The following is a 57671-nucleotide window of genomic DNA, read 5'->3' on the forward strand; positions in this document are numbered from 1 at the left end:
TGCGATGTTTTGAATAGAGTCGCGATATTTGAAAACAAATTACGATGCTTTGCCCCTGGTTATCTAAAGGGGTATTCGTATAGTGGAAGGAAGAGTATTTCTAAACCAAAAGGTGTATTAGGGATACCGTCAGGAAAATGCATTTACAACGATAAGTATTTTGATACGAGTCATATGAGACATTGTTAAGTCCTAATTCAAAAGTGATTTGATTATGTACCAATAGGCTTACCCTATGATACAAATTTTATAAAGAATGATATAACAGTGTTTTGGAACATTACCGTTGTAAATTGTCAAAATCCTGACGCTACCCCTATAAGAAAACTCAAGGATTTTTTGAGTTTTCTTACCTAAAGTAGTCATAACTTAGCTTCTTAAATCAGCTACAAATGAGGAATAATAAGAGTTTTCAGGGATTAAAGTAATTAAAGTCTGGATTAACTTATCTATTGAGAAAAGTACAGTTGTTCCTAGCCAACTACCAGGTAAGAATTCAGCTGGTAACATAGGGTCTGCTATTAATAGATCATCTCTTTTCTCCTTTAGTGTTAGAAAGTTTGTAAATACCTGTAAAGGATTTCGATTATTATCTTTAATTAAACTATTAAATTTTGTTTTATACTCATTTTCAAGCCATATTTGTATATTTTTGTAGTTAGTGTTGATTTCTTCTAAATTCCATAATGAACTAGCAGTGTTTGGACCTGCTCTACCTTCAGGAACTATCCCATTTAACAAGAACTCATTACTTGAAATAATGGTTATATAATCCTCAATTTCAAGTGAATCAACAAGGTTTAGCACCTTATTTATTATATCCCACGGGTAAACATAAACACTCTTATAAAGCATACCAAAGCCTAATTGTAGTAAACCTTTCCTAAAAGCATCTCTTTTCCTTCTTAATGTCTCTGGGATTTCCAAGAACACTAAGTACCATTTTCCGTCCCAATGTTTAGTGTAAAAGTTATCCTTTTTAGAATATAGACTATATGCGTCTAGACCACTTGGTGTAATTTTATAAATTCCTCGCTCTAATGACGTTATATAAGACATTCCTTTAAATTTAGATAAAATATTTCTTATTGATTGTGGAGTATAATTCATTTCCTCAAAAATATTAATGAGTTCTTTCCCTTCCATTTCAACCTTTTTAGATAATAAGTATAATAGCTGCTTTTCAACTGTCACCTATTTCACCTCTACATAGGATATAACGAATTAATCATGCTATTCAAGTGATCGATCTCTATAACTTAGATTAATTGACACATTATTGTAAGTGATATAATATAAAAAATGCCGAACGTTGTATTGTATATTATAAACATCGCAATAAGGCTATTCAATTTAGTTATAAATAGCTATTAATTTTAAGGACGTGATAAAAGTGAATAACCTACTACATGAAATTAATGAATTTGAAACATTTCAGCTGTTAAATGAAAACGGAGAAGTTGTACATAACGACTTGTTGCCTGAACTTAGTGATAAAGAGTTACAACTCCTAATGGAGCGAATGATTTATACTAGAACAATTGATCAAAGGTGTATTTCATTATCTAGACAAGGAAGATTAGGTTTTTATGCTCCAGTTGCTGGACAAGAAGCTAGTATGATTGGAACGCAGTTTGTACTAGAAAAAGAAGATTGGATATTACCAGGGTATCGAGATCTTCCGCAAATGTTGTTTCAAGGGGTTCCGTTATCCCAATTATTCCAATGGTCCAGGGGACATCATAAAGGGGGGCGAATGCCTGAAGGAGTTAACGTAACACCTCCTCAAATCATAATAGGCGCACAAATTGTTCAAGCTGCAGGAGTCGGACTTGGTTTAAAAAAGAGAGGGAAAAAGAATGTTGCAATTACTTACACTGGTGACGGTGGCTCGTCTCAAGGAGACTTTTATGAGGGGATAAACTTCGCAGGAGTTTTCAATGCTCAAACCATTTTTGTTGTTCAAAATAACCAATTTGCAATCTCAACACCATTTGAAAAACAAACAGCTGCAAAGTCGATTGCACATAAGTCTGTTGCTGCTGGAATTAAAGGCGTAAGGGTAGATGGAATGGATATTCTAGCTACTTATGTAGTTACTAAAGAAGCAAGAGAACGGGCGATTAATTCAAATGGTCCTACGTTAATTGAAACTGTAACCTATCGGTATGGTCCTCATTCAACATCAGGTGATGATCCAACACTCTACAGAAATGAACAACTTGAGAAAGAGTGGGCCCAAAAAGATCCTATAACAAGATTTAGATTGTTTTTAGAAAAACAAGATTTATGGACTGAGGAACAGGAGTTTCAAATTATAGAACAAGCAAAAAAAGATGTGAAAAATGCAATAAAACAAGCTGAATCTGAAAGCAAGACAAAAGTTTCCAATTTAATTGAGAACATGTATGAGGAACTACCTTTCAATTTAAGGGAGCAGTTAAATCAAGTAAAAGAAAAAGAAAATGGATAAACGATGTATCTCAATTCTTCTCTAATAAATATAAAAAATATGGAATAATGAATTGTAACTTCCGAAAATTATTCTTATGAACAAGAAAACTGTAGCTAGGGTTCCGCTTTATTTAGGTAGTGACCGAGGAGATATCTTTTATACAATGTAAAAAACACACCTCTAGATAAAAGGTCCGAGGGAAAGATTGGAATCTTTTCCCTTGGACCTATTTTTATTTGTTGGGGTAAGTATAATGAAAGAAAGATGAATTAAGAACCGGTTGTAGCTATCATTTTTTGATTAAGAAAATCAGACCTTATTACAGAATATATCTTATAAAGGATTACGATCACACTTTATTATAAAAAGGTTGGCTATTTAACATAAATAAGAATCTATTTTGAGCAATCTTTTTTTTAATGAAATCTTTTTATTTATCGTAAAGAATTGGTTTACAAGGTATTTTTGATTAAACTTTACTTCAAAGCTAGATAAGGATCATAAAAATTATCAAACTTTTTTATTAAAGGATGATTCAATTGAATTTAGAAAAAGCGTGTTTTGATCAATCTTTTTTCAAAACACGCTTTTTCTATTTGCTTTTATATCAAGGTTTTTTAAATAAAATTAATCAAACTTTATTCCAAGGTTACAATGAAACCGTTAGAAGACGCTCTTCAAATAGTACAAGGTGCAAAATATCGGACAACCATACACTCTGATCAGAGATGGCATTATTACCACAGGAAATGGGGCAAGACCCTTAAGGACCATAGAGTGTTCCAAAGCATGTCCCGCAAGGGAAACTGCATAGACAATTCGTCGATGGAAAATTTCTTGGCCTATTGAAGCAGGAGATGAATTATGGGGAAGAACTCTGCACGTATGAAGAGTTAAAAAAGAAAATCGAAACCTATATCAACTATTACAATACCAAACGTATCAAGCAAAAATTGGCTAGCATGAGTCCAGTTAACTACCGTCTTCACACCAGCCAATTGACTGCTTGATATAAAACTTTAACTTTTAGGGGGCACCACACAAGAATGCGTCTTTTTTAGTTGAGTAAGATTTTAGGAGCTGCCGTTTAAAGATTAGATTTTGTTAAATTGTGATTGAAGAAAAGAATATGTTCTTAAGCATACGGGGGCAAGAATTTAGATCGATAGGATAACACATTTTTCTACTTTGACTACGGTGGAGGATTAAACAAAACTGAAGGTTTATGACCAATTGTGATAACCTGTATCACATATAGTGTGCCAGGGCTTTCTGAACGGGAGCTAGAACGTCATCAATTGTGGTGAACAAATGGCCGCACGGTGCGTTGCAACCTATGCCCTGCAAACGCTGGTGAATAAAAAGAAATGATTGAAGTGATTGCCCTCGAGGATAAAAATAGCGCCCACTCCGTTTAATGGAATGGAACGCTGTTTTTATGTGCATTACTCAATGACAGGTCGAACTGGTGAATCTGGGTCTAATGTAAAATCATAGGCTTTCTCGTCATGATACATCGGATTGGCATAAATAGAGTCTTGATCATTATTTGTTGCGTTTTGATACGACGCAAACGAATCGTATTCATTCTTTTTCCAAACCCATAAGCCGTCTTGACCGGGTTCCTTATGGTAAATGTTATGATTCACTTTATTTCCGTCATTTTTCGTAAAATCATTTGCAATAAATATTCGCGAATCACTTGCTGTTATGATGTTTCTTTCTATTGAATTATTTTTTGTGTCGTACTGTAGGAGCAGCTGCCCGCCATACAGACCTTTAGTATCGTTGCGGAATAGAATATTATGAGCAATGACAGAATCGATCGTGCCTCCCCGCTCTTTGTCGTAACCGCCGATTGAAATACCCGTATAGGCGTTTTGATACACCTTGTTTCCGGTTATTTGAATATCCTCAGCATACTTTCCTTTATGCTCAGATGTTGCTTCTATACCGATATCGTTGTTATAAACGATGTTATTCTTAATTTCAATAGTTTTCCCCCCATCGACATATATGCCGCCCGCTGAGTAATCATTCCCATAAGCAGGATTTCCGTAAGTTGAGTTATGATAAACAGTATTGTTTTCTACGACGCCGTTTCGCACAAAATCATTTCGTTTGGCAGTACCTTCGTAACCGATAAGATCAATACCTATGTTGTTATTATCATGCACTACGTTTCCCGATATTGTGAAGCCGTCAATGTTTCCGTTTAGCACAACCGCTTCACTCGCTCCGAGGATCAATTTTTCAACGGTATTGTCTTCGATCTTAATTTCTTTCATGCTGCCCGTTCCATAGACTGCAATGCCGTGGGCATTGCCTTCATCCGCTGTTGTCTTTATATCGCGGACATGATTGTTTTTAAGGGTAATATGGCTGCTGGAGCCTGAAACATAAATACCCATGGCGGTGGCTTTTTCCGATGAAACAGAGAGATTCTTAATCGTTAAACCGCTGATTGTAATGTGTTTTTTATCATGAATACGAATGAGCGATGTTTCATCTTTTGAACCTCCGACAGGTTCTCCGTTAATAACGACTTTTTCATTCCGATAATTTCTAAAGGTGATGGGTTTTTCGGACGTACCGCTGTGCTTCACATCAAGTGTTTCTTTATACGTACCTTCCCGAATTAACACGGTTGTGCCTGCAACAGCCTCTTTTGCAGCACGCGATAGTGTACGAAATGGCTTTGTTTTCGTTCCTTCATTTTGATCGTTTCCATCTGGAGAAACATATAAGCAGTCGGCTTGTTCTTCTATATTCTTACTTGTCTTATTCCAATCTAAGGTGATGAGAACAGAGGCTAATAGCCCCACTGAAAAAATAAAATAAAATACTCTCAAATTCAGATATCCTTTCTATTAACAATGAATTGCCAGCACAATTATAGGTTATCACTTCTTGGACACCATCACAAAAATTTGAAAGGGTAAAAGTGATATCTGTAACTGATTAAGCAATAAAAGCTTACTGCTACACAAAAAGTCAATTCCGTACATTTAGCTTGAGTAACATATTATCAATCGAACCAGTCAGGAGAAGGAAAGTATGTTAAAAGAAAAGGCAGAATTCACTGAGTATCCCCTTGGAAAAGGAGTTCAAACATTTTCCAAGATGTCTTGGTATCGCATTGTATAATCCATTTAATTTGTAATTCCATTAAATACATTTCTACACTCGGACAAGGCTTTGTAGAGCATTAACACGGGCACTAAGAGAAGCATACTGTACCTCCAATCCAAGTCTAAAGCGCCTTTGAATCTTTCAAACAGCAATGGACGGCGTATCCAGGAGCTAATGTCGTATGGGTGAGAAACTTTAACCCTTTCGAGCAGCTCTTTGACTATGGCAGCGCCATTCGTAAAATCATGTATACGACAAACGCAGTGGAAAGCATCCATTCCAGCTTCAGGAAAGTGACCAAAAAAGGAGCATTCCCCAATGAGAATGCCCTGTTAAAAGTATTATATTTGCGGATTAAAGAACTGGAAACAAAATGGGAGGGTGGCCGTATCCAAAATTGGGCCATGGTCAGAAACCAACTACTCCTTCATGATGAGCTGAAAGATAGGGTTTTAAAATACCTTGAGTAAAGAGTACTTACACACTTTATTTGACAAACCCTTTTGATTAATCTTTTTTTCAAAACGGGTTCATTCTATTTAAAGTAAAATGGATATTAGCGAGTGTGTTTTATCAATCATTATTTTTAAGCAATACTACTCTAGCTTTAACTTTACTTTTCCATCGCCATTACACCAGTTCGAGACAACTGACATATTCCATAAGGTGTCAACTGTGCCACAATTTCATCAATCCTTTCTGTATCTCCAACAGCCTGAATAACCATTGTCTTTGAACCGATGTCTAACACAGTAGCGTGATTTCTTTCCACTAGATTAAAAATTTCTCCATACCGATTTGGCTCTACATTCATTTTTATAAGAGCTAATTCGCGAGTAACCGTTTTTTTCGGTCCGAGAAGTGTAGCTTCAAAGACTTCCATTAATTTTTGCAGTTGAAAGATGATCTGATCTGCTTGACTTTCATCACAAATGGTAATGATGGTGATTCGGGATAAACCAGTTTCTTCAGAGGGTCCGACTGTTATACTTTCCATATTATACCCACGCCTGGTAAAAAGACTTGTTATTCTTTGCATAACGCCCGGATGATCTTTAACTAATAATGAAATTGTTTTTTGATTTTCCATGATATTTATCCCTCCATCTTCATTTCGCTAAGAGTTGTTCCTTGTAAAACCATTGGTAAGACCACCTCTTCTTTAGGTACAACGAAATCAATTAAGACCGGACCCGGAGTCTCCAATGCTTCTTTCCACACGCACCGTGCTTCTTCTTTTGTTTTTGCCCGAAGTCCTTTTACTCCATATGCTTTTGCCAATTGAACAAAGTCTACACTTCCAGATAAGTCTATATGACTATAACGTTCTTCGTATACAAGTTCCTGCCATTGCCGTACCATGCCCAGCACTTGATTATTTATGATTACCACTTTTACCGGAATGTTATGAATCGCGCAAATGGCTAATTCCTGAGCACACATCTGCATGCCGCCATCCCCATTAATGGAAATAACTAAACGATTCGGATTTCCAATTTGTGCTCCAATGGCAGAAGGCAAACCAAACCCCATCGTACCCAGTCCTCCTGAAGTAATGATGGAGCACGGGTGATTGAATTTATAAAATTGAGCTGCCCACATTTGATGCTGCCCTACATCAGTAGTGATAATGGCTTCCCCGCCTGTTGTTTCGTTAATCATTTCAATCACATACTGTGGCTTTAGTACCTGATCATCATCTTGATATTTCAACGGAAACTTCTGTTTATTTTTCATGATTTGATTGATCCATTCATCCGATTGAGCAGGCTTAACTGTTCTGTTAGCTAATGCTAACACCGTCTTTATATCACCAATACAAGGAAATTCGGTTTTAATGTTTTTTCCAATTTCAGATCTGTCGATATCGATGTGGGCAATCTTTGCATTCGGCGCAAACCCATCCAATTTCATCGTTACCCGATCATCAAAGCGGGCACCAATACTTATTAACAAATCACTATTTTGTATTGCCGTATTCGCTGTATACGTTCCGTGCATACCTGGCATCCCCATCGATAACGGGTGTGCACTTGGGAATCCATCTAGTCCAAGAAGGGTAGTGGTAACAGGTATTTGTGTTTTATTGACAAATTCTAATAGTTCCTCATGTGCTCCAGAATGAACGACACCAGCACCAGCAATTATTACTGGACGTTTAGCATCTTCGATTGCTTTTAGCAAATTTTCTACCTGTCGCATATCAAGCTGCGGGTTAGGCTGATAGCCGCGGATTTCGATTTCCTCTGGGTATTTAAAGGTCGTTTTGTTAGATGAAACATCCTTTGGTATGTCAATCAACACAGGTCCTTTTCTGCCAGTGGATGCGATATAAAATGCCTCACGAATGATTCTTGGGAGGTCCTCAACATCCCGTACCTGATAACTGTGTTTGGTTATAGGCATAGTAATCCCAATAATATCGGCTTCCTGGAAAGCATCACTTCCAATTGCAGAAGTCGCAACATTGCCGGTGATAATAATCATTGGAACTGAGTCCATATAAGCTGTGGCAATTCCCGTCACGAGATTGGTTGCACCTGGACCCGATGTAGCAAGACATACACCAGGCTTGCCCGTTGCCCTTGCATAACCATCAGCTGCATGAATCGCCCCCTGCTCATGACGTGTTAAAACGTGATTAAAATCTTTGTTTCCATGCATTGCATCATAAATGTATAATACAGCTCCTCCAGGATAACCGAAGACACAATCTACTCCTTCTAATAGCAGCGAACGAAGTAAAATTTCAGAACCGTTTATGCAATCAGGCTGTAACAACTTTTCTCGATATTCTTCGTTTAATAAAATCATTTTGCTTTCAGTACTCATTAGTCATCATCCTCCAAAAGATTATGATTGAATTTATTTAAAAAACAAAAAACCTCATTCATCCAAATACACGCAGGAATTGCGTATATAGGGACGAAAGAGGTTGACTTCCGTGGTACCACCCTGATTTGTTATATGCCTCACAGCATATAACCTCAGAAGGTTTCAAACTTTTGAAACCAATGACACAATAACGGGTGCCTTCCGGTATTCCTTACTATTCATAAGTGTTGTTCAGGAACACAGCTCAGAGGTGACTGCGAAATCAGGGATTATGGCAAAGGTTCCAGCAAATCCTTTGCTCTCTGTACATAAGAGCCCGGTTTCTTGATCCTCTTCATTGCTTAATTCTTATCATTAAGAATATTAAATCGAAAGATATTAAATTAAAAAACCTCTTTCATCCCCATACGCGCAGGAATTGCGTATGTAGGGACGAAAGAGGTTAACTTCCGTGGTACCACCCTGATTTGTTATATGCCTCACAGCATATAACCTCGGAAGGTTTCAAACTTTTGAAACCAATGACACAATAACGGGTGCCTTCCGGTATTCCTTACTATTCATAAGTGTTGTTCAGGAACACAGCTCAGAGGCGACTGCGAAATCAGGATTATGGCAAAGGTTCCAGCAAATCCTTTGCTCTCTGTACATAAGAGCCTAATTTCTTAATCCTCATCATAGCTTAGAATCTCAATTGTTTTGAATCATATAATAGTTTTGTGAATATGTCAAGATTACGTATAACCAAAATATATCGGACTCATGCTGCGTATCCCTATTGGACAACCTGTTTACTTGAAGAGATCTATGGATATGGAGTTGTCATGTTTTTGCTTTTATATTTTAAAGCAAAGTATGTTTGATTGCCCAAAAGAAGAGGGAAAACACAGATTAACAGCAACGGTACCAGCATCATATTTTAGAGATTTTGTGGATAATCTGGATCCTCAAGAAATAGAGAAATTAGATCAAAAAGATAAGCCTGCTGTTATTTTTATACACGATTACAAGGAGTTTGAACAAAGAATTATCAATGCCCTTATGGCTTTGGGTCTAAATAGAGAAGAAATAATCATTACACGCGTTTCCTATATTGATTTTAATAAATACGGTGAATATGGTTGGTGGGATTTTGGACAGAGACCACCTATTGAATTAGCAAATTAAGCATAATCGGTTTGAAAATCAAAGTGAAGCGAGAATAATCATAAATTTGGATGATGAAAGAATTAAACAGATTTTGATAAAACCAATTGAAATTGGTTCACTAGAAGATATTGAAGGCAATAAATGTGTTACGCCGGGTTTATGGTTGCTTGTTCCAGACGATTGGAAGCGTTCTTAAAATATATTCAAACAGAGTTAAATAAACGGAAGAGTGCTTTAATTTTAAATGCATTTATAGTTGTAATAGTATTAGATATCATAAATAACTTTTTACTCCATTGGTCTTGGTTTAGTATCATTACCATTTGTTTATACATTGTATTTATAATACTTTTCATACGGGAAATCATGAAGAAAAAAACAATAATAGGTAACATTTAAATTGAATTAGAGTATCTTCCAAAATCGGGCCATTTTCTTGAATATCACAAAACAGTTTAAAAAGGGAAATTTCACAAAATAGAGAAATAGAATATTAAGTAAAAAAATATCGGAGGTCACTATGGAAACTGAAAGAATTAGTTTTATTAAGGTAAGCGATGACGAGTTGTATGTTAACCTTATAGGTAAATGGTGAACCAATCGTATTTCTAAGGTCTTGCTGCGTTATTTATAGCCCAGTCTTATGGAACTGATTTATCGCTGACAGAACAATTGACTCTACTTTTTATATTGATGATAACCTTCAAGGGAATGGCTGGCGTTCCGGGAACTCTTATTGTTGTGTTAATAGCCACATTGACTGCAGAGGGGCTTCCACTGGAAGGGAGCGTTTTCAATATTGGGGTCGACAGGCTATTGGATACGGCCCGCACCACCAATGAGAATGCATTAGCTGCTGTTGTCATGTCCATTTGGGAAAAACAGTTTGATTCTATCAAATCCGCACAGTATATTACATCATGTGATCTTCCATTAGGAACAGAAGGCTTTGACAGTCATGGCCATAGGTCCATGGATACAAATAAACTGGAAGTTTTGCAAAAGTAAGGAGGTGGATAAACTTGAACTATTCTTTAAGCTTGCTTGATGAATATCGCTCTTTATTCCCTATTCTGCAATCAAAAGTGCATCTGGCAGCTTGCTCACAGGGAGCCTTGTCTATTCATGTGAAACAAGCGACCGAGAAATACGTTCATTCTTTGATGATGGAAGGGACGAATTGGTCGGAGGCGATTCAAAATGTAGAAGAATCAAAAAGAAAGTTTGCACAATTAATAGGAGCTGAAATAGATGAAATAGCTGTCATGACATCCGTATCTGATGCCATTTCCGCCATAGCCACATCTTTATCTTACGATGAAGGAAAGAACCGAATTTTCACTACTGATATGGATTTTCCAACTGTTGGCCATATCTGGCTGGCTCAACGTCAGAATGGGGCAGAGATACACTTTCTGCCTACCAAGGAGGACACAATCTATCCGGAGCATTATGAACGTTATTTAGACGGCAATACTCTCCTTACATCGATCGCGGATGTCAGTTACTACAATGGATTCAAACAGGATATCGCTCAAATTTCTAAGATTGTACACGAGAAGGGTTCGCTATTGCTAATAGATGCATACCAATCTGCCGGGCATTATCCCCTTCATGTGAAGGAAATGAATATTGATATTCTGGTTACCGGAACAAGAAAATACTTGCTGGGAATTCCAGGGATTGCCTTCCTGTATGTGAAAAAAGAATTGGCTGAAACATTGACCCCCAGAATCACGGGATGGCTTGGTCAAGAGGCCTTAGCTTCACTTGATCTGCACAATTTGTGCTATGGAGCAGGTACACGGCGATTTGAAACCGGTACACCTTCATTTATAAGCGCGTATGCCGCTTCATCTGCTCTTGATTTATTTTTGGATATTGGTGTAGAGCGGATATCCGAGCATTGCCGTAAATTGGCTGACTTTACCGTTAGTTATGGAGTCGAAAAAGGCTTGCGACCTGCCGGCTCTCTCTCAAGCAAGCAAAGAGGAATCATGACGGCATTTTATATAGATAAAGCCCAGGAAGTGGAAAAATCTTTGCGAACAAAAGGGATCTTGGTCTCATCCAGAAAAGATGTGATTCGGATGGCCCCGCACTTTTACAATACAACGTCAGATATTGAACAAGCGATTAACGAAATATGCAAAATACAGTAAGGACTGGGTTTTGTTTGATAGATTTGCAAGTAAATGACTATTTGGAGGCGAATGAAACATGAGTAAAATGAAAATTAAAGGCATTATACCGCCTGTCGTCACCCCTTTTCATGAGAGTGGTGAAGTGGATTATCAGCGATTTGCACAGAATGTACAAAAATGGAATAAGGACAAGGTTTCGGGGTTTTTAGCCCTTGGCTCGAATAGTGAAACTATTTATTTAAACGAAGAGGAAAAATTGACCATTATTAAAGAAACGGTGCAAGCTGCCAAAAAGGATCTTCTCATCATGGCCGGTACGGGAATGGAATCTGCAAGGGAAACTATTGCTCTTACAAATAAGGCTGCGAAGCTCGGGGCTCATATGGCATTGATCTTAACACCGTTTTATTACAAGGGGGCAATGACTTCTGAGGCACTTATTCGATATTTTTCTGATGTCGCGAATCATAGCGATATCCCCATCTTAATTTATAACGTTCCAAAGTATACCCATATTAATGTATCGGCTGATATGCTGGAGGTTTTGAGCCATCATCCAAACATAATTGGAATGAAGGATAGCACCGGGGATATTCCACAGCTTGCCGCTTTTAAAAAGTTCCTACCCGCTGATTTTAATCTGATCGTAGGCACAGCATCGGCTCTCTTTCCTGCATTGACCCTTGGAGTGGAAGCAGCGATATTGGCTTTGGCAAACTGCAACCCAAGGGAATGCGTAAGGATACAAGAGGCCTATGAGGACGGGGATCTCATAGCCGCAAAGGAGATTTATCAATCATTGATCCCCCTGAATACGGCTGTTACCGGAACGTATGGGATCCCAGGTTTGAAATATGCATGTGACCTTATGGGTTACCAAGGAGGATTTGTAAGGAGCCCAATGATGCAAATTAATGAACAGGATAAAAAGAAAGTCAAGCATATTATTAATCAGACCATGGAAAATCTAGTAAGGGTGGATTCAGAATATACGAGGAAGTAATTGGTTGTTCGCTATCTTATATGGGATTGCTGTTTTAGAAGAAAAGATTACAAGACTTGACACGGAGCCTCTGCGGGCACGATGCTCCCGAAAAGGGCGGTAAATGTAGCTTTGAAATAAAGATTGATCAAAAATACTCTACAAGCCAGTATTTTACGATAAATAATAAGAATCCATTTTGTAAAAAGATGATATGCTCCCTGTCAAGTAGACAGTTGAAACAATAAAAGTGCTTTAAGCGGCTTGAGCCCTATATTCTAAGGGTTTGTCAAATAAAGTGTGTAAGTATACTTTACTCAAGGTATTTTAAAACTTTATCTTTCAGCTCCTCATGAAGGAGCAACTGGTTCCTGACCATGGCCCAGTTTTAGATATGCCCGCCATCCCATTTTGTTTTCCAGTTCTTTAATGCGTAAATACAATACTTTTAACAGGGCATTCTCATTAGGGAATGCTCCTTTTTTGGTCACTTTTCTAAAACTTGAAAGAATGCTTTCCACGGCGTTAGTCGTATACATGATTTTACGAATAGCGCTGCCATAGTCAAAGAGCTGCTCGACATGTTCAAAGTTTCTCTCCCATACGTCAATGGCTCCTGGATAGGCCGGCCATGATTGAAAACAAGATTTCAACTTCATATAAAAATGATATTCAGAAGTTTAAAATTTTCTGTGACGAAACTGGAAGAAAAGAAGATGAACAATCCTTTCTATATTATATGTATAATTCCATTGAAAACGAAAGGGTCAAAAAGACAACATGGGAAAAACGAGTAGTCGCCATAAGGAAATACCTTACAGTTACTCTGGGAATACATTTTGATGATTCCATTCGCAGCAAAATTGGGACCATGAGGACGATGTATCATGAGGGTGATAAAATGGATTTGATTCAAGTAAAAGGAAAGTCGCCAATCAACAAAGAAAAATTGCTGGCGAAAATTAGACAGTTGGACACAAGAGCCAGAGCCATCTGCCTAGTCAATCTGACGACAGCCAATCGTCCTAGTGAAATGGTTCTTCTTAAAGTTGGTCATTTTGATTTAGATGCAATATAAGTTGAAACCTGGTGATTATTTTGTAGGTGAAGTCAGCCAAATAGGAGAATATAAGAGCAGGGCAATATCTGAAACAGCCTATCGAAAGAATTTAAAAAAATGGACTGGTTATGCACCATACAATTTCCGAAAGACGCAAGTGTTGTCCATGCACGTAGCAGGAGCAGATTTATCAACCATTGCCAAACAAACAGGACATAAATCATTGGAGACAATTGATAAACACTATTTGGAAGTGTCCGATCCAACATTGGATAAATATTTATGACTAAAAGTGAAAATGTGAAAGAGAACATAGAAAAATTTTCCCTTAACTTATTCCCTCAAAAAAAGAAAACTGCATACATTGTAAGTAAATATTTTATTTAAATGCTTAAACTGTATAACCACCCATTGTTGTTTTAGTTCCACTTTTATAGGCGGCACTAGCACAATCTACAGTGAATATACTAATAAATAAAGCAACAGATAGAAATGACAATATTTTTTTCGAATTTTATGCACCCTTTCAGATTTTTAAAATTTTAATATAGGAAATGGAGGTTTTAAATTTGATAATAAATATAATAGTTCTTGTAATAGGAATAATATTTTTAGGACTGATAATTTTAGGTGTATATAATGTCGTGGTGAGAAAGAAAAGATATGATAATATGTATACACCATTTGATGATACAACCAGAGGAACTAAAAGAGAAAATGACGATTAGTATTAGTTATTTTTAATTATTAGATCGCATCATCCCTTAATCGATGAGATTGTAATATATATTTTCAAATGTATACTACCGTGACGATATAATCAAGTTAATACACAAAAGAGTATGAATATATAGATATATACATTGCGTGAGAACCAAGAGTAGCGAATGCCATTCTTGGTTCTTTTCTACGTAGGTAGGGAAATTGAAATACTGAATCGATGAAAAAATTTCATTTGATGTATATATAGAGACGACAGATACTAATCAAGACTATGAATTTTGGGGATTAACGATAAAACCAAAGCCTATAGGGGTAACGTTAGGAAAATGCGGATTTACAACGTTAAGCAATTCCCCCATTAAAAAACCCGATTTCTTCGTCTAATTCAAGAAGATCGGGTTATTATTTATTTCACTATCGAATCCGATAGTTGATTAATTCGTTTCTGAATTTGACCATCGTCTGTTTGGAAAAATCCCCACAGAAAAAGCGACGGCTCACGATGTTATCATGATACCGGCGCTTATTCGGTCGATTCCACATATACGTTCAAATGGAGTCTCTGTTATGAACCCCCGTTAATTGATGAAATGGAGCTGCTTTAACAACCGTTCCAAGAGCACCGCCGCTTCCGCCCGGGTGATGTCCACATTCGGCTCTAATCGATTCGCCGTCACCCCGTTGATGATCAAATGCGAAGCGAGCAGTTGCACATCTTTTTGTTCCCGGTCATATCGGCAAAGGTTTTCGGCTACACTTCCACCACGGCGTATAGACTGTTGTGCGGGACGTTCATGACCATGTCCTGCTTCCATCCCCTCGTTTGCCAGGTTGGGATGGCATAAAACTGAAGGTTTTCGTTACCGGATCGTAATGCACGCCGATGATGTTCTTGCCCATGAATCCGACCTTTGGCACGATCGCCCTCGCCATATACGTTCCGAAGAAATCGGTGTAATCCACGATGTATGAAACGGAGTAGGTGCTGGTTTCTAGCAGGAAGCACGTGTCAATTGCGACGAGCCGTTCGCTCTATGCCATCAGCGGTTACTTTATACAGTTGGCGCGGAAGGTCGTGTCCCATGCCGTCAACCAACATTAGCTCGGCGCCCGGGATGGCAGAAGCCGTGTCCTCGCCACACGCTGGGACGAACAGGGGATCGTCAACCCCATGAATGACAAGTACTGGTACTTTTATGGTCGCCAGCCGCGGACGACGGTCACCGGAGACAGCGATCGCTGCAATTTGTCGTCCGACACTGCCTGGATCGTAGGCTCGCTGGACTTCCTCCAGAATGAGCGCCCGATAAGCGTCCTCTTCAAACGGATAGCCGGTGCCGGCGATGCGTTTGGCAAAAGAGAGGCTGTGCGCCAAAAATCCTGCTTCATCCTCAAATGGGTTCGGCGCCGGTTTAGTAATCATCGCCATGACATCCGGGGCAGATTGCGGAAGGGCGGGATTACCGGAACTGGACATAATGGAGGTGAGCGATAAAACCCGTTCAGGGTACTTGCTGGCTGCAATCTGGGCGATCATTCCGCCCATCGACCTGCCAACGAAATGTGCCCGGTCAATTGAAAGGGCGTCGAGCAGTCCGATAGCGTCGTCGGACATGTCATCGAGAGTGTAGGGGATGCCCGGTCGTTGTCCCGACATGAGAGCAGTCGCCAGTGCGTCAAAATCCAGCGCCTGATGATGGCTAAAGTGCGTCGAGCAACCTGCGTCGCGATTGTCAAAACGGATCACCCGAAATCCCCGCGCTGCTAATATTCGACAAAATGGAACCGTCCATCGGATCATCTGGGTTCCAAGCCCGGCGATTAGGATAATAGCCTCGTCGTTTTCGTTACCGAAACTGTCATAGGCCAAATCGACGCCGTTGACTTTCAGGATGTTCATGGCTATGTTCTCCTCCAATTAAATCGGTATCGGAAGTTCTGCCATAGGCAGAAGGCGTGAATCTTCGATTGCTGCAGTCCGATGATGCTACTCTCAATACCTCGCTGCATGAACCTCATGCCAGCGCGTTGAGATGGTTCGATGTAACGAATGGTTTTAGCGTTTAAAATGTTCTGAGCACTCATTTTCTTCACTCCTTGACGTAATTTAAGTCAATAATAACAAAAGACATAAGTTATGTCAAAATTTTCGACGTAATTTATGTCTCGAGGTTATCCCGAAGCAAAAATAGTTATGAAGTGATGCCTGTTAGTCCCGAAAAAAAGACTGTAGAAAACAGCCCTTTAATCAACTCTCGATTCTATTAGTCATTTCGTTTCCCCTTTATCAGTTGCTCCATTTCTGTCAAGAATAGATCGATTCCTCGGTCTATTTCTTCATCATCATGATGGAGTATCGAAGCCAATCTTCCGATACGAATTTGTTTCGCTTTTTCCTTTTGAAGCTTCTGGATATGTTCTAGATAAGGCTCTGTCTCCTCAACACCTTCATTTATTTTTTTCTTAGTGAGCAGCATTTGGATATCAATCATATTAATTGGGTCGAGATTTTTTGTGAAATTATTCTCATCCACTAGATACGATTCATCGATATCAAAATAGTCACTAAGTGTTTTTAATCTTTCTTGCGGAATCGGTCTGCGTTTCTTAATCCAATCCGAAAATTGTTGAGGAGTAATATTTAACTCTCTACCGATCGCTGAATAAGACCGTTCATTGACCAACACGAGGTATTCTAATGTGGTTTTAGCATTTAAAATGGTCTGAACACTCATTTTTTCACTCCTTGACGTAATTTAAGTCAATAATAACAAAAGACATAAACTACGTCAATTTTTTGACGTAATTCATGTCCTCAAGTTCTCCCGAACCATTTGCTATCACTACATACAAACTTAATCGTTTTCACCATTTTTCCAATGCTTAAATGTAGCTTGCAAGTCGATTCTCCTCGGGATATTTCCCTTGAGGCCTCGTAAACCTCACTTGTAGTTCCCAGACCTGTTTCTAAAGCGGTTGAATCAGCTTGGCATAAGTATTTTTCTTGATGCCCCTAGAAAAAATATCCAGAGAATTGCGTTTTCGTGATTTGGGATAATAATTTCTGAGTCCATTAAAATGCTAAAAACTACAGCTTCACATTCTTAAATTAATGTTTTGTTAATGTTCTATTCCTTTTCTGTTCATTATCACCTGGTATTGTTGTTTTTGAGGTGAGGAAATGGAGAAAATGATTGTCAAAACAAAAAACTTATCAAAGAAATACAAACATTCTACTGTTGTAGATAACATCTCTTTAGAAGTAATGAAAGGGGAAATTTACGGTTTTTTAGGACCAAATGGAGCCGGGAAAACGACAACAATTCGAATGCTTTTAGGATTAATTAAATCATCCAATGGGGAAATTCGAATAAATGGTAAATCAGTTACCAAAAATAGAATTGAAGTGTTAAAAAATGTCGGCTCTCTAGTAGAATCTCCATCGTATTATGGAAATTTAACTGCCTTTGAAAATCTGAAGGTGATTGCGAGAATTAGAGAAATTCCTGACGTAAGAATAAACGAAGTGCTCCAAATCGTAGGACTAAACACGACAAAAAATAAGCTTGCAAAAAATTTTTCTCTCGGAATGAAACAAAGATTAGGTATCGGTGCAGCTATTTTAGGGAATCCTGAACTACTAATTTTGGATGAACCAACAAATGGTCTTGATCCAGCTGGCATTGAAGAAATAAGAGAACTAATTAAATCTTTCCCAAAAAAATTCGGAATGACAGTCATAATATCAAGTCATTTACTGAGTGAAATTGATCAAATGGCTACACATGTCGGGATCATCAATAAAGGAAGATTAATATTCCAAGGGGAAATGAGTAGTTTAAGAAATCTTAATCAGTCATGTATTCACTTTTATGTAGAAGAAATCAGGAAAACTCAACAATTATTAACTAATAGAAATATAAAGTTTAATGATCATAGTAATGGCTTTACGATGAGTAAACTCGGATGCAAAGAAGTTGCGGCTATTAATAAATTATTAGTGGAAAATGAGATAAGTGTGTACAGAATTGAAGAGCATAAAGAGTCTTTAGAAAAGATTTTTTTGAATTTAATTAGGAAGGATGAAGAGAAAAATGTGGACATTGGTTCAAACAGATTTTAAAAAAATGAATAAGTATGTATTTCTTCTTCCTTTCGTTTCATGTGCATTTGTATTGCTATTTGCAAGTTTGTCCATAAAATACAATCCTGTTGATGAATTCCCATGGGAAAGTTATTTATTACAAATGAGCACGACATGCTCCATCTTTTTACCAATATCTATGACTATGATATGTAGCCATATTGCCAACTCTGAGCATAGATATAATATGTGGAAACAAACTTTTACATTCCCATTAAGAAAGAGCGGAATTTATTTTGCAAAATTAATTGAATGCATAATTGCTGAAATTGCTTTTTTTGTTAGTTTGATGATAGGATTCATTTTTATAGGGTTTATATTTTTAGAAACAGATGTTAGTCTGATAAACCTAATCTTAAAAGTATTTGTCTCACTTTTTATAGCTTATATTCCTATAATCGCTTTTCAACTATGGCTCTCGCTTATCATAAAGAATCAAGCATTTCCAATAAGTATAGGGATTCTGTTAGCGATTTTTAGTTATACGTTTTATGTTTTTCCATTCGATATAGGAAGACTTTTACCTTGGACTTTTCCGTCATCAGTTTTACCAATACAGTTAGTCATTGATGAAGCTCAAAATATGAGCATAATACAAACCACAAATCCAGCTATGTACGTAGGATTAAGTCTAATTGTTGGTGCTCTAATAATATTCATAAGCATGTTACATTTTACAAAACGGGATATAATGTGAGGGGGTACTTCAATATGGATTTTTTTCAAATAGAATTAATGAAATTAAAAAGACAAAAAATATGGATCTTAGTATTAATCGGACCTGTCGTCGGTACCTTCTTAGGTTCTTTTAATTATACATCATCTTTAGATATTCTATCTAAAAGTGGTACGAATGAATGGTATCAATTATGGACCCAAGTAACATTCTTTTACGGTTTATTTTTACTTCCCATCTTATCAGGTATATATGCAATATTTTTGTGTAGAACAGATCATCTAACAGGAGGATGGAAACAGTTGTTTTCTATGCCTGTGAAAAGGGAAAAAATATTCGTTTCAAAACTAGTTCTATTAGTTTTATTGTTGCTATTCACGCAAATAACCCAATGTCTTCTTTTTGTAATCGTTGGGAAATTACTCGGCCTGCAAGACGAAATGAATCTTGTCTTCTTTTTTAAAGCTGTTATTAATGGATGGATTGCCATTTTTCCTATTGCAACTTTTCAATTGATTCTAGCTATAAAAACTAAAAGTTTTATGTTGTCTTTATCTTTAAATGTCTTATTCACTTTTCTTTCTTTAGTTATGATGGTAGTGAACCTTGAACAATATTATCCTTGGGCTTTACCTTCAATTGCAATGGCATCACCAACGGAAACGGGACTCACACATTCATTGAGTTATTTTTATGCACTTGTTTTTACTCTTTCTCTTATACTGTATATATGGGGAAACAGAACTATAAACAAAAGCGAAAAAATTCTGTGAAATTGATAATAGCCATCACTAGATAGGAGAATGTATATGAGTGAGAATATATTACTTGTAGATGACGAAAAAGGCATTATTGATATGCTGAAAATAGCTCTTTCAAAAAATGGTTACTCTCATTTATACACGGCTTTTTCAGGTGAAGAGGCTTTAACAATAGTAGAAAAACATTCAATCGATCTAATTATTTTGGATATTATGTTACCGGATATGGATGGTTTTGAAATCTGTAAAAGAATTCGTTCTAAATTACAAATCCCGATCCTCTTCTTATCAGCAAAAACGACCGATTTCGATGTAATATCGGGACTTACGTTAGGCGGTGACGATTATATTAAAAAACCATTTAATCCAATGGAGCTGATTGCAAGAATAAAGGCTATCACGAGGCGACAAAAGCTTGAAAAAATTCAAAAGACCCAAACATCTATTTATGAAATCGGGGAAATAAAGGTTGATATGAAAAAGGCAATTGTTCTTATCGATGGTCATTCTGTTGAAATGCCATCAAAGGAATATGAGTTGTTATGTTTCTTTTTGAAACATCCAAATCAAATTTTTAGTATAGCGCATCTTTATGAGGCAGTGTGGGGAGAAAAGGGAATCGGTTATGAAAATACTGTAGTCGTTCATATTAGAAGACTTAGGAAAAAAATAGAAGTAAATCCCAGCTCACCTGAAAAATTAATTAATATTAGGGGGTTGGGGTATAAGTTTGTTTCCCAAGGGTGAATGATATCATGAAAAAGAAACTATTCTTGCATTTTTTAGGTGTGTTTTTTCTCGTAATCATTGTCTCTTTTTTTACAGTGTTCACAACATCGATTCTGTTTTACACATTTTCAACGATTATTGCAGAGAAAGTTCTTGATACTGAAATAGGTTCAAATGTTATTTGGGCAGTGGTTACGGCTTTCATCCCAATCATAATCTCTATTATTTTATTTGGTCTATTTTATGTAAAAAAAATATCTGAGCCATTTTTTTACTTTAGTACATGGTTGCATCAATTAGCAAAAGGAGATCATACTGTACCCATTCCACATAATAATAGAAATAAAAAAATGATTCTTTTCCCTCTTTTTAATGAGATTTACTCAAATCTTAAATCACTAACTTATAAATTAGAAGAAAATAAAGTAGAGCGGGAAACTCTTGATAGGAGACGAAGTGAGTGGACAGCAGGCATAACGCATGATTTAAAAACGCCTCTATCTTATATCCAAGGATATACAAATATGATCATTGAGCAACCTGAACAATATAATAAAGAAGAAATTTTAGACTCCATGAAAATTATGCACGAAAAATCAGTTCATATTAAGGAACTAATTGATGAATTACATTTGACCTTGCAACTCGATCAAAGAAAATATTCAATCAATAAAACAAAATCAAACATCATTCCCGTCATAGAATTGATTGTTCTTGAATTTCAGCAATTACCGGACATTTCTCACCATGAGATTATATTCGAATCCAATGTAACAAACTATGAATGCTCTTTTGAGCCTAGAGCTATGAAAAGAATTATCTCTAATCTCATTATGAATGCTATCATACACAATCCTGAAAAGACAAAGGTTGTTATCTCATGTTTTTATAATGAACTAAAAAATGAGTTCTTTATTAAGATTAAAGATGACGGTAAAGGAATGAATGAGGAAGAGCAAAAAAATATGTTTAACCGATACTATCGAGGAACGACAACAGAAAATACTTCGGGAACAGGTTTAGGCTTAGCAATAACTAAGCAATTAGTAGAATTACACGAAGCGGAGCTGCTAGTGGAGAGCGAGGTGGGTAAAGGTACGGAAATAAGTATTTTTTTCTGAAATTAGACGAGAGGACACCAAGTTAAACCAAAATTAGGATCAATGGATAAATAGTGTCCGCAGAACCCTTGATGTCGGTTGTAGGCCAGTGGCAGTGAAGAGGTCACGAAGGATGGCAATTTCTAAATTTTTTTAACCCAACAACTTTTTTAATTGGTCATTCTCTTGTGAAAGTTTTTTTGTTTCGATGGGGCTTGTTCCAACGGTGGATATGATATCATCATATTTACCTTTTTTGTATTCTTTGACCCATCTATTCACCATGTTAGAGCTAAGTTCATATCGGTGTGCAACTAAAGCTGCATTTCCCGTTTCAATGGCTTCTTTACATACTTGAACTTTAAATTCTTGGGGATGTTTAGTACGTTTCATGATGTCAGCTCCTTTGATATGTTTAGTATAAAATATTTTATTTAGAGCTGTCCAAATTCATTTTGGGGCTTAAGAGAAAGAAGGAAAGACATAACTTAGGTTTATATCAAATCTAGGTGGTGAAATTATTGAAGAAAACAAAGAAGAATATTAATAGAGCCATCAATTAAAACTAGATGGTCGTAGGGCTTTGTTCCACTATAATCATGGAAAAATTAAGGTTTACACTCGCCATGGTAACGAGGTCACTTATAAATACCTAGAGTTACAATATATATTATACAAATACCTGTTTCCAATTGTATCTTGGACGGTGAGATGATCTGTTTTGCCCCTGAAAATAAGTATTGCTTTGACAGTCTGATGACTCGTTTTAGAGCGATAAGATTACAGTGTTAAGAGACTTGCTTTCTATTCATTTTTCAGCTTTTGACATGTTGTTTCTTAACGACCAACCTTTGATTAATAAATCTCTGATTGATCGCTTTGAAAGACTTGACTCTGTAGTAGTAAACATACCTTACATTTTCTTATGCCCTACATACCCAGATGGGCAAGACCTTTTTGAAAAAGTAAGATCACTTGGCCTCGAAGGTATTGTTTCAAAAAAATAGATAAACTTTATACTTTGGATAGCAGATCAACTGGTGTTTTTTTAAGATCAAAAACTATCAATACGCAATTGTCAATTTGAGCACTGGGTCTCCGGCCTGCCTAGTTATATCAAGGCTTATTTACCAATTTCACTCTGCGAAAGTTGAGACAGTTAAGGGCAAGACGTATTTAAAGTAGCCCATACAATCAAAATGAAGGACGAATAACTAAAAGAACGTGTACTTGAAAAGTTTGAAATCGAACGAGAGTATTGGCGACGGAAGGATATTGATTGGGGTATTGTTACAGATGAGGATATTCCTAAAATAATGGCACGCATGGCATTATAAATAGATTAAGACGCTCATTAATTGTATACTAAATTTTTACTGTTTCACAGACAACATAAAGACTGTAAATAAATTTAGGGGTGTTATCATTAAACAATCTTTCAAATGGATGAATCGCAGGAGTCAAAGGAAATCATTCAGATGGGATAAATTTCAATTATTCTTAAATGAGTTTTTAATTTCAAAGAGTTTGGAGGAGTTTAATTGTCTAGGTTTTTAATACCCGTTGCAATATTTTTTTGCTTTATCTTTTTGGTTGGATGCCAAGAAAAAAAGGGAAATACTGATGAAGTAAAAGATCAAGAGGTTACGAAGGTAGACGTTGAAGTAGAAAAAGAACCAGATGAAGAAACAGCAACGGGGACAGAGGAAAGCCCGTTTAATCTAAATGCTCCAGAAATACCTAGTACTCTTGAGGAAGTTGTTTCCTATCCAGTTGGATTGTATGCCTCAAAGGACACCCAGGTAAAAGATGAAGCGGTTCAACAAGCGTTAGATGCAATCCCTCCTATTTCTAAAACGGCAAGTGATAAGGAATTGTCGAATTTATTGGCATATGTATACTCTCTTTTCAAGATGGATTATGATGATCCAAAAGTAATCATTGATTCATTAAGTATTGCTACAACACCTGATTCAGAGGAAATCTCAAAAGAAGAACAATCGGAAACATTTAATGTAGAAATTATTCTTGATGCTAGTGGTAGTATGAGGGAAATGATAGGTTCCAAGTCCATGATGGAGATAGCTAAGGAGGCCATTAAAGAATTTGCGTCATCCTTACCGGAAGAAGCAAATGTAGGCTTACGTGTATATGGACATAAAGGTACGAGTTCTAATGCGGATAAAGCCATGTCCTGTGCGGCAAATGAATTAGTTTATCCCATTAAACCATACAATGAATCGGAGCTGGCGGATGCTCTAGGGAAATTTAATCCAGCTGGCTGGACACCTCTTGCACAGTCGATGCTTGAGGCACAAAAGGATTTATCCCAATACAAAGGTGAGAACCATCGAAATATTATTTATCTGGTAAGTGATGGGGTTGAGACCTGTGATGGGGACCCTGTTGCTACAGCTAAAAGCTTAAAGGGTTCGGAAATCTCCCCAGTTGTCAATATTATTGGCTTTGATTTAGACAGTAAAGCTGAACAGCAATTAAAGGATGTAGCAGATGCGGCAGGAGGTACATACGTAAATGTCCGTAATCGTGAGCAACTAAAGAGCCAATTTAATAAGACTTCGGCTGATGCTTATAAGTGGATAACCTGGTACCAAAATGAAAAATCAGATATCTATGATGTAGCCAATGAACAAAAGTCAGCGGTCTATGACTTATCAAACTCTTGGAAAAATAATATTTCAAAAGAGAAATATTTAATTCAATTTTCTCTTCAAAGTCTCTATACAAAGGAGAAAATTACAAAAGAACAGGAATTAAAAATGTATAACACGGCAAAGGAATTCTACCAGTATCATCACAGTTTAGTAGAGGAAATGAAAGATACACTGATAGATGCAAGGGACGAGAATTTAGCTTCATCATTGGAAGAAATAAAAGAACTTTATAATAAGAATGTCTCTCCAGGAAAAAAGAGTAGGGGGACTTGATGAGTTGACGAAGAAATTACATAAAAATGAACGAGGGTCAGCCATCATTGAATTCTTTTATACGGAATGAGGACATTTGAAGAAATAATAGTCTCTTATAGTCCCTAAAATAAAAAAGCAGAATGAACATGAGGGTTTGTCAAATAAAGTGTGTAAGTATACTTTACTCAAGGTATTTTAAAACCTTATCTTTCAGCTCCTCATGAAGGAGCAACTGGTTCCTGACCATGGCCTAGTTTTGGATATGCCCGCCATCCCATTTTGTTTCCAGTTCTTTAATGCGTAAATACAATACTTTTAACAGGGCATTCTCATTAGGGAATGCTCCTTTTTTGGTCACTTTTCTAAAACTTGAAAGAATGCTTTCCACGGCGTTAGTCGTATACATGATTTTACGAATAGCGCTGCCATATTCAAAGAGATGCTCGACATGTTCAAAGTTTCTCTCCCATACGTCAATGGCTCCTGGATAGGCTGTCCATTGTTGTTTGAAGGATTCAAAGGCATTTTGACAAGCCTTCAGACTGGGAGCAACTATATACCTTTCTTAATACCTGCGTAAATGCTTTATAATCCTTGCTTGGTACGTATTTGATGGAATTGCGAATTAAATGGACGATGTAGCGTTGGACGATGACTTGAGGAAAAATAGCTCTGGTACCTTCCTCTCATCCACTGACTCCGCCCATTGAGAGAAAGAAGATGTCTTCCACGCCTCGTGCCTTGATTTCATCAAAGATCTGCATCCATTTGTGCTTGCTCTCCGTCTCGTTCAACCATAGGCCAAGGATTTCCTTCTTGCCTTCCATGGTGTAGCCTAAGATCGTATAGACGGCATATTTAAGTTCCTTACAATAAAAATTAGGAGAGGATGTGTCCGTGGTGAAATATAGCGAGGACTTTAAGAAAACGATCATAGATCTGTATCATTCAGGAAGCTCTGTTAAAGATTTATCCGGCGAATATGGCGTATCTGAAGTCACGATTTATAAGTGGATCAAACAATGCACTCCGGTTGGAGAAAACGATGTCACTTTTCAACATGTGGGTTTCGCTATTGTCGGTTGAGGGGAATACACAATTCGAGTAAGCAGGTATTACTCACCGTAGCGTGTCAGAACATGAAAAATACACACCTGGCCAGGCTGGCGTAGTGTTGTGCGGAGATCTTTTTTAAATTCTTCACAAGACTAATTTTCAATAGAATTATGAAACCTTCTAAACTATTTTGCAATTATATCAAACCGTTTACAGCCTCCCTTCGTTTCCTTTAATAGTACCGGTAAAAATCATGTATGAAATGGAGGAAGAATCATGAAGAAGGCCGTGTTCCTATCAGCTCTACTGCTCTTTGTCATTACGGCTGCCGGATTGTCAGCCTATGCAAAAATGGATCGTAAACCGGTGTCCCAGGCGACACCAAATTCCAGACAAAGTGATCATGTCATCCGGGTGTACGGACCGGGCGGACCACTTGGACCGATCAAGGAAGCTGCTGAACATTTTTCAGCTGAAACAGGAATAAAGGTGGAAGTAACAGCCGGACCAGAGGGCAATTGGATCGGCCAGGCAAAGCAAGATGCAGATATTATTTTCGGTGGCTCCGAGTATATGCTGCAGGACTTCATCTTTAACCACCCCGAAATGATCGACACTAAATCACGAACGGAACTTTACCCGCGTGCTGCAGGAATATTGGTGAGGAAAAGAAATCCAAAGAAGATTGAAAGCCTGGAGGATTTAACGGAAAAGGGAGTAAAAATAATCGATGTGAATGGGGCTGGCCAGCTTGGCCTGTGGGAAGACCTGGCAGGCAGAAAAGGACTGATCGAAGGCATTTCCCAAAATATTACCCTTTCTGTAAAGTCGAGTGCCGAAGCCATTGAACGATGGAAATCGAATTCCAGCCTCGACGCCTGGATTACGTATGAATCGTGGCATTACCGGCTCCAGGATGTGACCGACCTGGTTGAACTGCCCGAAGAAGAAAAGCTCTATCGTGGAACGCCGATCGCGCTGACGAAAATCACTGATCAGAAAAAAGAGGCACAGCAATTTATTGATTATTTAAGAACGGAAGAATCTCACCGAATCTTTCAAAAATGGGGCTGGAAGTAAGGATGGGCCTTAAGTCTAAAAAAATAGGAGGAACATACATGAAAAAAGGAATTTTTACCCTCGCAATACTTTCTATTATTTTTGCTTTGGCTGCCTGCGGAACAAGCACTGAGGAAAAAACAGGGACGGATCAACCCGATCAAGCCCAAACGGAACAAGCCCCGGCTGACAGCCTTCAGCTTTTGGAGAATGAGAAAGCTGGAGAGTACCTGACGGATCCACAGGGAAGGGCCCTGTATTACTTTAAAAAGGACGAAGCAGGAAAAAGCAATTGCAGCGGAGACTGCCTAGCAAACTGGCCGGCATTTACCCAGGAAGATTTCGCCGTCCCGGAAGGTTTTGACAAAAAGGATTTCGATACGATCACAAGAGAAGACAACGGGGAAAAGCAGGTCACGTACAAAGGCTTTCCTCTCTATTATTTTGCAAAAGACCAGCAAGAAGGGGATGTAAACGGACAAGGAGTAAAAGATGTATGGTTTGTCGTAAACAGCGAAACGGAATTTGAATAAGTCTGCCCAGGGAACGATCAGTCGCGGTCGTTCCCATCCTTACTTTTAAAATGGTGTAATGGCAATATTTTACCCAATAGCAGGGAGTGCCCCATGAAAGAAAAACACGATGAGGAATTAATGAGATTGGTAAACGAAAAACACGGTCACGCATTAGAGGAGCTTTATGATCGATATATAAAGCTTGTTTACGGCTTCGTTATGAAGTTTTGCAATGGGAATGAGGAAAAGACGAAAGAGATTGTTCAGTTGGTCTTTTTGAGGCTATGGACAACTAACAGCCATTACGATCCCGCTCAAGGCAGCTTTGTGAATTGGCTCCTCACAATTACCCGCAATATTTGCATTGACTACCTCCGCAAAGAGAAGAGGCATACGCAACACCATCAAGAGGAACATGAAGAGATCGCCGACCCTGCCAATGCAATCGAGCAACGAGTAAATACGAATGATATTGCGATGGCGAAAAACAAATTGCCAACGGCACAAAGAAAATTAATCGATTTGCTTTATTGGGAAGGGTATTCTCTTACAGAGATCGCCAAGCTGGAACAAGAGCCGCTCGGTACGATTAAAAGCAGGCTTCACCAGGCTCTTAAAAGATTGAGGAAGCATCTGGAACTGGAGGATATAAAATGAGAAGGGATTGTGATCATTTAATTCCATATATAGCAAACGAGCTCAAGGAGAGCGAACATATGGCCTTTGTTGAGCATTTAAACGATTGTCCGGAGTGTAAGAAAGAATATCAGGAATTGTCCCAGGCCTGGCATGCCTTGCCGTTTGATTATACCGAAATCGAGGTTCCTGAATCGCTAAAAGGCGAGGTGCTGGGTTTTGTTTTTGATCACAAAAGGAAAAGCAGTACGGAAACATTCATGGCTAAGATGAACAAGCTTGCCATGATGCTCAAAAGCCAGTTTACTCCAGTTTCAGCCAGTATCGTGGCCGTCTTGTTGCTCGCGATTATTGGCCTTGGAATAGCGAATGTACAGGGAAAAAATCGCCATGCCGAAAATATACCCATTGAAATTTTAACGGCCATTCCCTTAAAAGCAGCTAATCAAAGCCACCAGGGAACAAACGGCATCGCCTATATTGTCCAGCAGGGATCAGAGAAAAATATGGTGGTGCAGGTTCACGAATTGCCAGGCATCGAAGGTTCACAGGTTTACCAGGTTTGGCTCCTGAAAAACGGCACGAGGGAAAATGGCGGCATATTCAAGCCGGACGAAAACGGATCCGGAATACTGACCTACCAACTCGCCGAAGGGCAAACTTTTGATCAAATCGGCATCACCGTCGAACCGGACGCCAACAGCAAGCAGCCAAGGGGAGAAAAAATAGCCGGGTCATAGAGCCTGTTTGGAAGTGGCACATAAGCTTCTCTTGTTGCTGTCGCACGGTCCCTTTGGTCGCCCTTTGACAACCCCTTACGCGGGGATTCATTCCGGTGTGACCTCGAAAGAGGAAAAAACACATCGGAAGGATGATCAAAATGAGCGTCATGATTATCAACAAACAGAGTTTAGACTTCTAGGGGAATTTTTCACGGTGTCTATGAGTAATGAAAGAGCGTTGGAGAAAGTGAAGCAGTATCACGAACTTATTCATTTGATTCACTGACCAAAATTTGCAAGAACCCGTCTACCGGATCGTTGTACTATTCCTTATGATTTCTGTGGCTCTTTTAATGCCGACAAGAGGTCACTGAAAAAGTCCCCCAAAAAATAGAGAGTAAATTATCAAGATTTTTGATGATTTACTCTTTCCTATTTTTTATAATAGAGGTAGCCAAAAGAAAGTGGTGGCCGTGGTGCTGCAGTCTCAAGAATCCTTCAATATCAGTTCTTATACTGATCTTTACAATATAATCATTATCGTCTTTGCCGACACCTATGGATATTACACAGGTGTCCCTGTCTTTGTTTTTACTTCCTCCAATCTTTGGTTTATGGGTAACTCACCAAAAAGACACCCTCTCTATAATTGAAACCACCTATTACTTTGTAATTGAGGGAGAAAGATATTTTAGAAAGTTGATTCCTGTAAGCGATGAACCAACAGTAGTTGTTTCGACAAACTTTTATTAATGCATAGTACGAAGATGATACATAACAGACAATTAAAACGTATTAACAGGAAAACAAAAGACTTGAGGATATGCTCCTAAAGTCTTTTTTTGTGCCATGATAGTGTAGAGCAATAACCAAGTTACTACATTATTCATCTATGTTCGATGGAAGGATATTATATGGGGTTAGCACTGTCTTAGCAATAAGAAAATTTAACTATATTGATTGACCTTCCCCTTACAGGAAACATTATATTTAACTTCATTCAGCAGAAATCTCCCACTACTATAAGTGGTGAGATGAATGCATATTGGTAATCCATTCAGTGGGGGTTCAAACCCCAGCTGAATAAAGTCAAAGCCTCCGGCGGATGCTACAGATTTTCAGCGGAAATTTATCGAGCGGAGGCTCGATAAAATCTGGGCGCAAATACGCCAAGGCGCATTTGATAGTAATTTATAACAGGAGGTGATTGTTATGCTTTCAATTGGTGAGTTCTCAAAAATATCACATCTCACTCTGAAGACGCTTTCTACTATGATGAAATTGGGCTATTAAAGCCCGCTTTCATATACGCTAAAAATTGCCATCGCTACTATAATTTCCCAATTAGAAACAGCTTTATTGATTACGCAATTAAAAACCTATTTATTTTCGCTTTTTTAGCTAATTGGGAGGATACCGAGTTTCTTAACTCTAAAATGTAAGCCAAACAAGAAAATCTAACACAACAGATAACATTTTATTCTTCTCTATTAAAAAAATTAAAGCTTGATATTCAACAGTTAGATGAAGAGGAAAATATCATGGGTTACTTAGATCAGATTGAGATTAAACTTGTGAATCACTTAACCTATAATATATTATCTCAACGAAAACAAATTAATACCGCTGATTTCCAAATACACTTTAATGAGTTTTTGTTTGAAAATTTATTACCTATTGCAAAACCACTTGCTATTTTCCATAGTTCAGAATATGTACCTGAAAATTATGATGTAGAAATTGCGATTCCCCTTGCAGAGCCCACAAATAAAACAAAAGTGTTTAATCCCGGCCTTTGCGCAATGGCTACGCTTATTGGTCTAATGGTGATGTTGTAAAAATGAAGGGGTTAATTGATACTTTCAGATGCTGTGTTGGTGGATGGAGAATCTTATTTCAAATAAATTCAAAATGCGAATTCTAGTTGGACCGCTCAATGTTTTAAACGTTTGAGAAACGACAAACAACGTTTCTTCATCCAAATCCTGAACTCCTTCATTAAATATCCCTCCATGTTTCTGTTCTTCGCTCATCATTTGCCCCCTATAAAACACTAAGAATGAATATATGAGTATATATCCATATATAGATTATTGTTTTCTTCATTGAATGTTAATCAAAAAATTTCGGAGTCATTTCATGTTTAATTGCGTTTGACAATTGGAGTGAAACTCTATACTAACCCTTTTTTATTACTTAGTTAATGTATTTTTCCAGAAACGATCTAATAATAAGAATGGATTTTATAGAGATAAATGACCTTTATTTTCAAGGTAAATTGATGATTTTGAAAAAAAGGCAAAAAGGACTTGACAATAATCGATTACAAATGTAAACTTTATTTACGCTTACCGATTACGTTTGTAAACAAAGAAAGGTGTTGAGATGATGAATACTGAAATTGATTCTAAAATTACCGTTTCTGAATGGGAAGTAATGCGTGTCGTTTGGGCACAAGGTAAAGTGACCAGTAAAGAAATTAGAGAAGTATTGCAACAAAAGAAGGATTGGAAGCCTGCAACAACTAAAACTTTTATTGGAAGACTTGTAAAAAAAGGAATGCTTCATACAGAAACAGAAGGAAAGATGTATATTTATTCGGCCAATATAAATGAAAGTGAATTTATCAAAAATACCCTTAATGAAATTTTTGAAAATATATGTGATAAAGACGTTGGTAACACAATAGTGAACTTAATTACAAAAGCAACGTTAAGTTTTAAAGATATAGAAAAAATGGAAAAGGCACTTGAAATGAAGAAAAAAGATGCAGTTGAGGAAGTCCCTTGCAGTTGTGTTCCTGGTCAGTGTAAATGTCAAGATCATAACTGTTCATCAGGTCACTGAAATATCGCAGAAAATCAAAATGTGAAAAGGGAGTGAGAATCATGAATAAAACAACCTTAAAAATTAAAGGGATGAGCTGTGCTCATTGTGTGAAAAAAATTGAAACAGCATTGCAAGATTTACAAGGTGTAGTAATGGCAAAAGTCAATTTAAAAAAAGAGATAGCCAAAGTTAAATATGATGAAACAGCTCAAACATTAGAAAGCTTAACCGCAGCTGTCAAAGAAATTGGATATGAAACAGAGCCTATTAAATAATGAAAGGGTGAATGATAGTGGCAACAAAAACATTTAATATAGAAGGTATGACTTGTGCATCATGTGTGCAGACAGTTGAAAAAGAAACGAAAAAATTGCCTGGCGTACAAGAATCTAATGTAAACCTAGCTACTGAAAAATTAAATATCAGTTTTGACGAGAATGTAGTATCCGTACAAGATATCCAAGCAGCTGTAGATAAGGCCGGGTATAAGGCCTTGACAGATACGGAGCAGAAAACATTTGCTATAACAGGTATGACTTGTGCATCCTGTGTACAAAGCATTGAAAAAGCAACAAGAAAATTAGACGGAGTTATGAGCTCTAATGTAAATCTGGCTACAGAAAAAATGACAATCGTGTATAATCCGACAGTCGTATCTGTGTCAGACATTACTCAAGCAGTATCAAATGCAGGATATGAAGCACATGAAGATATGGAAACATCTGATTCAACCAATGAAGAAAAAGATAAAAAACAAAAGAAAATAAAATCCATGTGGACACGATTTTGGAGTTCAGCAGTTTTCACCGTCCCATTGTTCTATATTTCGATGGGACACATGGTGGGCTTACCACTGCCAGAAATAATTGATCCAATGGTAAACCCTGAATGGTTTTCACTATTACAATTCATTTTAACGTTACCAGTTATGATTTTTGGCTGGAAGTTTTTCTCGGTAGGATATAAGACGTTATTTAGAGGACATCCCAACATGGACTCATTGGTTGCGTTAGGGACCAGTGCTGCATTCGTCTACAGTTTTGGGGCGACAATCGCAATTTGGCTTGGACATTCCAGTTTCGCAGGAAATCTGTATTATGAGTCTGCAGCGGTAATCCTTACCCTAATTACATTGGGTAAATATCTTGAAGTTCGTTCCATGGGCAAAACATCAGAAGCCATTGAAAAATTAATGGGATTAGCTCCCAAGAAAGCTATCGTTGTAAGAAATGAAAAAGAAGTAGAAATTTCTGTTGATGAAGTTGTTGTAGGTGATACCGTAATCGTTAAACCTGGTGAAAAAATACCAGTTGATGGTGTTGTAGTAGAAGGAATAACATCTGTTGATGAATCCATGTTAACAGGGGAAAGTATTCCAGTAGAAAAGAATGCAGGCGATAATGTAATAGGTGCAAGTATCAATAAGAATGGTACAATCCGATATCAAGCAACCAAAGTAGGAAAAGATACAGCCTTATCACAAATCATTAAATTGGTAGAAGATGCACAAGGCTCTAAAGCGCCGATTGCTAAAATGGCTGATACTATTTCAGGGTATTTTGTGCCGGTCGTTATTGTGATTGCTATTCTTTCTGGTTTGGCATGGTATTTTGGAGGACAAACGGGACTCTTTGCTTTAACAATTACCATTTCCGTTTTAGTTATTGCATGCCCATGTGCTCTTGGTCTAGCAACTCCAACTGCGATTATGGTTGGTACTGGTAAGGGTGCAGAAAATGGCGTATTAATTAAGAGCGGTGGAGCACTTGAAACAACCCATAAAGTTCAAACGATTGTATTTGATAAAACAGGTACGATTACAGAGGGTAAACCTAAAGTTACAGACATTATCACTGTAAATGGAATCACAGAAGAAGAATTATTACAATTAACTGCCTCTGCTGAAAAAGGTTCTGAGCACCCATTAGGTGAAGCAATTGTTAGGGGTGCAGAAGATAAAGGACTAGAATTTATGAAGTTAGAAAACTTCGATGCTATTCCTGGACATGGAATTGAAGTAACTGTAGATGGCAAAACGGTGCTAGCAGGAAACAGGAAATTAATGGATGATCGCAACATTTCCTTAAGAAAATTGGCAAGCACATCGGATGAGTTAGCCCTTCAAGGAAAAACTCCTATGTACATTGCTATTAATAACAAAATTGCTGGTATTATTGCGGTTGCCGATACAGTCAAGGAAAATAGCTTAAAAGCTATTGAAAAACTTCATAAGATGGGAATCGAAGTAGCGATGATCACAGGAGACAATAAAGGTACAGCTGAGGCTATTGCTAAGCAAGTCGGAATTGATCGTGTATTAAGTGAGGTATTACCAGAAGATAAAGCGAATGAAGTGAAAAAACTCCAAGCAGAAGGTAAGAAAGTGGCCATGGTTGGAGATGGTATCAATGATGCACCAGCTCTTGCACAAGCAGATATAGGGATAGCTATTGGTTCAGGGACGGATGTTGCCATGGAATCTGCAGATATTGTATTAATGAGAAGTGATTTAATGGATGTTCCAACAGCCGTGGAATTAAGTAAGTCTACGATTCGAAATATCAAACAAAACTTATTCTGGGCATTTGCATATAACGTGCTAGGCATACCGTTTGCGATGGGAGTTATCCACCTCTTTGGTGGACCATTATTAAATCCAATGGTTGCTGGAGCTGCAATGAGTTTAAGTTCTGTTTCAGTATTAGTAAATGCTTTACGTTTAAAACGATTTAAACCATCAACGATTTAGTAAAGGGTGAGATTAGAATGGGGGATAAGCTGGAACTGGAATTATATACAAGACCAACATGTTCAGATTGCCAGGACGCAAAGAAATATCTAACTTCTAACAGAATCCATTATGCTGATAAAGATGTAAACAAAAATCCTAGCTTAGAGGAAGAATTAAAGAAGATATCTGGCACTCGAATCGTTCCGATGTTTGCTTTTTATAAAAAAGGATTATTCGGTAAAAGAAAGCTAGTCAAACATTTTATTGGTTTTGAAAATAATAAGGATGAAATAATAAGCATGTTAAAAAAATGAATGAAGAAAATCAGTAATTCTTTTCATCGTAATTAATAATTACCCTACCCCCGAAGGAAATTGACTATAATTTAAGGAGGTGGTGTAGAAAAGATTGATGAAGTTATGCTTTATAAAGGCTATATAATAGATAGCGTTTTTTAAAACAAATCAATAATACCTTACGGGGGTAAGGTAATTTTTTGAAAGTAAAAAAGGAGGAAATTATATGAAACAAGTAACACTTAATGTACAAGGGATGTCATGTGGATCTTGCGTGAATAAAATTGAGGGAAATGTAGGTAAATTAAATGGAGTTGAATCTGTCAAAGTCCTACTTTCTGAAGGTAAAGTTGATGTAACATTTGATGAAAGCACAGTTGATTTGACTGTAGTTAAAGGTGCTATTAAAGATTCGGGTTATGAGGTTATGGAAGAACCTACTAAAGAAGATGGCCCTGGGTGCTCATGCTGCCATTAATTATGAAAGGGTCGTGCTATTTCTAGCACGATCTTTTTTTAGAATTATAGTTATTTGAGAAGAATTTGAAAAAGATGGGGACTTATTTAAGAAGATATACAGAATGCACTGAGTATTCCCCTGGAAAAGGAGTTCAAACATTTTTCAAGATGTCTTGGTATCGCATTGTATAGCCCGTTTGATTTGTAATTCCATTAAATACATTTCTACACTCGGACAAGGATTTGTAGAGCATTAACACGGGCACTAAGAGAAGCATACTGTACCTCCAATCCAAGTCTAAAGCGCCTTTGAATTCTTCAAACAAGAATGGACGGCCTATCCAGGAGCCATTGACGTATGGGAGATAAATTTTGAACATTCGAGCAGATCTTTGACACTTATTAAAGGTTTAGGTAAAGCACCTAAAGAGGTCTATAAATCAAGAGACTACATGGCAGTATTTGACACAGAACAGGATATTTTGGATCTTGAATAAAATATGGATGAACTAAAAAAACTAGATGGTTCTGGGGTAATAGTAACAGCCGAAGGAAAAGAAGTAGATTTCGTATCAAGATTCTTTGCACCAAACGCAGGAGTAGATGAAGACCCAGTTACTGGCTCTGCTCATTGTACTTAGTTCCATATTGGAAGGATAAATTGAATAAAAATGAATTGATTGCATTGCAACTATCGGAAAGAAGCGGAAAGCTATATTGTACTGATTTAGGTGAAACAGTAAAGATGTCTGGAGAAGCTGTATCTTATTTAGAAGGATATATAAATGTTTAAAAATTAATAAACTTAATAAGCTAACGGGTGCGTTCGGATTATGAGGCAAACAAGCAATTCATGTGGGGACAAGACCTTGTGGATAAGCAGTGGGAACTAAAGTTACAAAATATAAAAAAGAGCCAAAGTCTATTCTGTCAGAATACTAGTTTAAGGAGCTTTAAACCGGTGTGCCAAGCTGCACAAACAGCCAGCTGGATTTCGTAATGCGAAAATCAGTTATTTAGGATATCCGAACAATTTCGGTCTCCCTGTCAATTAATGTTCAATAATGGCGATTAATTACATTGGTTAAAATTTCCTTATTAGTGTAAAATATAGTTGGGGAACCAATTTGTCATTAAATAGGATGAATTTTCTACAGATTATTAGGAGAAACATGAGTGAAGTGAACAGCCAGAGTGTAGTTAAAGTTAATTACAAAGCCCTAGAGAAGTTATTGGAAGAACATGAGAGATTGTTGAATTATCATAAAGGTATTAATGATGAACATTTCACTCTTGAAGATGAAGACTTAGAGCCATATGACAATGAAATGATGACTGTCAATTACAAGGCTGTATCAAGGTTGGTAGAGGAATACGAAAAGTTATTGGAGTTAATAAAAATCATAAAGAAGTAATATGAAGTCAATTCAATGGAGAGCACCTTAGTGGGTGCTCTTTTCTTTAGGTAAATAGTTGGAGGAAAATATATCCTTTTGATTTGGAGATATATTGATTTTACTAAATTTATCGATCTACTTGAGAACGAAACTTCGTTTCTTACAAGAGCAGATAAGTACGATAAACATCTGGCATCGTTTAGCGACCGATTTTAAACCAACAAACCTTGACAATTTCATTCAGCAAGAAGTTACATTACAACAGCTTCCAGATGTTCTATCTATTTTACTGAAAGGGCAAGCAAAAGGAAGAATTCTTGTTTCATTATAAGTTGTTCGATTTCTGTAATAAGATTTCAACTAATGTCAAAAAAGCTACTATGCATAAATAGCGTAGTAGTTAGATTGCAACAAACTAAATTTTACAGAAATTGATCAATGTCAATATATAATATTAGTTTTTCATTATCGAATATTTTATTGAATCCTTGAAAATAAAGGGTTTTAATAATCTAAAGAAGATTATATTGAGATCAACTTAATTTAAAACAATAGACAAAGTCGAAAAAATCGACTTTGTCTACAATCTGTCCTAATCTACTTCATGAGGTTAAGTTTTTTAAGTTTTAATCAATTTTTCCACCTTAAGACGAACGGGTTAGTAATAAATGTTGTCTTATTTCCTTTGAAAATTCGTGTAATCCCTACACCAAAATTATTGACTTCAATTAATGATCATGCTATAATACTTTCATATTTCTATATATCTAGAAATATGAAAGTGGTGATTAATTTGAAAATGGATAATGATATAAAACAAGCAATTGGTATTTTTAAAGCATTAGGTGAGGAAAACAGAATGAAAATAACTAAGATTCTTGTAACTGAAAACAACCTTTGTTGTACTGAAATATCAAGAGAACTGGAATCAATTGCGGGATCGACATTGTCTCATCATTTAAAAATCCTTACAGAATGTGGTATCCTAAGCACTTATAAAGATGGTACCTATAAGTACTATCAAGTAGATCATGAATTATTAAAGCGATTTGCTCCATTTGTTTTGGAGTAATTCGAATAGCATATATTTCGGTTTTTATCGAAATATATGCTTACAAAATTATATTCTTTGTAATTCATAATGTATGAAGGAAGAATGTCATTACTTAAAACCATTTTTTAATTTTCTTGCGCTTTATATTTCGATGTATATCGAAATATAATAAATATTTTGGAGGTAGTTATATTTAAGAGTAAAGTCTTTACTTAATCAAAAATATATTTTGTAATTCATGAATGCATGAGGAGTCATTTCTTATTACATTTCTTAGTTTATTTGCGCTTTATATTTCGATGTATATAGAAATATAATAAATATTTTGGAGGTAGTTATATTTAAGAGTAAAGTCTTTACTTAATCAAAAATATATTTTGTAATTCATGAATGTATGAGGAGTCATTTCTTATTACATTCCTTAGTTTATTTGCGCTTCTTATTTCGATGTATATCAAAATGCAATAAATATTTTGGAGGTAGTTATATTTGAGTAAGACATGGTTAATTTTCTTTTTAGCAATTATCAGCTTTCTTGCAGGAACAGATGAATACATCATTGCTGGAATATTAGATAAAATTGCTGAAACTAACGACATGTCAGTCGCATCAGCTGGGCAGTTAATTACTTCTTTTTCAATCTCATTCGGATTGCTTACCCCGATTGTAATTGTACTGACAAGAAAAATGGATCGGAAAAATCTACTAATGGTAGCACTACTAATTTTTTCCCTTTCAAATTTTATAGTTGCAACGTTTGGAGACTATGTGGTTATGTTTTCAGCCCGTATTACCTCAGGTATCAGTGCAGGACTAATAGAGGTTACCTTGCTAACTATTGCAACTTCAATCGCTGAACCAGAGAAGAAAGGAAGCGCAATAGCCACTATCATTACGGGTTTTAGTATGTCTTTAATTGTAGGCGTTCCCTTAGGTAGATTCCTAGCTTCACTAATGGATTGGAGATTTATTTTTATAGCTTTAAGTGTTTTAGGAATCTTATTCTTAATGCTTATTTATAAATTAATTCCTAGTATGCAGGGAGAAGAAGAAAAACCCCTTAAAGAACAGTTGAAAATATTGAAAAATAATCGAATTACTTTCATTTTGATTGTGACTTTCTTTTGGATGTTTAGCTATTCGATTGTCTTCTCTTATATTTCACCTTATCTACTTCAGGTTATAAAAGTTTCGGGTAATGTAGTTAGTATCGCATTACTTATCTATGGATTGTCTAGTTTGGTGGGCTCAAAACTTGGTGGTTTTAGTACAGATAAGTATGGCGCAATCAAAACTATTTTCTTGGGAATGAGTATAAACGCAATTGGGTTAATATATTTTTCACTTGTGGGAGAATCATCATGGATATTTCTAATTCCTCTAATTATTTGGGGGATATCAGCTTGGTCATCAGGGCCAGCATTGCAATTTAGATTAATCTCTCTTGCCCCTACTGTTGCGAGTATCATCCTTAGCTTATACACTTCCATTTCTCAACTAGGTATGGCTTTTGGTTCAGGAGTCGGTGGACTAATTGTTAATTTGGGTTCTTTTGAATTGCTAATCTGGGTAGGAGCCTCAAGTGTGATACTTATCATCCTTAGTCTTCTAATTGTTAATCAGAAAGAAATAGTAAAATCTCAAAAAATAAATGATTTTTAAGGAGAAAAAGTTATGAAAACTTTAGTTGTAATTAGTCACCCACGTAAGAATTCACTTACATTGGCAGTTTCAAATGAAATAATACGCGGATTGAAAGAGCAAAACCACGAAGTCGAAATCTTAGACCTATATGAAAAAAATTTTGATCCCTTAGTATTTCCTGTAGATGAACCTGATTATAGTGATGAATCAAAAGTATACTCAGATGTTGTAGAGTATGAAATGAATAGAATACGTAATGTTGATAACATCGTTTTCGTTTTCCCTATCTGGTGGCATAATATTCCAGCTATACTGAAAGGTTATATTGATCGAGTGTTTAACTATGGGTTTGCCTACGGATCTAACAAGCTTCCAGTTGATAAAATTAGGTGGATTGGCTTAGCTGGAGAGTCACGGTCATCATTTAAAAAACGTGGGTTCCATTTAAATATTGAGCATCAATTAAACATTGGTATTTCGGGGTTTGTTGGTGTTGATGACTCTGAAGTTGAACTATTTTATGATACTTTAGTGGAAGAAGTTCCTGAAGAAAAATCAGAAAAACACTATGCCGAAATATTGAATAGGTCTTATTTAATCGGAAAAGAAATTTAATTATTTAATTGCTGAACAAAAAATTTAAGCTCACTCATTACTACACAACGATCGAACAAGACAACCTAGTAATAAATGGTCACATTTAAGAAAATGTTCGTATCAGTTACTGATGAATCGGATTAATAATAGTACAAACACATTTGAAGTAAAATATAGCTACTGACGTAAAGTAGCTATATTTTTTTATTATCAAGGGTGTTGAATAACCAATTGTGGATTTAAAACAAAGTCACGACGTTTAGAAAAAGTTACGAAGCTTTGCCCCTTTGGATATGATTATCTAAAGGGATGGTTTTATCGTGAAAAGTAAAAAACATCTGAAGGTGAAAAGTAGATTAAGGAACTGTTGGTTGATAATAGAGTTGTTCCATTAAAGGGCCATTTAATGGAATACTTTGTAATAGATGATGTAACATATATACTAAAAGGAATCTTCAATTTTGTTGGAATGTTATTTGACTTTTCGTAATAAATATTTTATGGTTAAACAAATCAATGATGAAAGGGTGAATAAAAGCACATGATCATATAATCCTAACTTTAGAAGAAATCGATATTTTAGCCTTGGGTTCAGTTTCATAATGGTTGGAATGGACTCTATTTGCTATCGATTGTTTTTCTGAGATAGGATTAATGTAATGTGCTTTTTTTGACTTTGAAATAGACTTTTGTACCCCACAAGTCTATTCAAGCTTTAATTTGTACTGCATTGTCTCCTATCTCGAAAACGAGATAGGAGGCTTTTTGTTTTGAAATTGAATTTAAGTAACACGGAGGGATTAGAGTGGAATATAAATTACAAGAATTAAATCTTGCCAACCAAGATACAGGGCCATACGGCATAACTGTTTCGGACAATGGCAAGGTCTGGGTTACACAACATAAGGCAAATAAGATAAGTTGCATCAATTTGGATGGAAAAATTACAGAGTACTCATTGCCGACGCCAGATGCAAAAGTGTTGTGTTTAACCGTATCTTCAGAAGGTGATGTCTGGTTTACTGAGAATGCAGCAAACAAAATAGGAAGACTTACAAAAGAGGGGATTATTAATGAATATACATTGCCTAACCTAAATTCAGCACCCTATGGTATTACAGAAGGGCCAAGTGGAGATATATGGTTTACAGAACTGAATGGCAACCGTATTGGATGTATTACGGACGACGGTAATATTCGTGAATATGAGCTGCCTACTAAAGGTTCTTTTCCTTCTTTTATCACTATGGGATCTGATAATGCCCTATGGTTCACAGAAAATCAAAATAATGCTATTGGCAGAATTACAGAAAGTGGAGAAATTACGGAGTTTAAAATTCCTACACCTGCATCAGGACCGGTGGGTATTACAAAGGGAAACGATGATGCTCTATGGTTTGTAGAAATTATCGGTAATAAAGTAGGGCGAATAACTACCTCTGGAGAAATTACTGAATTCAAAATTCCAACGCCCAATGCTCGGCCTCATGCAATTACTGCTGGATCAGGAACGGATTTATGGTTCACAGAATGGGGGGCTAATAAAATAGGAAGGTTGACAAGCAATAATATTATTGAGGAATATCCAATTCAAACCGAAAATGCTGAACCACATGGTATTTCAAGTAGTAATGGTGAAAGCATTTGGTTTGCATTGGAATGCGACAAGATCGGTAAATTAACTTTAATCAAGGATAAAAAGGGGTGAGTCTTCTGCCTTTTAACAATCACTATGGACCTGATCCGGAAAAGATCTTCCCAATACAAGGAAATCGGAATCTTCAATTTATAAAACCTACTATAACGAAGCAAAACATTTTGATGGGGGAGTATTCTTATTACGACAGTAAACAATAGAAATTAATGTGTTATTCCATTAGAGGGCGCTTTAATTGAACAACATAAACAGAAAATAATCAAACTTTTTTATAAAAATTTTATAGTGCTTCACAAACAATGAACTCGTTTTGTCAGTCTTTTTTTAAAACGGGTTCATTCTATTTAACGTAAAATGGGGTATGCGTGGTGTTTTTGATCAATCTTTATTTTGAAGCTACAAATTTAGTTAAATTTAATAACGTAATCATGCAGATTCAATCGTTTAAATTTAAACAACTTTATTATTCTTACACAAATTGCGAAAACAGAAAGGGAATTATAGATTTGTCTTAAGCAACTTTACACCGGTTCAAATTTTAAACAACTTTATTTTTATTTGTCAGTACCCATATCAAAAAAGTAATAGTCTGGAAAATCAAGCTGACCCGGTTTATTAAATAACTTGTATTTAATTGTTAAAAATTGTTAGGTATAATAATTATTATGAACAATAAATGAGAGGGGCTAAGGACTTGAAAAAAATAATAGTTGGAGTCGCGTTTTTAATTATTCTAGTTTTAATGTTAATTGTATTCCATGTATCGCTTTTAGGAGTAATTAGTGGGATAAAATTTACTACTATGTATTTATTGCCTTGGATTGCTTTATATTTTCTTATAAGACTAGTTAAAATATTAGAGGAAAGAAAGTAAATTATCCAAGATGTACTCTGGCTCGACAACAAGAAACTGTTGCAACAACAGTTTTGGAGTTCTTATGTATTTTTTACCTTACAAACATAGAGCGCTTCTTTATTTATTTCTCCATCCAATTTAATCTTCACAGCCTCAGTATCCAAATTATCTTTGATCATTTCCTCGGTTAATTCAAAAAGTCTGTCCAACAACATCAAACACACCCCTTTATTAATGGTCCATTAGAACTATAATTCTACACATAATTAATAATCCCTTTTAATTGTAAGAAAATTGCACCACTTGAATAACGAACTAACGTTCTATTATAATAACAAAAAACGAACAAATGCTCCGGTGATGATATGAGTGGCTTGTTAAAAAGTGCAGCAGGGTCCAGTCAGAGACTTGAATTAGTCTACATCAACAGGGATAACCAATTATCCCAACGTATTATAAAAGTGCTTGCCGTTACTGAATCAACCATAAAAGCTTACTGCTACACGAAAAGACAGTTTAGGACTTTCTCATTGGAAAATGTTTTGTCGATCGGTCCAATAAGGAGAAGGGGCGTATGTTGAAAGAAAAGGTTATTTTCCTTACTAAATTTTACCTAACCCTCTTTTACTCTTATAGGAAACATTAATTATAGGATAAATAATTGAAATGCAAGGTTCAGTTGTTCGCCTGAATTTTTGCTCCCTCAATAAAAGGAGAAGTTCCCGCAACAGGTAGACAAAGAAATCTATTTCATTGATAATCGTTATCATTGATGGTTATTATCAATAGAATTCCTTAGGGCATATCAATAATCGAGAGAGACAAAAAGACAGAGGAGTGGTTTCTTGAAAAAATATGATTGTTGGATACATGGATTGGGATGATATATCCAAAATGAAAGGTTTATAGCAGTCCATAAAGGTGTGCGATGCGAAGTGATGAAAATAGATAGCTGGTTATCAGCGGTCTGACTCGTGAATTTACAAAACATTTTATCTTTTATATAAATCCACTAGAGCGATTACATAATGGTCCTAATGATAGGGGATAAAGAAGGGGATACTAGTCTATCTCTTAGCCCTTATTATTCGAAAGCAAGCAAAAAATGCGGTATTGAGATACTTCAAAATGAATGAGAAGATAATTCAGAATGGTACTCACTAACATCATTAAATAATTCAAACCTATAAAATGCCCCTCTTTGAATTTGGGCATTTTATAGGTTTTGTAAGTAGTATAAGAAGGAAAACAACCGGTGCGCAATTGTCTGTCTATAATATCCTCTTATTAAGAGTCCAGCGGTTCTCCCACCATATGACTAGGCATTTCTCCGATTGGCTCTTCGAAAAACCATGCTCCCAAGCTACTGACATGGGGGACGTCTTGGAATGTGATAAGAATAGCGTCTTCTGTATCAGACGTATTGCAATGCTCATGTTTTGACCAAGAAGGAGCTAATACAAGGTCGCCTTTTTTCCACTCAATTATTTCTTCATCAATGATACTATATCCTTGGCCTTGAAAAACAAAAAAGAGTGCAACATTTGAATGACGATGCGCGTGTTCATGTACTCCAGGCTTAAAAACCTGGACTATAACATTAAGAGTAGGGGATACCCCGTATGCATTACCTGTATCTTTATGCACTAGAGAAATGGTGCCGCGGCCTTTCTCTGGTGAAGCTACTGTCTCCTTAAGCTTAGGATAAATATCTTCCCATTTCCATACGGCTGGGCGCAGCCTTGGCTTCATAGTTTTTTTGCGAAATTCTGATACAGACATTATTTCTGTTCTTTCTTTGCTCATTGCTCTTGTCCCTCCTTGGATAATGTAAAATTTTTCTTCAAGGTGCCTTTATCTTCTCGAAATTCTCATTCACCTGTCTATTGATTATTAAAACGAGAGATCCAAATATTTAAGGTATTCAAATATCCGCTCCTTCCTGCCTTGCCGGTTCTCGCCCATGTCTTTAAGAGGTTCATCCACACATTCCTTAGTCCCGCGTATCGATTCGATGTATATACGGAGTAAATATGACTCAATTACCGTACGATGGACTGTCTGTAGGTACTGTAATAGGAGACACTTTTTTGATAAAACTCAAATTTGTTCTTTATATATCAGTATAATTGTCTATTTTCATTGATCAATACAATTATTTTTATGGAAATGATAGACTAAAACTATAGTTATTGGTGATTTATAATTCGAATCAAGGTAATCTAACCATCTCTATATTCATATAGCATGAAATATACCAAATATAATAAGGACACTCACAATCTCAATCTTTCTAGAAGTCAAGTCCTTTTGCGATGCCCCTCCCTTCCTTAGAAAACTTTGAGAAATGAAAAAGAGCGGCTATGATAGCCCGCTCTTTTAAATCTAAAATTATAGTGATGTTTGTACCTCAAAAATCGCACCTTTAAGGATATCCACAAATTCGTTAACTTCCTTTTCATTGATGCAAAGCGGAGGAGAATAAACAATTGTATCTTTATCCCAGTATACAACGTTACGCAAGATTAATCCGCGTTCTCTTGCTTTAGCTACAACTTTTACAGAGACTTTTTCCTTAAAACGTTCGCCAGTTTCCTGATTTTTAACAAGTTCAATTGCACCAACTAATCCAAGGTGACGCACTTCACCGACGATATCAGTTTCTTTTTGAAGCTCTTTTAATTTGCTCGCTAGAAGGTCTCCCATTACCTTGGAATTCTCAACCATGTTTTCATTTTCCATAATTTCAATGTTTTTCAAACCAACGGCGCAAGCTGTTGGGTGACCGCTATAAGTGAGTCCATGCATCAAGACGCCTTTGGAGTATTTAATTAAATCTTGATGTACGTGTTCACGTAACACAACTGCACCTAATTGAATATACCCACTGGAAATACCTTTAGCCATTATCATTACATCTGGAACTATATCATAGTGTTCGCAAGCGAACATTTTTCCTGTACGCCCAAAGCCGCTGATTACTTCATCAGCAATGAACAAGATATCATATTCATCACAGATTTTACGGATTTCCTTTAGGTATCCTTCTTTGGGGAAGTTTACTCCGCCCGCTCCTTGAATAGGCTCAGTTAGGAATGCCGCGATGGTATCTGCTCCTTCTTCTTCAATTGCTTTTCTAAAAGCATCAGGATCATCCGGATCAATATGCACGAACCCAGGTGCTAGTGATGTAGTAAACTCATGGAATGATTTGATCCCGGTGGCACTTGTGGAACCGGATGCAACTCCATGATACGCCCTTTCACGAGCAATGATTTTTGTTTTTTCAGGCTTTCCTTTCACTTTCCAGTAGTGGCGGACAAACTTATATGCTGAATCGTTTGATTCAGAACCGCCGGAAGTAAAGAATACGCCATTTAAATCGCCAGGTGTTATTTCAGCAATCTTAGCAGCAAGACGAATAGCAGGTTCGTTACTCAAGCCAGTAAAACTAGAAACGTACGCACATTTTTCAAGTTGCTCTTTTGCTGCTTCAGCAATTTCCTTACGGCCATATCCAATGTTTACATTCCAAAGGGAAGCCATGCCTTCAAGATATTTCTTTCCATTAACATCTGTAACATAAACACCCTCAGCTTTATCAAAAATAATGCCAGGACCGTTTTCTTGCTGATCCTGTAATGAAGATGTCGGATGAATAAAATATTTCTTGTCCAATTCAACTAATTCTTGCCTCAATGTTTCATTGCTCATAAGAATCGCTCCTTTTCAAAGTTGTATAAAAATGTGGAAATATAGCGGTATTGCACATTTAGTTTAATTTGAGGTGAAAAAATATACAATCTAATAATCTATATCATTTTAATAGGATATTCCTATCATTATGCAAGAGGAAAGTGATAAAGGTTCGTATGTAAAATCAATAATGGGAGTGATAGGAAAGATATTTGAGCTCTCCGCTATTTTTTTCATGAATGAGCGAGCTGAGAAATAGTTAAAGATGATAGTGCTTTTTATTATAGTATTTTCCTATCGAAACAATATGGATTATTAGATTGTTTAATCATTTTCTGCGATTTATACTAAATCGCAATAAGAGAATCATATCCTGTTGTCAGTTGTAGATTTCAGCCAACAGGAAAATCAGCCAAAGCATATACCAAAGGAGAATGATAGAATGAGACATTTACGCAAACAAGATCCTGACATAGCAACTGCCACCAAACTAGAACTTATGCGGCAACGAAATAAGATAGAACTAATTGCTTCTGAAAATTTTGTAAGTGAGGCGGTGATGGAAGCGATGGGGACCGTCTTAACCAATAAATATGCTGAAGGCTACCCGGGAAAAAGATATTATGGCGGTTGTGATTACGTGGATATTGTGGAAGAGTTGGCAAGACAAAGAGTTAAGGAGCTATTCTGTGCAGAGCACGCCAATGTGCAGCCCCATTCAGGAGCCCAGGCGAACATGGCGGTATATTTTGCAGCAGTTGAGTTTGGTGATACGATTCTCGGCATGGATCTGTCACATGGGGGGCATTTGACGCATGGAAGCCCTGTCAATGCTTCCGGAAAAATGTATAATTTTATCCCATATGGAGTGAACGATAAAACCTTTCGCATCGATTTCGATGAGGTACGGAAATTGGCCCATAAACATAAGCCGCGAATGATTGTCGTAGGAGCAAGCGCTTATCCGCGAATGATCGACTTCGAGCAGTTTGCTCAGATTGCAGAAGAAGTAGGCGCATTGTTCCTCGTAGATATGGCTCATATTGCTGGAATCGTTGCAACAGGATTGCACCCAAGCCCTGTTCCGTACGCTGACTTTGTAACGACAACAACCCATAAAACGCTACGTGGACCGAGGGGAGGAGTTATTTTATGTCGCAAATCATGGGCCCGGGCCATTGACAAAGCGGTCTTTCCAACAACTCAAGGCGGCCCACTCATGCATATGATTGCAGCGAAAGCTGTTGCTTTTGGAGAAAACGCCAAGCCCGAGTTTAAAACATACATAGAACGCGTCGTTCAAAATGCCAAAGTACTAGCAGAAGCATTAATGGCAGAAGACCTGCAAGTTATCTCTGGGGGAACTGATAACCATTTAATTCTCCTTGATCTTCGCAACATAGGGCTGACTGGGAAACAGGCTCAGCAATTGCTTGATGACATTGGAATTACCGTTAATAAAAATACAATTCCTTTTGATACGACAAGTCCGCTGATAACAAGTGGGATTCGTATTGGGACACCTGCTGTGACAACAAGAGGTATGGGACCGGAAGAAATGAAGGTGATTGCAGGCATTATAGCTCAAGCTTTAAAAAATCCTAGTTGTTCGGAAATACAGGAAAAAATGAGCGATAAGGTAAAGGGGATAACCTCGCGGTTCCCTTTATATGAAAGTAAATTAAGCAGAATATAGAACGAGTGTATAGCCGTACCAGCCATTTATCGGGGATTGAGATGAAGGCTTATCGACAAAATGAACGGTGCAAGGAGGGAATAATGATGGAGTCTTCAGAAATTCGCGAGCTTTTTCCAATACTAAACCAGAAAATTCATGGCTATCCTCTGGTTTATTTGGATAGTGCTGCTTCGGCCCAAAAACCAATTCATGTGATTGAAGCGGTGAAGCATTATTATGAATGGGATCATTCGAACGTACATCGGGGAGTGCACACACTAGGGATGCGTGCAACTGATGCTTATGAAGGAGCACGAGTAAAAGTAGCCCGCTTTCTTGGAGCGACTTCAGAAAAAGAAATCATTTTTACTCGTGGCGCTACATCGGCGCTCAATCTCGTAGCAAGCAGTTATGCGCGGACTGTATGCAGGAAGGGGGATGAGATTGTTGTCTCTGCGATGGAGCATCACAGCAATCTGCTTCCTTGGCAGCAAGCAGCAAAGGCCACAGGCGCCGTATTAAAATATATTCCGCTGCATCCAGACGGAACCTTTTCGATTGAAGATGTAGAGAAGTCGGTCACAAACCGAACAAAAGTGGTGTCGGTTTCGCATGTTTCCAACGTACTTGGTATTGCCAATCCGGTGAAACAAATGGCTGTTATTGCCCGTAAGAATGGGGCTGTTCTAGTTGTGGATGGAGCACAAAGTGCTCCCCATATTAAGGTGGACGTTCAAGAATTGGGCTGTGATTTCTATGCGTTTTCTGGGCATAAAATGTGCGGACCAACCGGAGTTGGGGCACTGTACGGAAGAAAAGCTCTTCTTGAACAAATGGAACCGATTGAATTCGGAGGAGAAATGATTGATCATGTGAGTTTACATAATGCATCGTGGAAAGAGCTTCCTTGGAAGTTCGAAGGGGGCACACCAATCATCGCTGGCGCAATCGGCTTAGGTGCCGCAATCGATTTTCTTGAACAAATCGGAATGAATACTATTGCAGAACATGACAATCAATTAACCCGCTATGCGGTAGAACAAATGGGGAGGATTGAAGATTTGACGATGTATGGTCCGAAAGATGGTCATTTAGGGTTGGTTACATTTAATTTGGGGAATATTCATGCGCATGATGTTGCTACTGTGCTTGATACGTATGGGGTGGCTATCCGTGCCGGGCACCATTGCTGTCAACCGCTTATGAGACATTTAAGTATTGGCGCTACGGCTCGTGCTAGCTTTTATTTATACAATACAGAAGAGGATGTTGATCGCTTTCTATTGGCTCTACAAAAAACGAAAGAATATTTCAAGGAGTGATTTTGTTAGGATATCACAGAGAAAACGCCCTATTTTCGACGTATATTAGAAACCCCATCTCGTTAACAAAAGACGAAGGAAGCCGATTTTGGGACGATCTAGGTAATGAGAATTTAGATTCCATGTCAGGAATTGCAACTATGCAATTAGGGACAAAACAGAAATAAATACTAAAAGGAACTAAGCGCATTCCATATAGATTTTTAGATTCATAAGCCAGAGAGGATTTGATCACATGCAGGTACCTAGAGCGTTATCGATTGCGGGTTCTGCTGCAAGGGGCGGCGCTGGAATCCAGACCGATTTAAAAACCTTCCAGGAAATGGATGTATTTGGCCTCAGTGCTATCACAAGTATGGTTGCGAATCATCCACGCTCCGATCAAGACGTATTTCCCATAGGAATGCCATTGAAGCGCAAGTATTATACGGTGCTGCGTGACGCCGGGGCAGATGCGATAAAAACGGGAATGCTCTATACAAATGAGATCATTGCCCATGTGGCCAAGTGAATTAAAGAATCAGACACGCCCAATATTGTTGTGGACCCAGTCATGATTGGCAAAATGGACTCGGCTTTGTTAAAAGACGATGCCATTGAAACTCTAAAAACAAAATTGATACCCCTAGCCACGATCATTACACCAAATATGCCGGAAGTAGCACTGCTGTTAGAAACGAATCAGCAACTTACAACTGTTGAGGACTTAAAACTAGCGGCAGTGGAGCTACAAAAGCTTGGCCCGATGTCAAAGGAGGCCGTCTGGAAGGTCCTGCTGTAGATGTGTTATATGATGGTGAGAAGTTCCATATACTTGAAGCGTGGCGTATTGATACAATCCATACAAATGGAGCAAGGTGCAGCTACTCTGCCGCAATCACAGCCCAGTTAGCAAAAGGTAAATCCGTCCTAGAGGCTGTGGAGGAATCAAAAAAATTATTACAGCTGCGATTCGCCACTCCATTGCATTTAAGAGCAACGTCGGCCCCCATACCATGCCGCCTATCAAAAATAGAGCGAAACAGAAGTCAAGGTAAGAAATTATATAGTCTAAAATCTAGCACATTGGACAGAGAGAGCTTAGAAGAAGTTAAGGGGGATTGCTAATGAATCAAGTCAAAATCCTTTCAATCAATGTGAGTAAACCGATACAGGTACAGTTTCATAATCAAGAAGTTTCCACGGGTATATTTAAGACACCTGTACATAAATCTTTATTTTTATCATGGCTGAACTTTGAGGGGGATGGTCAGGGCGACCTTGTTCATCACGGAGGCAAGGAGAAGGCTGTATGCGTTTATCCTTTTGAACATTATCCCTATTGGGAAAATGAATTGAAAAAAAAGCTGGAGTACGGTGCTTTTGGAGAAAATTTAACAACCCAAGGATTGTTAGAAACAGACGTTTGCATCGGTGATATATTTGAGCTTGACAATGCAATTGTTCAGGTTAGTCAACCAAGGCAGCCTTGTTACAAATTATCGGTTAAGTACGGAAAGCCTGAATTGCCGCTAAAGGTACAGAAATCAGGCTACACGGGCTTTTACTGTCGTGTTCTGAAAGAAGGGATGGTATCCAATTCAGCTGGTTTTACAAAAATTTACAGTCATACTAATGCTATTACGGTTTCTTTTGCAAATCAGATTATGCATCGTGAGAAAGGAAATATCGAAGGGATAAAAAAGATACTCGAAGTGGAAGAACTGTCGCTAAATTGGAGGAAAACATTTTTAAAACGTTTAAAGGGAGACGAGGTTGATTCTCGGGAAAGATTAACCGGCAATAAATGAGAGGTCTATTCATTAATAATATTTTCATTCGTAACTAAGGTTCTAGGGTCGATAAACCTATTGCTTTGTCTTCAGCCAAATTTAAGCACCACCAATAAAAGGATAGCAATTGCTATCCTTTTATTGATTTTACGCGCGTGGACTTCATATAAAATGCAGTAAAATCTAAGATTAATATGAAGGCGCTGAAAAAGTATAGTTGTAAAAACAGTAATAGCTATTATCCTGAATTACGAATGTAAAATCATTACCTATCCCTATGATAATGATAAGAAATAAGGGATTGTTCATGATAGTTGGTTTCACTTACGATATAAATATGTAGTAAAGCTACATAAAATATTCAGGGAGTGGATGGAAAATGACAAAAGCAGTTTTTTATCATGCTGGGTGCCCAATTTGCGTAGATGCTGAACAAGTTGTGCTTGAGTATCTTGATAACTCAAAAATCAGTACAGAAATCGTCCATCTTGGTACAGAACGAAACCGTATTGAAGAAGCAGAGAGAGTTGGGATTAAATCCGTTCCTGCATTGGTTATTGAAGGTGACATCTACCATATCAATTATGGTGCAAGCTTGGAAGATGTAAAAAAAGGGTAATGGCTAGAAAAAGGAGGTGTCGGCAGGGGCACCTCTTTTTGGAGTGAGTTGAATAATCAATAGAGGAGTCAATTTAAACTCCTGGGGAGCGTGACTTTTTTTGATTGGCCAAACTCAATATTTTCGTGATACATGGGTAGAGATTGACATGGACGCACTTTATCAAAATGTACAAGCTATTTGTAATGGACTGCCGAAGGGAACGAAATTGTTTGCTTCGGTAAAAGCAAATGCTTATGGACACGGAGATTTTCAAGTAGCAAAAGAAGCCCTGAGAGCGGGCGCTCATGGCCTTGTTGTCGCTTTGCTTGATGAAGCATTGTCCCTTAGGCTGAGAGGGATTCAAGCGCCAATTCTTGTTCTAGGCCTTATCAGGCCAGTGGATGCGGGTGTTGCCGCCAGGCATCATATTTCAGTCTCGGTATTCCAAATAGAGTGGCTCAAAGAAGCCAGTCGGGTGATTGATAGCAGGGATCCGCCGCTCAAAGTCCATATTAAGTGCGATACCGGGATGGGGCGCATTGGACTTAAGCATAAAAACGAATTAAAGGAAGTCGAACGATTCATTCATTATGCATATTCATTTGAATTAGAGGGGATATTCACCCACTTTTCGACCGCCGACCTAACTTCAGAAAAATATTATCAGCGGCAGCTGGAACTTTTTAAACAATATGTATCAGTGTTGGAAAAGACCCCGAAATATGTACATGCCGCCAATAGCGCAGGCGCCCTTTGCCACAAGGATTCCTTGTTTAATACGGTCAGGGTCGGGATTGCAATCTACGGTCTTGCCACATCACAGGAAAAAGCTCCGCTTGCGAAAGGGAAACAGGTATTCTCGCTTCACACCAAAATCGTTCATGTAAAAAAAGTTCTTCCGGGCGAATCCATCGGATATGGGGCAGACTACCAAGCACAGAGTGAGGAATGGATTGCCACGCTTCCAGTTGGATATGCTGATGGCTGGCTGCGTAAGCTAGAAAGCCAAAGTGTTATTGTAAATGGACAGCGTGCGAACATTGTTGGCAGGATTTGTATGGATCAGATGATGGTTAAGCTTCCTAACTATTTACCGATTGGCACTAAGGTTACCTTGATTGGCGGCAAAGAATCTGAAGACTTTGTTACAGTGGAAGAAATTGCCGAAAAACTGGGAACGATCAATTACGAGGTAACATGTACGATCAATTTTCGCGTTCCCCGTGTATATAAAAGAGGCTCTCGGCATCTTGAGGTTGAGAATTATCGGATCTCATTTTCCATGTGATGCGGTACAGAGTAATGTGGGAAGGCTGTTGTGATGGCTGATTCGCACTTAAGAAATGAAAATTGTTCAACCCACAGTATGACATTATTACGATGAAGCTTTGGATCAGCGTTGGCATTTCTGCCATTCAAAAAAAGGTCCCATTGTGCGGGATTCCTTTTTGGGCTGTTTCGTTTTAATCAGAATGTGAGCGGGGCCGTCACGCCCCATTAATGTGAGCTTATACAAAAATATCTTTCTCGTACAGCCAACCTCCAAGACTATCTCGAACCTAATCTCTATTTCGGGCTGAAGGTAGTGTACTAACAGGTCTAATCATAGGAGATACCAATTCAAATCATATTAATTATTGAATTGAACAATCCCTTACTTCAATTTATACTAAATCGGAATACTATGACTTGTTTTGAGAATGGTCGACTTCACGATCACCTATGTACATCATTGTTCATCGCGTTAAGCATGATACGAAGCGAATAAACGGAAGAACATCTTAGTAAAGAATCTACTCTTATTTAACAAGGAAAGACAAATAATTTTTTCTTTTAAGACATCGCTTTGTTTTCTACCTACACTAAAAAGATAGGGTCACTCAGTCAATTTGTTCATCCTTGACCGTACTGATTAATTGTTCCATAAACACACGGCTGGCCGCGCATAAATATTTGTTTTTCCGATATACGACACCGATTTGGGTAGTAAGTATCGGATCATGGATCGGGATTGTTCGTATTTGCTCATTTTCATGATAATCGAGGTACGCTTTTGGAAGAATGGTAACGCCAACGCCCATGCTGACCATATTAATAATTGATTCCATCGTCGTCATTTCCATTACCGGCTGTGGTGTAAATTCGAATGAGCGGCATCGCTCATTAATCAGCTGCCGTAAAAAATATGTGTCAGGCAATAAAACAGAAGGAGTTTTTTTAATAATGTCAAGTGTTACAATCGGTTCACTGGCAACGGGATGATCAGCAGGTACCGCAAGAGCAAGCGCTTCTTTATAGAGCGGAATTGTTTCCAAATCTTCATGTTCCATCGGTAAATATACGATACCCAAATCAAGTTCGTTTTTTAGAAGCCCCTCGTAAATATCTCCGGTTCGTAGACCAAGAATAGAAAGTTCTATATTCGGGTAGCTTTGATTAAACCTGATAGCCGTCGGCGACAGCAAGTAATTTACTACTGTGAGAAGTGCACCAATTTTCAATGTACCTCTCTTTAACCCTTGTAGTTCGCTGATTGCCGCACGCGCCTGTGAAAGTTCATGAAACACATTGTAGCCATGGTGGAGCAACGTTTTACCTGCTTCAGTCATTAGAGTTTTTTTGCCGACGCGATCAAATAGGGGGGTTCCGATTTCGTGCTCCAGTAAACGGATTTGTTGGCTTAGGGAGGGCTGGGCGATACCAAGCTTCTCTGCCGCGCGGGTAAAATGGAGTTCCTGACATAGGGTCATAAAGTATTCCAATTGCTTTAATTCCATCTGACATCCTCCTTTATCGTTCATTTTCACATAATAATAGATTATTTCTATTATTATAGAGCAAATCATAGAAAATATCTAATATATATTTGATTTGATAAGGTGATTGAAAGGAGCAGGGGATTTAAGTCTTTGTTATCGGACATTTAACTTCATCAGCAGAAGTCTTCTACTTCTGTAAGTGGTGAGATGAATGATTGGTATTCCATTCAGTGGGGTACAAACCCCAGCTGAATAAAGTTAAAGTCTCCGGCGGATGCCACAGATTTTCAGAGGAAACTTATCGAGCAGAGCTCGATAAAATCTGGGCGCAAATACGCCAAGGCGCATTTGATAATATTTTCAATTCATAAGGGGGAATAAGGATGAAACAAGTCTATAACTTCAATGCGGGACCAGCAGCGTTACCTTTAGACGTCATGCTTCAGATACAGGATGAACTCCTTGATTTGCAGGGCACAGGTTTGTCGATCTTAGAGATATCACATAGAAGCAAGGAGTATGAGAATATCAATGGAGAAACACAGCAATTGTTGAAAGAGCTCCTTAACATTCCTTCTGATTACGAGGTGTTATTTTTACAGGGGGGTGCGAGTACACAATTTGCCATGGTACCCATGAATTTTTTAACTGGAGGACGTAAGGCGAGTTATCTGCACAGCGGCACGTGGTCTGGCAAAGCGATAGCGGAAGCGAGAAAGATTGGTGAGACTGCAATTGCAGGAAGCTCGGAGGCTGATCATTTTAAAAAGGTTCCTAATCTTAATAGAATGAAGATCGATCCGGAAACGGCTTACATTCACCTTACCTCTAATGAAACGATTGCGGGTACTCAATACCAGAACTTTATAAATACGGGGGAAGTACCGCTTTTTGCAGATATGTCCAGTGACATTTTGTCTCGACCTATTGATGTTTCAAACTTTGCACTTATATATGCCGGCGCTCAGAAAAACTTGGGACCTTCCGGCGTTACGGTTGTGATTGTCAAGCGTAAGATACTGGAAAGAATCCCTGCAAGTATTCCCGATATTATGAATTATCGGATTCATGCAAACAAACGCTCCCTATTTCATACCCCTCCTGTGTTTGCTGTCTACATTGTAAATCTTATGCTGAAATGGATCCGAAATAACGGCGGGGTAAAAGCTATCGAACAGCGCAATTACCGAAAAGCTAATTTAATTTATAGCACAATCGATAAGAGCGGTGGTTTTTACAACGGCTTAGCTCATCCAGAAAGCCGATCGATGATGAATGTCACATTTAGTATCTTTAATGAGGGTATAGAAAAACACTTTTTACAAGAAGCGGAGCAAAATGGTTTTGTTGGGGTAAAGGGCCACAGGGATGCAGGCCATCTGAGAGTTTCTATTTATAACGCGGTTACGTACGAACAATGCCAAGCATTAACGGATTTTATGTTGGATTTTCAAAAACGTTTTGGATAAGAGAGGATTTCAGCGGTTGTATTGTTAATTCAGATCAGGCAATTAATAGATGGTTTTGCTTGAAGAGATGGACACTTTTTAACAACTTAGGGCAGAAGTCCCCTTCCTCAACGCAAAGCTAGGTGGGGGATGAATGCTTGCCTTTGTTGGGATTTTGCAGGAACATTTGTTCCTATCATGTTATAATGAGACATAGGTATCCTCATTATTCACGAGTGGGAGGAAACGATATGCTCCGTTGCATGAAAACTCTGTTTCGCGCAAGCAAGGAAACCATTGACCGACTGTTCGAGTGCAACCGCGTATCAGGCGAAGTGTGGAACTTCTGTCTCGCCCTTGCCAAAGAAACCCATTTGAAAACAGGAAAATGGATAACAAAAAGCGAGTAGCAAAAAAGGTCAAAAGGAATCTTCCCTATTCATTCTCAATCCGTGCAGGCGGTTTGTCATAAGTATTTGTTCGCACGGGATGCAGCACTAACAGCAAGAAAAGCGGGCCATAAAACAAAATACCCGTATAAAAAGAAAACGTACTTCAATACAAAGTGGGCGAACAACGGCTTCAAAGTATTTGAGAACGGAAAAATCGAGTTATCCATGGGCATTTTTGAAGGGAAAGGGCAAAAACCTCTGAATATTTGGGTGAAAGAATGGCCAAAAGGGAAAATGAAAGAGATCGAATTAATCTTTGACCGGCAATTGATGCTGTCTATTGCCTATGAGGATGGAAGGGAAGTAAAAGAGAATCAATTCGTAAACCGGGCTGCCATTGACGTTGGAGAAATTCATACCATTACGGCAGTGGCTGAAAACGGAGAAAATCTGATTATTACTGGGCGCCGCCTTCGTTCCATCCATCGGCTGCGCAATAAAAAGCTTTCCGAACTCCAGCGGAAAATGAGCAAGTGTACAAAAGGCTCATCTAGAAAAATAAGTAATCTATGAACCAAGATTCCAGCCTTTTTATCGCTGGAATTTTGGTTTTATCGGACGCTTTTTTTGATGTAGATCGATAGGTAAAACCAATTATTATAAGTAAAATATTCAAATTGAAGTTATAAATGGTAGCAGGTAATATCTAGTTAAAGATAGTTGGCTTTATTTTTGGGAGTATAGCCAAATGGAAAGGCAAAGGTCTGCAAAACCTTCAATTCTGGTTCGAATCCAGATACTCCCTCTTAAGAAAATTTCCTTTGAAAGAAACGGGGAAGAAAAATGAATGATTTGTGGATTGTGGACAATCTGAAGCGGATAAGAGAAAGAATGAACTCGGCTTGTCAATCCGTTGGTAGAAAAACTGAGGAAGTGAAGCTACTGCTAGCTACGAAAACCGTCCCTGTGGAAAGAATTAAGCAAGCTCTTGATGCCGATGAAACATTGATCGGTGAGAATAAAGTTCAGGAATTGCAGCAAAAATATTCACTGCTCCAAAATGATCAGACAGAATGGCATTTCATCGGTCATTTGCAAACGAATAAGGTGAAAAATGTATTAAAGTATGTAACATGTATTCATTCAGTTGATCGCTTGAAATTGGGGAAAGCATTACATAAACAGCTCACAAAAGAGAACAGGCAAATAGACATTCTCGTCCAAGTCAACACTTCATATGAAGACAGCAAGTTTGGAATTGCTCCTGAAGAAACTTTGAATTTGGTAGAACAGCTTTCTGAACTGAATACATTAAACATTAAGGGTCTGATGACGATTGGGAAACTGACTACTGATGGTAAAGAAACTAGAAAATGTTTTCGTCTGCTAAAGTCAATCCAGCAACAGATTATCCAACAAAATTATCCAGGGGTTGAAATGGATATTCTCTCAATGGGCATGTCCGGCGATTTGGAGGTGGCTATAGAGGAAGGAGCAACTATGATTCGAGTAGGGACTGCAATCTTTGGAGAAAGAATATATCCCGACAGTTATTACTGGAATGAAAAATTATCCATATCAGAATAATCTAATCAGTAGTATTGATTCATTAGAAACAAGACAGTTACTATTAGTTCAATTAGCCAAGATTGGTAAATTTGTGCGGAATTTTTCC

Annotated in this window: 54 protein-coding genes, 1 tRNA gene, 11 pseudogenes and 2 other annotated features; of the genes and pseudogenes, 51 read left to right on the forward strand and 15 right to left on the reverse strand. The window is 37.6% G+C overall.

Annotated features, from left to right (window positions below; translation table 11 throughout):
• Nucleotides 1-369: 369 nt before the first annotated feature.
• The gene (locus D5F11_RS09420) at nucleotides 370-1194 is read right to left on the reverse strand and encodes a PaaX family transcriptional regulator C-terminal domain-containing protein (protein ID WP_120118192.1); all 825 of its coding nucleotides are present in this window, start codon (nucleotides 1192-1194) and stop codon (nucleotides 370-372) included.
• Nucleotides 1195-1393: 199 nt separating this feature from the next.
• On the opposite strand from D5F11_RS09420, the gene pdhA reads away from it, so the two are divergent.
• Nucleotides 1394-2473 (forward strand): pyruvate dehydrogenase (acetyl-transferring) E1 component subunit alpha, encoded by a 1080-nt coding sequence (gene pdhA / locus D5F11_RS09425; protein ID WP_120118193.1) that lies wholly within the window; start codon nucleotides 1394-1396, stop codon nucleotides 2471-2473.
• Between the two features lie 827 nt (nucleotides 2474-3300).
• Complete coding sequence (locus D5F11_RS28050; protein WP_120118196.1) at nucleotides 3301-3465, forward strand: IS3 family transposase; 165 nt, start codon at nucleotides 3301-3303, stop codon at nucleotides 3463-3465.
• A 435-nt stretch (nucleotides 3466-3900) separates the two neighbouring features.
• Here D5F11_RS28050 and D5F11_RS09440 read toward each other — a convergent pair whose 3' ends face one another.
• The gene (locus D5F11_RS09440; RefSeq protein WP_120118197.1) at nucleotides 3901-5307 is read right to left on the reverse strand and encodes a right-handed parallel beta-helix repeat-containing protein; all 1407 of its coding nucleotides are present in this window, start codon (nucleotides 5305-5307) and stop codon (nucleotides 3901-3903) included.
• Between the two features lie 405 nt (nucleotides 5308-5712).
• Between D5F11_RS09440 and D5F11_RS09445 the strand changes: the two are divergent.
• Nucleotides 5713-6057 (forward strand): annotated as a pseudogene (locus D5F11_RS09445) (transposase); the annotation flags it as partial.
• 143 nt (nucleotides 6058-6200) lie between these two features.
• Here the strand turns inward: D5F11_RS09445 and ilvN are convergent.
• Together ilvN and ilvB are read right to left on the reverse strand one after the other, a co-directional pair.
• Nucleotides 6201-6677: an acetolactate synthase small subunit gene (ilvN, locus tag D5F11_RS09450; protein WP_120118199.1), complete on the reverse strand. Its 477-nt coding sequence runs from the start codon at nucleotides 6675-6677 to the stop codon at nucleotides 6201-6203.
• Between the two features lie 5 nt (nucleotides 6678-6682).
• Nucleotides 6683-8419, reverse strand: a complete 1737-nt coding sequence (gene ilvB, locus D5F11_RS09455) for a biosynthetic-type acetolactate synthase large subunit (RefSeq protein ID WP_120118200.1) — start codon at nucleotides 8417-8419, stop codon at nucleotides 6683-6685.
• Nucleotides 8420-8505: 86 nt separating this feature from the next.
• Nucleotides 8506-8769: a binding site (T-box leader), on the reverse strand.
• 78 nt (nucleotides 8770-8847) lie between these two features.
• Nucleotides 8848-9110 (reverse strand) — a binding site (T-box leader).
• 119 nt (nucleotides 9111-9229) lie between these two features.
• Here ilvB and D5F11_RS09460 point away from each other — a divergent pair.
• The 4 genes and pseudogenes from D5F11_RS09460 to D5F11_RS09475 all read left to right on the forward strand — a co-directional run bounded on the left by D5F11_RS09460 (nucleotide 9230) and on the right by D5F11_RS09475 (nucleotide 12718).
• Nucleotides 9230-9589: a hypothetical protein gene (locus tag D5F11_RS09460; RefSeq protein WP_126646542.1), complete on the forward strand. Its 360-nt coding sequence runs from the start codon at nucleotides 9230-9232 to the stop codon at nucleotides 9587-9589.
• 597 nt (nucleotides 9590-10186) lie between these two features.
• Nucleotides 10187-10486: pseudogene (locus D5F11_RS09465) on the forward strand (cation:dicarboxylate symporter family transporter); the annotation flags it as partial.
• Nucleotides 10487-10593: 107 nt separating this feature from the next.
• Nucleotides 10594-11733: an aminotransferase class V-fold PLP-dependent enzyme gene (locus D5F11_RS09470; RefSeq protein WP_245998162.1), complete on the forward strand. Its 1140-nt coding sequence runs from the start codon at nucleotides 10594-10596 to the stop codon at nucleotides 11731-11733.
• Nucleotides 11734-11791: 58 nt separating this feature from the next.
• Nucleotides 11792-12718 carry a dihydrodipicolinate synthase family protein gene (locus D5F11_RS09475; protein WP_212951488.1) on the forward strand — a complete coding sequence of 309 codons (927 nt, stop codon included), beginning with the start codon at nucleotides 11792-11794 and terminating at the stop codon, nucleotides 12716-12718.
• Between the two features lie 292 nt (nucleotides 12719-13010).
• Here D5F11_RS09475 and D5F11_RS09480 read toward each other — a convergent pair.
• Nucleotides 13011-13329 (reverse strand): annotated as a pseudogene (locus D5F11_RS09480) (transposase); the annotation flags it as partial.
• On the opposite strand from D5F11_RS09480, the gene D5F11_RS09485 reads away from it, so the two are divergent.
• The 3 genes from D5F11_RS09485 (at nucleotide 13329) to D5F11_RS28055 (ending at nucleotide 14485) form a co-directional block, all read left to right on the forward strand.
• Complete coding sequence (locus D5F11_RS09485) at nucleotides 13329-13775, forward strand: hypothetical protein (RefSeq protein ID WP_120119046.1); 447 nt, start codon at nucleotides 13329-13331, stop codon at nucleotides 13773-13775. The pseudogene D5F11_RS09480 and the gene D5F11_RS09485 sit on opposite strands and share 1 nt — an antisense overlap.
• A 1-nt stretch (nucleotide 13776) precedes the next feature.
• Nucleotides 13777-14043 (forward strand): site-specific integrase, encoded by a 267-nt coding sequence (locus tag D5F11_RS09490; RefSeq protein ID WP_185830602.1) that lies wholly within the window; start codon nucleotides 13777-13779, stop codon nucleotides 14041-14043.
• A gap of 268 nt (nucleotides 14044-14311) precedes the next feature.
• On the forward strand, nucleotides 14312-14485 hold the full coding sequence (locus tag D5F11_RS28055) for a DUF3951 domain-containing protein (RefSeq protein WP_120119048.1): 174 nt from the start codon (nucleotides 14312-14314) through the stop codon (nucleotides 14483-14485).
• Between the two features lie 573 nt (nucleotides 14486-15058).
• On the opposite strand, the gene D5F11_RS09500 is transcribed toward D5F11_RS28055, so the two are convergent.
• The 3 genes from D5F11_RS09500 to D5F11_RS09515 all read right to left on the reverse strand — a co-directional run bounded on the left by D5F11_RS09500 (nucleotide 15059) and on the right by D5F11_RS09515 (nucleotide 17215).
• Nucleotides 15059-15295: an S-layer homology domain-containing protein gene (locus D5F11_RS09500; protein ID WP_120119049.1), complete on the reverse strand. Its 237-nt coding sequence runs from the start codon at nucleotides 15293-15295 to the stop codon at nucleotides 15059-15061.
• Nucleotides 15296-15489: 194 nt separating this feature from the next.
• Complete coding sequence (locus D5F11_RS09505) at nucleotides 15490-16380, reverse strand: alpha/beta fold hydrolase (RefSeq protein ID WP_120119050.1); 891 nt, start codon at nucleotides 16378-16380, stop codon at nucleotides 15490-15492.
• A gap of 364 nt (nucleotides 16381-16744) precedes the next feature.
• Nucleotides 16745-17215, reverse strand: coding sequence for a helix-turn-helix domain-containing protein (locus D5F11_RS09515; protein ID WP_120119052.1), 471 nt, complete (start codon nucleotides 17213-17215; stop codon nucleotides 16745-16747).
• Between the two features lie 446 nt (nucleotides 17216-17661).
• Between D5F11_RS09515 and D5F11_RS09520 the strand changes: the two genes are divergently transcribed.
• The 5 genes from D5F11_RS09520 to D5F11_RS09540 are packed head-to-tail and all read left to right on the forward strand — an operon-like array spanning nucleotide 17662 to nucleotide 21911.
• Nucleotides 17662-18603 (forward strand): ABC transporter ATP-binding protein, encoded by a 942-nt coding sequence (locus D5F11_RS09520; protein ID WP_120119053.1) that lies wholly within the window; start codon nucleotides 17662-17664, stop codon nucleotides 18601-18603.
• A complete protein-coding gene (locus D5F11_RS09525; RefSeq protein ID WP_185830604.1) occupies nucleotides 18575-19321 on the forward strand; it encodes an ABC transporter permease in 747 nt (248 codons plus the stop codon). Before D5F11_RS09520 ends, D5F11_RS09525 begins: the two co-directional genes overlap by 29 nt.
• Nucleotides 19322-19335: 14 nt before the next feature.
• Entirely contained in the window at nucleotides 19336-20073 is a 738-nt protein-coding gene (locus tag D5F11_RS09530) for an ABC transporter permease (RefSeq protein WP_120119055.1), read from the forward strand.
• A gap of 36 nt (nucleotides 20074-20109) precedes the next feature.
• Nucleotides 20110-20808, forward strand: coding sequence for a response regulator transcription factor (locus D5F11_RS09535; protein WP_244862029.1), 699 nt, complete (start codon nucleotides 20110-20112; stop codon nucleotides 20806-20808).
• 8 nt (nucleotides 20809-20816) lie between these two features.
• Nucleotides 20817-21911, forward strand: a complete 1095-nt coding sequence (locus D5F11_RS09540) for a sensor histidine kinase (protein ID WP_126646543.1) — start codon at nucleotides 20817-20819, stop codon at nucleotides 21909-21911.
• A 132-nt stretch (nucleotides 21912-22043) separates the two neighbouring features.
• Here D5F11_RS09540 and D5F11_RS09545 read toward each other — a convergent pair whose 3' ends face one another.
• Nucleotides 22044-22283: a transposase gene (locus tag D5F11_RS09545; protein ID WP_120119058.1), complete on the reverse strand. Its 240-nt coding sequence runs from the start codon at nucleotides 22281-22283 to the stop codon at nucleotides 22044-22046.
• 175 nt (nucleotides 22284-22458) lie between these two features.
• Between D5F11_RS09545 and D5F11_RS28060 the strand changes: the two are divergent.
• The 4 genes and pseudogenes from D5F11_RS28060 to D5F11_RS09565 all read left to right on the forward strand — a co-directional run.
• Nucleotides 22459-22605: pseudogene (locus tag D5F11_RS28060) on the forward strand (hypothetical protein); the annotation flags it as partial.
• 70 nt (nucleotides 22606-22675) lie between these two features.
• Nucleotides 22676-22897, forward strand: a complete 222-nt coding sequence (locus tag D5F11_RS28065; RefSeq protein ID WP_126646544.1) for an ATP-dependent DNA ligase — start codon at nucleotides 22676-22678, stop codon at nucleotides 22895-22897.
• 156 nt (nucleotides 22898-23053) lie between these two features.
• A pseudogene (locus D5F11_RS09560) lies at nucleotides 23054-23215 on the forward strand (TnsA endonuclease N-terminal domain-containing protein); the annotation flags it as partial.
• A 216-nt stretch (nucleotides 23216-23431) separates the two neighbouring features.
• Entirely contained in the window at nucleotides 23432-24838 is a 1407-nt protein-coding gene (locus D5F11_RS09565) for a VWA domain-containing protein (protein WP_120119061.1), read from the forward strand.
• 163 nt (nucleotides 24839-25001) lie between these two features.
• On the opposite strand, the pseudogene D5F11_RS09570 reads toward D5F11_RS09565, so the two are convergent.
• A pseudogene (locus tag D5F11_RS09570) lies at nucleotides 25002-25680 on the reverse strand (IS256 family transposase); the annotation flags it as partial.
• Between the two features lie 31 nt (nucleotides 25681-25711).
• Here D5F11_RS09570 and D5F11_RS27350 point away from each other — a divergent pair.
• From D5F11_RS27350 to D5F11_RS27905, 6 genes and pseudogenes are all read left to right on the forward strand, one after another.
• A pseudogene (locus D5F11_RS27350) lies at nucleotides 25712-25855 on the forward strand (transposase); the annotation flags it as partial.
• 297 nt (nucleotides 25856-26152) lie between these two features.
• On the forward strand, nucleotides 26153-26956 hold the full coding sequence (locus D5F11_RS09580) for an extracellular solute-binding protein (RefSeq protein ID WP_120119063.1): 804 nt from the start codon (nucleotides 26153-26155) through the stop codon (nucleotides 26954-26956).
• 38 nt (nucleotides 26957-26994) lie between these two features.
• Nucleotides 26995-27468 carry a hypothetical protein gene (locus D5F11_RS09585; RefSeq protein ID WP_120119064.1) on the forward strand — a complete coding sequence of 158 codons (474 nt, stop codon included), beginning with the start codon at nucleotides 26995-26997 and terminating at the stop codon, nucleotides 27466-27468.
• 93 nt (nucleotides 27469-27561) lie between these two features.
• The gene (locus D5F11_RS09590; protein WP_120119065.1) at nucleotides 27562-28107 is read left to right on the forward strand and encodes an RNA polymerase sigma factor; all 546 of its coding nucleotides are present in this window, start codon (nucleotides 27562-27564) and stop codon (nucleotides 28105-28107) included.
• Nucleotides 28108-28166: 59 nt separating this feature from the next.
• Nucleotides 28167-28826, forward strand: a complete 660-nt coding sequence (locus D5F11_RS09595) for an anti-sigma factor (RefSeq protein ID WP_245998164.1) — start codon at nucleotides 28167-28169, stop codon at nucleotides 28824-28826.
• 1194 nt (nucleotides 28827-30020) lie between these two features.
• A pseudogene (locus tag D5F11_RS27905) lies at nucleotides 30021-30628 on the forward strand (MerR family DNA-binding transcriptional regulator); the annotation flags it as partial.
• Nucleotides 30629-30709: 81 nt separating this feature from the next.
• Here D5F11_RS27905 and D5F11_RS09605 read toward each other — a convergent pair.
• Nucleotides 30710-30841 (reverse strand): annotated as a pseudogene (locus D5F11_RS09605) (transcriptional regulator); the annotation flags it as partial.
• A 355-nt stretch (nucleotides 30842-31196) separates the two neighbouring features.
• Between D5F11_RS09605 and D5F11_RS09610 the strand changes: the two are divergent.
• The 13 genes and pseudogenes from D5F11_RS09610 (at nucleotide 31197) to vgb(A) (ending at nucleotide 41523) form a co-directional block, all read left to right on the forward strand.
• Complete coding sequence (locus tag D5F11_RS09610; RefSeq protein ID WP_120119068.1) at nucleotides 31197-31655, forward strand: CopY/TcrY family copper transport repressor; 459 nt, start codon at nucleotides 31197-31199, stop codon at nucleotides 31653-31655.
• Between the two features lie 41 nt (nucleotides 31656-31696).
• Nucleotides 31697-31912 carry a copper chaperone CopZ gene (copZ, locus tag D5F11_RS09615; protein WP_120119069.1) on the forward strand — a complete coding sequence of 72 codons (216 nt, stop codon included), beginning with the start codon at nucleotides 31697-31699 and terminating at the stop codon, nucleotides 31910-31912.
• Nucleotides 31913-31929: 17 nt separating this feature from the next.
• A complete protein-coding gene (locus tag D5F11_RS09620; RefSeq protein ID WP_120119070.1) occupies nucleotides 31930-34386 on the forward strand; it encodes a heavy metal translocating P-type ATPase in 2457 nt (818 codons plus the stop codon).
• Between the two features lie 17 nt (nucleotides 34387-34403).
• The gene (locus D5F11_RS09625) at nucleotides 34404-34682 is read left to right on the forward strand and encodes a glutaredoxin family protein (RefSeq protein WP_120119071.1); all 279 of its coding nucleotides are present in this window, start codon (nucleotides 34404-34406) and stop codon (nucleotides 34680-34682) included.
• 208 nt (nucleotides 34683-34890) lie between these two features.
• Nucleotides 34891-35142: a copper ion binding protein gene (locus D5F11_RS09630; protein ID WP_120119072.1), complete on the forward strand. Its 252-nt coding sequence runs from the start codon at nucleotides 34891-34893 to the stop codon at nucleotides 35140-35142.
• Between the two features lie 481 nt (nucleotides 35143-35623).
• On the forward strand, nucleotides 35624-35764 hold the full coding sequence (locus D5F11_RS27360; protein ID WP_244862031.1) for a PhzF family phenazine biosynthesis protein: 141 nt from the start codon (nucleotides 35624-35626) through the stop codon (nucleotides 35762-35764).
• A gap of 20 nt (nucleotides 35765-35784) precedes the next feature.
• On the forward strand, nucleotides 35785-35916 hold the full coding sequence (locus D5F11_RS27735) for a hypothetical protein (protein WP_280519772.1): 132 nt from the start codon (nucleotides 35785-35787) through the stop codon (nucleotides 35914-35916).
• 379 nt (nucleotides 35917-36295) lie between these two features.
• The gene (locus D5F11_RS09640) at nucleotides 36296-36538 is read left to right on the forward strand and encodes a hypothetical protein (protein WP_120119073.1); all 243 of its coding nucleotides are present in this window, start codon (nucleotides 36296-36298) and stop codon (nucleotides 36536-36538) included.
• Between the two features lie 163 nt (nucleotides 36539-36701).
• Nucleotides 36702-36851: pseudogene (locus D5F11_RS27365) on the forward strand (oxidoreductase); the annotation flags it as partial.
• A gap of 468 nt (nucleotides 36852-37319) precedes the next feature.
• On the forward strand, nucleotides 37320-37592 hold the full coding sequence (locus tag D5F11_RS09650) for an ArsR/SmtB family transcription factor (RefSeq protein WP_120119076.1): 273 nt from the start codon (nucleotides 37320-37322) through the stop codon (nucleotides 37590-37592).
• A 471-nt stretch (nucleotides 37593-38063) separates the two neighbouring features.
• Nucleotides 38064-39236: an MFS transporter gene (locus tag D5F11_RS09655; protein WP_120119629.1), complete on the forward strand. Its 1173-nt coding sequence runs from the start codon at nucleotides 38064-38066 to the stop codon at nucleotides 39234-39236.
• Between the two features lie 12 nt (nucleotides 39237-39248).
• A complete protein-coding gene (locus tag D5F11_RS09660) occupies nucleotides 39249-39833 on the forward strand; it encodes an NAD(P)H oxidoreductase (RefSeq protein WP_126646545.1) in 585 nt (194 codons plus the stop codon).
• Between the two features lie 787 nt (nucleotides 39834-40620).
• On the forward strand, nucleotides 40621-41523 hold the full coding sequence (gene vgb(A), locus D5F11_RS09665) for a streptogramin B lyase Vgb(A) (protein ID WP_120118445.1): 903 nt from the start codon (nucleotides 40621-40623) through the stop codon (nucleotides 41521-41523).
• Nucleotides 41524-42408: 885 nt separating this feature from the next.
• Here the strand turns inward: vgb(A) and D5F11_RS27740 are convergent.
• The 3 genes from D5F11_RS27740 to D5F11_RS09680 form a co-directional block, all read right to left on the reverse strand.
• Nucleotides 42409-42543: a hypothetical protein gene (locus tag D5F11_RS27740; protein WP_281277082.1), complete on the reverse strand. Its 135-nt coding sequence runs from the start codon at nucleotides 42541-42543 to the stop codon at nucleotides 42409-42411.
• Nucleotides 42544-43615: 1072 nt separating this feature from the next.
• A complete protein-coding gene (locus tag D5F11_RS09675) occupies nucleotides 43616-44134 on the reverse strand; it encodes a cupin domain-containing protein (protein ID WP_120118442.1) in 519 nt (172 codons plus the stop codon).
• A 585-nt stretch (nucleotides 44135-44719) separates the two neighbouring features.
• Entirely contained in the window at nucleotides 44720-46042 is a 1323-nt protein-coding gene (locus D5F11_RS09680) for an aminotransferase family protein (protein ID WP_120118441.1), read from the reverse strand.
• A 424-nt stretch (nucleotides 46043-46466) separates the two neighbouring features.
• Here D5F11_RS09680 and D5F11_RS09685 point away from each other — a divergent pair, with 424 nt between their 5' ends.
• From D5F11_RS09685 to alr, 7 genes and pseudogenes are all read left to right on the forward strand, one after another.
• Nucleotides 46467-47720, forward strand: a complete 1254-nt coding sequence (locus D5F11_RS09685) for a serine hydroxymethyltransferase (RefSeq protein WP_120118440.1) — start codon at nucleotides 46467-46469, stop codon at nucleotides 47718-47720.
• Between the two features lie 86 nt (nucleotides 47721-47806).
• Entirely contained in the window at nucleotides 47807-49024 is a 1218-nt protein-coding gene (locus D5F11_RS09690) for a cysteine desulfurase (protein WP_120118439.1), read from the forward strand.
• Between the two features lie 322 nt (nucleotides 49025-49346).
• A pseudogene (gene thiD, locus D5F11_RS27910) lies at nucleotides 49347-49805 on the forward strand (bifunctional hydroxymethylpyrimidine kinase/phosphomethylpyrimidine kinase).
• A 2-nt stretch (nucleotides 49806-49807) separates the two neighbouring features.
• A complete protein-coding gene (locus tag D5F11_RS27915; RefSeq protein WP_342776016.1) occupies nucleotides 49808-50131 on the forward strand; it encodes a bifunctional hydroxymethylpyrimidine kinase/phosphomethylpyrimidine kinase in 324 nt (107 codons plus the stop codon).
• The gene (locus tag D5F11_RS09700) at nucleotides 50131-50814 is read left to right on the forward strand and encodes an MOSC domain-containing protein (RefSeq protein ID WP_120118438.1); all 684 of its coding nucleotides are present in this window, start codon (nucleotides 50131-50133) and stop codon (nucleotides 50812-50814) included. The genes D5F11_RS27915 and D5F11_RS09700 overlap by 1 nt, the downstream gene beginning before the upstream one ends.
• A gap of 361 nt (nucleotides 50815-51175) precedes the next feature.
• On the forward strand, nucleotides 51176-51415 hold the full coding sequence (locus D5F11_RS09705) for a thioredoxin family protein (protein WP_120118437.1): 240 nt from the start codon (nucleotides 51176-51178) through the stop codon (nucleotides 51413-51415).
• Nucleotides 51416-51515: 100 nt separating this feature from the next.
• Nucleotides 51516-52685 (forward strand): alanine racemase, encoded by a 1170-nt coding sequence (alr, locus tag D5F11_RS09710; RefSeq protein WP_120118436.1) that lies wholly within the window; start codon nucleotides 51516-51518, stop codon nucleotides 52683-52685.
• A 592-nt stretch (nucleotides 52686-53277) separates the two neighbouring features.
• On the opposite strand, the gene D5F11_RS09715 is transcribed toward alr, so the two are convergent.
• The gene (locus D5F11_RS09715) at nucleotides 53278-54174 is read right to left on the reverse strand and encodes a LysR family transcriptional regulator (RefSeq protein WP_120118435.1); all 897 of its coding nucleotides are present in this window, start codon (nucleotides 54172-54174) and stop codon (nucleotides 53278-53280) included.
• A gap of 197 nt (nucleotides 54175-54371) precedes the next feature.
• Here D5F11_RS09715 and D5F11_RS26245 point away from each other — a divergent pair, with 197 nt between their 5' ends.
• The 6 genes from D5F11_RS26245 to D5F11_RS09740 all read left to right on the forward strand — a co-directional run bounded on the left by D5F11_RS26245 (nucleotide 54372) and on the right by D5F11_RS09740 (nucleotide 57583).
• Nucleotides 54372-54527, forward strand: coding sequence for a hypothetical protein (locus D5F11_RS26245; RefSeq protein WP_185830606.1), 156 nt, complete (start codon nucleotides 54372-54374; stop codon nucleotides 54525-54527).
• Nucleotides 54528-54539: 12 nt separating this feature from the next.
• Nucleotides 54540-55625: a 3-phosphoserine/phosphohydroxythreonine transaminase gene (serC, locus tag D5F11_RS09720; RefSeq protein ID WP_120118434.1), complete on the forward strand. Its 1086-nt coding sequence runs from the start codon at nucleotides 54540-54542 to the stop codon at nucleotides 55623-55625.
• 230 nt (nucleotides 55626-55855) lie between these two features.
• Nucleotides 55856-56014, forward strand: a complete 159-nt coding sequence (locus D5F11_RS26250) for a hypothetical protein (RefSeq protein WP_185830607.1) — start codon at nucleotides 55856-55858, stop codon at nucleotides 56012-56014.
• A gap of 66 nt (nucleotides 56015-56080) precedes the next feature.
• On the forward strand, nucleotides 56081-56569 hold the full coding sequence (locus D5F11_RS09730) for a transposase (protein ID WP_185830608.1): 489 nt from the start codon (nucleotides 56081-56083) through the stop codon (nucleotides 56567-56569).
• A 161-nt stretch (nucleotides 56570-56730) separates the two neighbouring features.
• A tRNA-Cys gene (locus tag D5F11_RS09735) sits at nucleotides 56731-56801 on the forward strand.
• 38 nt (nucleotides 56802-56839) lie between these two features.
• The gene (locus D5F11_RS09740; protein WP_120118433.1) at nucleotides 56840-57583 is read left to right on the forward strand and encodes a YggS family pyridoxal phosphate-dependent enzyme; all 744 of its coding nucleotides are present in this window, start codon (nucleotides 56840-56842) and stop codon (nucleotides 57581-57583) included.
• Nucleotides 57584-57671: the final 88 nt, after the last annotated feature.

Source organism: Siminovitchia terrae (assembly GCF_003605405.2).
Lineage (GTDB): Bacteria > Bacillota > Bacilli > Bacillales > Bacillaceae_C > Siminovitchia > Siminovitchia terrae.

Excerpts from the sequence above, each read along its gene's own strand:
- D5F11_RS09675 (WP_120118442.1), bottom strand. The coding sequence starts at position 44,134 with ATGAGCAAAGAAAGAACAGAAATAATGTCTGTATCAGAATTTCGCAAA.
- D5F11_RS27360 (WP_244862031.1), top strand. The coding sequence starts at position 35,624 with ATGGATGAACTAAAAAAACTAGATGGTTCTGGGGTAATAGTAACAGCC.
- D5F11_RS09690 (WP_120118439.1), top strand. The coding sequence starts at position 47,807 with ATGGAGTCTTCAGAAATTCGCGAGCTTTTTCCAATACTAAACCAGAAA.
- D5F11_RS09685 (WP_120118440.1), top strand. The coding sequence starts at position 46,467 with ATGAGACATTTACGCAAACAAGATCCTGACATAGCAACTGCCACCAAA.
- D5F11_RS09530 (WP_120119055.1), top strand. The coding sequence starts at position 19,336 with ATGGATTTTTTTCAAATAGAATTAATGAAATTAAAAAGACAAAAAATA.
- D5F11_RS09585 (WP_120119064.1), top strand. The coding sequence starts at position 26,995 with ATGAAAAAAGGAATTTTTACCCTCGCAATACTTTCTATTATTTTTGCT.
- D5F11_RS09700 (WP_120118438.1), top strand. The coding sequence starts at position 50,131 with ATGAATCAAGTCAAAATCCTTTCAATCAATGTGAGTAAACCGATACAG.
- D5F11_RS27740 (WP_281277082.1), bottom strand. The coding sequence starts at position 42,543 with ATGTTGTTGGACAGACTTTTTGAATTAACCGAGGAAATGATCAAAGAT.
- D5F11_RS09660 (WP_126646545.1), top strand. The coding sequence starts at position 39,249 with ATGAAAACTTTAGTTGTAATTAGTCACCCACGTAAGAATTCACTTACA.
- D5F11_RS28055 (WP_120119048.1), top strand. The coding sequence starts at position 14,312 with ATGGAGGTTTTAAATTTGATAATAAATATAATAGTTCTTGTAATAGGA.
- D5F11_RS09505 (WP_120119050.1), bottom strand. The coding sequence starts at position 16,380 with ATGAACATCCTGAAAGTCAACGGCGTCGATTTGGCCTATGACAGTTTC.
- D5F11_RS09460 (WP_126646542.1), top strand. The coding sequence starts at position 9,230 with ATGGATATGGAGTTGTCATGTTTTTGCTTTTATATTTTAAAGCAAAGT.
- ilvN (WP_120118199.1), bottom strand. The coding sequence starts at position 6,677 with ATGGAAAATCAAAAAACAATTTCATTATTAGTTAAAGATCATCCGGGC.
- D5F11_RS09715 (WP_120118435.1), bottom strand. The coding sequence starts at position 54,174 with ATGGAATTAAAGCAATTGGAATACTTTATGACCCTATGTCAGGAACTC.
- copZ (WP_120119069.1), top strand. The coding sequence starts at position 31,697 with ATGAATAAAACAACCTTAAAAATTAAAGGGATGAGCTGTGCTCATTGT.
- D5F11_RS09485 (WP_120119046.1), top strand. The coding sequence starts at position 13,329 with ATGATTGAAAACAAGATTTCAACTTCATATAAAAATGATATTCAGAAG.
- D5F11_RS09545 (WP_120119058.1), bottom strand. The coding sequence starts at position 22,283 with ATGAAACGTACTAAACATCCCCAAGAATTTAAAGTTCAAGTATGTAAA.
- D5F11_RS26250 (WP_185830607.1), top strand. The coding sequence starts at position 55,856 with ATGCTCCGTTGCATGAAAACTCTGTTTCGCGCAAGCAAGGAAACCATT.
- ilvB (WP_120118200.1), bottom strand. The coding sequence starts at position 8,419 with ATGAGTACTGAAAGCAAAATGATTTTATTAAACGAAGAATATCGAGAA.
- D5F11_RS09650 (WP_120119076.1), top strand. The coding sequence starts at position 37,320 with ATGGATAATGATATAAAACAAGCAATTGGTATTTTTAAAGCATTAGGT.
- D5F11_RS09590 (WP_120119065.1), top strand. The coding sequence starts at position 27,562 with ATGAAAGAAAAACACGATGAGGAATTAATGAGATTGGTAAACGAAAAA.
- D5F11_RS09680 (WP_120118441.1), bottom strand. The coding sequence starts at position 46,042 with ATGAGCAATGAAACATTGAGGCAAGAATTAGTTGAATTGGACAAGAAA.
- D5F11_RS09500 (WP_120119049.1), bottom strand. The coding sequence starts at position 15,295 with ATGGAAGCAGGACATGGTCATGAACGTCCCGCACAACAGTCTATACGC.
- D5F11_RS09535 (WP_244862029.1), top strand. The coding sequence starts at position 20,110 with ATGAGTGAGAATATATTACTTGTAGATGACGAAAAAGGCATTATTGAT.
- D5F11_RS09610 (WP_120119068.1), top strand. The coding sequence starts at position 31,197 with ATGAATACTGAAATTGATTCTAAAATTACCGTTTCTGAATGGGAAGTA.
- D5F11_RS09525 (WP_185830604.1), top strand. The coding sequence starts at position 18,575 with ATGTGGACATTGGTTCAAACAGATTTTAAAAAAATGAATAAGTATGTA.
- D5F11_RS09475 (WP_212951488.1), top strand. The coding sequence starts at position 11,792 with ATGAGTAAAATGAAAATTAAAGGCATTATACCGCCTGTCGTCACCCCT.
- D5F11_RS09580 (WP_120119063.1), top strand. The coding sequence starts at position 26,153 with ATGAAGAAGGCCGTGTTCCTATCAGCTCTACTGCTCTTTGTCATTACG.
- serC (WP_120118434.1), top strand. The coding sequence starts at position 54,540 with ATGAAACAAGTCTATAACTTCAATGCGGGACCAGCAGCGTTACCTTTA.
- D5F11_RS09540 (WP_126646543.1), top strand. The coding sequence starts at position 20,817 with ATGAAAAAGAAACTATTCTTGCATTTTTTAGGTGTGTTTTTTCTCGTA.
- D5F11_RS09640 (WP_120119073.1), top strand. The coding sequence starts at position 36,296 with ATGAGTGAAGTGAACAGCCAGAGTGTAGTTAAAGTTAATTACAAAGCC.
- D5F11_RS09520 (WP_120119053.1), top strand. The coding sequence starts at position 17,662 with ATGGAGAAAATGATTGTCAAAACAAAAAACTTATCAAAGAAATACAAA.
- D5F11_RS09515 (WP_120119052.1), bottom strand. The coding sequence starts at position 17,215 with ATGAGTGTTCAGACCATTTTAAATGCTAAAACCACATTAGAATACCTC.
- D5F11_RS09740 (WP_120118433.1), top strand. The coding sequence starts at position 56,840 with ATGAATGATTTGTGGATTGTGGACAATCTGAAGCGGATAAGAGAAAGA.
- D5F11_RS09705 (WP_120118437.1), top strand. The coding sequence starts at position 51,176 with ATGACAAAAGCAGTTTTTTATCATGCTGGGTGCCCAATTTGCGTAGAT.
- D5F11_RS09630 (WP_120119072.1), top strand. The coding sequence starts at position 34,891 with ATGAAACAAGTAACACTTAATGTACAAGGGATGTCATGTGGATCTTGC.
- D5F11_RS09595 (WP_245998164.1), top strand. The coding sequence starts at position 28,167 with ATGGCCTTTGTTGAGCATTTAAACGATTGTCCGGAGTGTAAGAAAGAA.
- D5F11_RS09625 (WP_120119071.1), top strand. The coding sequence starts at position 34,404 with ATGGGGGATAAGCTGGAACTGGAATTATATACAAGACCAACATGTTCA.